The following is a 57,199-nucleotide window of genomic DNA, read 5'->3' as shown; positions in this document are numbered from 1 at the left end:
TGGTCACGAGCGAGAGCACCATGACCGGAAGCGCGAGGTGCGCGAGGGCGTCGAAGAAGCCCACCGCGTCGCCGTTGAGCAGGTAGTCGACCGTGTAGAGCCCGGTCACGCGCGGCGGCGGGGTGATCGACGGCGAGATGCGTCCGGAACCCGGGGCGATCCGCAGCTCCAGGAAGAACACGTAGAAGCTGACCAGAGCGAGCCAGAAGGTCGGGACGCTGAGCCCGACGAGCGTGACGACGCGGATGACCTGGTCGGTGACGAGGCCGCGGCGGTAGGCGGCCAGGGTGCCGAGCACGATGCTGACCGCGAGGCTGACGATGATCGCGCCGATCGCGATCTCGATGGTCGCGGGCACGGCGGTGGCGAGGTCGCTGGTGACCGGGCGTCCGGTCACCAGCGACGTGCCGAGGTCCCCGCGGAGCAGGTTCCCCATATAGATGAAGTACTGCACGAACAGTGGCTGGTCGAGTCCGTTCGCCTTGATGAACGCCTCGCGCGTCGCGGGGTTCTGCGACGCGCCCTCACCGAGCGCGGCCGAGACCGGGTCTCCCGGCACCAGGTTGGTGAGCGCGAACGTGACGATCGTCACGCCCACCAACAGGAGCAGAGAGGTCCCGGCCCGCCGCAGCAGGTATCCGACGAGAGGCGAGCGGCGCCGCTGCGCCTGCCTCTGCACGGCCACTGTCGTCATGGCGATCCGCTCAGCCGGCCGGCTGGATCTCGGCGATGTCCATCTCCCACACGGAGTTGTACACGGCGCCGGACACGCTGGAGGCGGAGGAGATGTTGCGACCGGGGACGATCAGCGGCACGAACGGGCCCTCGGCCTGCATGGCCTCGGCGAACTCGGTGAAGGCCTCGGTGCGCTGCTCGGCGTCGGTCGCGGCGGCCGCACCGGCGGCGATGCCCGCGATCTCCGGGTTGGCCTCGGCCGCCCAGCCGGCGCGGAGGCCGACCTTCAGACCCGGGGCGAAGGGGAGGAAGTTCGCCGAGTCGGCGTAGTCCGGACCCCAGAACCACAGGCCGAAGCCCTCGGTGCCGTTGACGTACGCGTCGAGCTCGGTCGCGAACGGTGCCGGAGCCAGGTCGACGGCGATGCCGGCGTCCTCGAGCTGCGCCTGGATGCGCTCCGCGAGCGGGGTGAACTCCACGCCGCCGACCGGGTAGTCGTTCGGGAACTGGAGCTTGAGGGTCTGACCGGTGTACCCGGCCTCCTCCAGCGCGGCCTTCGCCTTGTCGAGGTCCTGCTTCACGCCGCTGTCGAGGGCACCCTCGAACCCGGGCGGGATGACGCCGGTCGCCTGGACGGCACCGGCGCCGGCGAGCTCGAGCAGCGCGTCGTAGTCGAGCGCGTAGCGGATGGCCTCCGCGATCTTCACGTTCGCGAGGTCACCGCCGGCTTCGCCCTGGTTGAGCAGCAGGAAGATGGTCTGGCCGGACGGGACCGAGTCGACGCTGATGTCGTCGCCGAGACCGGCGACCTGGTCGCCGTTGAGATCCATCGCGACCATCGAGTCGCCGCCCTTGAGGTTGGCGAGCTGCGTCGCGCTCTCCGAGACGTTGCGCACGACGACGCGGCTGTAGGCCGACTCCTCGTCGCCGTTGTACTCCTCGTTGCGCGTGAGCACGACCTGCGAGCTGAGGTCGAGCGTGTCCAGCACGAACGGGCCGGATCCGGCGGACTCGCCGTCGAGGAAGCCCTGGGCGCTGTCGGAGCCGTCGGTGCTTCCGCCGTTCTCCATCACGACGTCGGCGTTGACGATGCCGAGCGCCGGGTTCGCGAGGATCGCGGGGAGCTGCAGCAGCGGGGTCTCCGAGGTGAACCGGATGGTCTTGTCGTCGACCTCCTCGATCGTGAGGCCGCCGAGCAGGAAGTTCGGCTTGGCGTCTTCCATCCCCTGGATGCGCTGCAGCGAGAACACGACGTCCTTCGCCTCGACGGGCGAGCCGTCGGAGAACACGCGGTCGCCCTCGAGCGTGAACGTGAACTCGGTCGCCTCGTCGTTCTGCTCCCACGACGCGAGGCCCGGGACCGGAGTGGAGACGTCGGAGCCCTCGAAGTCGACGAGGGTCTCGTACAGCGCCTTCGCGATCATGTTGCCGGTCGGGTCGTACGTGTGACCCGGGTCGGCCGTCTCGATCGAGAACGCGGTGTCGATGACGAGGGAGTCGGAGCCCTGGGACGACTCGGAGGTGTTCGCCGAGTTCCCTCCCGAGCAACCTGCGAGCGCCAGGAGCGCGACGGCTCCGAGCGCGATGACCGGCGTGATACGGCGTGACGACATCAGGGCCTCCAAGGGCGAGGAGTACATTCGGGTCCGGTCGCCACCGATGTGGACGACCGGGGATCAGATTCGCATCATATGCGACGATGTGTCCAGCAAGTGCGCGTCACACAGGCACGCATTGTCGAGAACCTCGGATGTGAGGAGCAATATGTCCAGCAAGGACGCGGATCCGTCGAAGCAATCTGGACGAAGTGCCGCCCCTTTGGATGAGACGGCGTACAGAATCCTCGATGTGCTGCGCGATAACGGTCGCGTCTCGATCGCCGCGCTGGCCGAGAAGGTGGGCATCTCGCGCGCCAGCGCGTACACGCGGGTCGAGTCGCTCGTACACGACGGCGTCATCACCGGATTCAGCGCACGCGTGGATCAGGCGAAGGCCGGGCTGTCGATCGGAGCCCTCGTCTTCGTGACCGTGATGCCGCAGGCCTGGGCCTCGTTCCGGGAGCGGATCATCGAGATGCCGGACGTGGAGTGGTGCGCGATCACGACGGGGGAGCACGACGCGATGCTGCTCATCCGCGCGGTCGACGTGAGCGGTGTGCACGAGTTCTCGACGGGGGTCATCGCGCAGCTTCCCGAGGTGCGGACGGTGGTCAGCGTCGTCGTGCTCGACGAGGTCATCCGGCGGCCCTACCTGCTTCCCGGAGACCTGCCGGAGCGGCAGACGGAGGTTCCGCTCGGGATGACGCGATGGACGCCCGCCTCGCCCGGGCGGGATGCGCTCCCGCCGCGCTGAGTCAGGCGGCCGGGATCTCCTCGACGACACTGAGCTGCGGGAGGCCGTGCATCTCGTAGTGCTCCACCAGACGGATGCGGCCGTCGTCGGTGAGCTCCAGCTCGCTCTCGCCATCGCCGGTGACCACGGTGCCGTCGGCCTTGAGCACATGGACGAACGAGACCCAGATCGTGTCGCCGGTGCGCGTGCCGACGAACTTCCCGAAGGTGACCGTGTCGCCCTCGTAGCCGCCCCAGATCGCGCCGTCGCGTTCGAAGTACTCGAAGACGCTGGGGGCGTCGGGGTCGACGGCGGAGGTCGTGGACGAGACCATGCGGAAGCGTCGGCCGTCGAGGGAGGGGAGGGTGGCGGTGGCAGTCACCCCTCGATTATGGGGGATCGACGGCCGCGGCTCGCGTCGTCGGACGCGGCCGGTACCGTGGTCGCATGGAGTGGATCGCAGACCCCGGCGTCGGCGCGTGGCTGCGGGAGACCCTCGACGACGGTCTGGGGAGCATGCACGCGGTCGTCCCCCGCGGCTTCCCCGCGTACGCCCGGATCTTCCATCCCGCCACGGTGCGGGAGAGTCCCACGGCGGCGGGTTCCGACGTGCGCGTCAGCTGGGCGGACACCACCGCCGCCTTCGGCACGACGATGCACGCAGAGGCGCAGTGGCACCGGATCGTGCGCACTCCCGTCGACGCCGACTGGCGGACCCGCATCGCTCCGGACGGCCGCGAGTTCACGGCGCCGATGGAGGGCGCGCTCGACAGCGACCTCGTGACGGTCCTGGGCGGGCACCTCGCCGCCCACACCGCGACACCGGACGACGGGGTCGTCGCGCTCTGGGAGGGATTCGGCGGTCTGGTCGGCTTCTTCGGAGACGGGCCGTCCCGTGTCTTCCTCACGTTCAGCGAAGACCCGCACCATCAGGCGATGCTCGACCGCAGCACGCACGACCCCTTCAACAACGTCTTCCGGAAGCCCACCTGGCAGGACGGCATCCTCTCCCGCGAGATCTCCGAAGGGCCCCGGCTGCAGCTTCCCGGGCGCGACTACGTGCTGTTCTCCGGGGGTGCCAGGGCCTTCGCGGATCCGGACTGGGTGCTCGGCGTGCCGTGGCGCGACCGGGTCGGCGAGGAACACGGCTTCCCGCCCGCCGCCCAGAGCCCGAACATCCTGTGGCCCGCCGATCGCGCCTGGGTGATGGTCTCGGAGATCGACTACGACTCCACGATCGTGGCGGGCTCGCCCGACCTCGTCCGTGCCATCTGCACGGACGAACGTCTGGAGGCGAAGGCTCTGCGCGCGGGTGCCGACCTCACGTGGGACGCCGACGAGGTCAACCGATGACGTCTCCGCAGGCATCGGCGTCGTTCGATGCGCGTCCCCTCACCGATCCGGTCGACCCGGCCGCCGTCCGCGCCTTCACGGCGGAGCTCCGGTCCCGGCGGACGACCGGCATGGCGGTGTCGTCGATCATCGCCGTCGTGGCCGTCGCGATCGCCGGGGTCGTGATGCTTCCGATCCTCGCCTCCGTGGTGGTGGCGCTGGCAGCGGGAAGCGGCTCCCCCGCCGCGGCGGCGATCCCCCTCGTGCTCCTCCTGCTGGTGGCCGCGGGGGTGGGCGTGCTCATCTGGATGGGCGTCCGCAACGCGCGCACCGCCCGGTACCGCCTGCACCGGTTCGCCCAGGCCAACGGCATGACGTACGAGCCGCGCGTGGACGATCCGCCGCTCCCCGGGATGATCTTCCATCTCGGCCGCTCGCGCATGGCCACCGACCTGGTCCGCGGCACGAATCCGCGGTTCGTGGAGTTCGGCAACTACCAGTACACGGTGCAGTCCGGGAAGAACTCGACGACGTATCGCTGGGGCTATGTGGCCGTGAAGCTGGATGTGCCCCTGCCGAACATCGTGCTCGACGCGAAGGGCAACAACGGCTTCGGCTCCAACCTGCCGGCCTCGTTCCAGCGGGCACAGCGCCTGTCGCTCGAGGGCGACTTCGACCAGCACTTCACCCTGTACTGCCCGGACGGCTACGAGCAGGACGCGCTCTACCTCTTCACGCCCGACATCATGGCGCGCTTCATCGACAACGCCGCGCAGCTCGACGTCGAGATCGTCGACGACTGGCTGTTCCTCTACACGCCCCGCCGCGCGTCCACGCTCGACCCGGCGACCTGGGCGTGGCTGTTCGGGACGGTGGGGGCGCTCTTGACCAAGCTCGACCAGTGGGCGCGGTGGCGCGACGACCGCCTCGCCGCCGCGGCGACGCCCGGGGGCCACCCTCTCCCGTTCGCTGCGCCGGCCGGGATGATCACCCCACCGCCGGGGGTCGCGCCGCAGGGTCGGCGCCTCAAGCGCACGGGGACCTGGGTGCCGATCGTCGTGGTGATCGGATTCGCGGTCTTCTGGATGCTCAGCCGCTGGAACTGACGACGAACCCGATGTGGGGGTGGGTGCCGTTCTGGGGAACCGACACCCACCCCATCCCCCCTCGGGATCGAAAGGAATTCGACGTTCCCTCCGCATTGACGGTTCGACCGTCCCGCCCGTGGTCAGCTGGGGACTGACGCTGCGTGGCGATACCGGGATGGTATACCGGCGGACGTTGCACCCGGTTGCGTTCATGCGCGGGAATGCACTTTCCCGCGCGGCGCTCAGCGGTGCATCGAGCTGTCGGCTGCGGCCCCGCTCGCGGTCTCCGCGGCCAGGACCGCGTCGAGCGTCTGCCAGGCGTCCGCAGCGCGCATCGCCTCTCCGACCTGCCGTGCGCGGTCGCGGAACGCCGGCTCGACGAGCACCCGGTGCACGGCCTCGGCGACCGGTCCCGGCTTCGGCGCGTTCGTCCGCAGGTTGATGCCCACGCCGGTCCACCCGACTCGGGCGGAGACCTCGACCTTGTCCTCCGTCTGCCCCGCGACCACCAGCGGGACGCCCTGGGCCAGCGCCTGCTGCACCCCGCCGAAGCCGCCGTTCGTGACGAACACGTCGACCTCCGGCAGCAGCCGGTCGTAGGGCAGGTACTCGGCGATGCGGACGTTGGCCGGCAGCTCCGCCGGGAGCGCGTCGACAGGACGGCCGCCGGTGGAGACCACCACGAGGGCGTCGGTCGCGGCGAGCCCGGCGATCGTGGGAAGCACGAGCTGGCCGAAGTCGGCGTTGGCGATCGTCCCCTGACTGACGTGGATCACGGGCCGCCGTCCGTCCAGGTCGGACCACCACTCGGGCAGTGGCACGCTCGACGACGCCGCGGGCAGGGGTCCGGCGAAGTGCACGGACGCCGGGAGGTCGGAGCGCGGGTACTCGAACGCCGGCACCGAGAACTGCACGTACGCGTCGGCGCGGCCCGCCCAGTCGAGCACGAATCCGCCGAGATCGCGGCCGACCGCCTCGCGCGCCATGGCGTCGGCCTCCTTCTGCACGCCGCCGAAGATGACGCGCTCCGCCACGGTGCGGAGGAAGGCGTTGCGCATCCGGCCGAACGGCCCGCGCATCGGCGTGACTCCGAGCCCGAACGGGGCCGTGTCGACGCTGCGGGCGCCGAGCGGGAAGATGCCGAGGACCACGACCGGGGGCCGTTCGGCCTTCGGCAGCCGCTGCAGCAGCGCCGCACCGACGAACAGCGGTTCGGTGAGGACGGCGTCGACGCGGTTCCGCGCGAGCTCCACGCGCACCGCCTCGAGCTGAGCCCGGCCCGGGCGGATGAAGAGAGTGCTCATGTCGAAGCGGAGGGCGGCCACCCCGGTGAGACCTTCGCGCTCGGGGAACGCGCCGTTCGCATCGTCGAGATCGACGTCGGCCTCCGCCGGCAGCGGAAGGAACCGCGCGCCCGCCGCGGTCACCTGCTCCTTATACCGGGTGCTCGTGAGGAAGAGGACGTCGTGCCCGCCCGCGACCAGGTGCCTGGCGACCTGCAGCAGCGGGAGCACATGCCCGTGGGCGGGAGTGCAGGTGAGGAGGTAACGGGACATAGCGGCTCTCTCGATAGGGTTGGTTTTACCGTTGCAGTATTCATCACCCCTTGAGGAAAGTCAATGACGTCGAGTGCACGCCCCTACCGCTCCGCCCTGCGGACCCGACAGGCCGAGGAGACCCGTGCGCGCATCGTCGCGGCAGCCGCCCGCCTGTTCGACGCGCAGGGATACCAGGCGACGACGATCTCCGCGATCGCCAAGGAAGCCGGGGTCTCCGCGGAGACGGTGAAGACCACGGCGGCGAAGGCGGAGTTGCTCATCGCCGCCTTCGAGGTCACCTTCTCCGGCTCGGAGGCCGCCGAGACCCTCGCCGACACCGAGGCCGGCTCCGGGCTGACGACTCTGCCCGACGACGTGTTCCTCGACGCGGTCATCGCGCAGATCGGCGCGGCGAACGAGCGGGGGCATGCGCTCTGGACGGTCCTCCTGGGCGCGGCGCTCTCCGACCCGGTCGTCGACGCCGCCCTCCAGCGCATCCTCGCGAACCGGGCGGCGGACTACCGGGGGTTCGCGGCGGAACTGCAGCGCCGGGGCATCGTCGACTCGGACCACGACGGCGACGCCCTCGCCGACGTGCTGTCGTTCCTGCTCTCGCCGGAGAGCCACCAGCAGCTCGTCCTGCAGTCCGGCTGGTCGCCGGAGCGTTATCGCTCCTGGCTGCGGAGCGCTGTGCTCGCCGCGGCCTCTCCGTCGGCGTGACGGCTCACCGCGCGGACCAGCCGCCGTCCATCGTGTAGCTCGCGCCGGTCACCATCCCGGCGGCGTCAGCGGCGAGCCAGACGGCAAGGCCGGCGACCTCCTCCGGCTCCACGAGGCGTTTTATCGCGGCTTCGGTGAGGAGCACCTTCTCCAGGACCTCGTTCTCCGGGATGCCGTGCACCCGCGCCTGGTCGGCGATCTGGCGCTCAACGAGAGGCGTGCGCACGTATCCGGGATTGATGCAGTTGCTCGTGACGCCGTGCGCGGCACCCTCCAGCGCCGTCACCTTCGACAGCCCTTCCAGGCCGTGCTTGGCCGCCACGTAGGCCGCCTTGAACGGCGAGGCGCGAAGACCGTGGACGCTCGACATGTTGATGATCCGCCCGAAGCCCCGCTCGTACATCCCCGGGAGTGCGGCCCGGGTCAGCAGGAAGGGCGCCTCGAGCATCAGCTGCAGGAGAAGCGAGAAGCGGGCGGGGTCGAACTCCTCGATCGGGCTGACGTGCTGCACGCCGGCGTTGTTGACGAGGATGTCGGTGTCGAGGCGGAGTGCGGCCAGCGCATCGCGGTCGGTGAGGTCGACCTGCCACGCCTGCCCGCCGATCTCGTCGGCGAGGGCTTCGGCCGCGTCACCGTCGATGTCGGCGATCGTCACGCGGGCGCCCGCCTGCGCGAAGGCTCTCGCGCAGGCGGCACCGATGCCGCTCGCTCCCCCGGTGACGAGAGCACGACGTCCGCGCAGATCCGTCATGCGGCACTCGCAGCCGCGGTGCGGGCGTTCGTGCGGGCGGCATCCGCGTCGTCGATGGCCTGCAGGGACACGCCCTTCGTCTCCCGCAGCGAGAGCACCGCGATCGCCGTGACGATGCAGGCGAACACGATGTAGAGCGCGATCGGCAGCCAGGAGCCGAAGTCCCGGAGCCACTGGATCGCCAGGATCGGCGCCAGCGAGCCGGCGAGGATCGCCGTGACCTGCGACCCCAGCGAGACGCCGGAGTACCGCATCCGCGTCGGGAACAGTTCGGCCATGACCGCCGGCTGTGGCGCGTACATGAACGCGTGGAAGCAGAGGCCGATGGTGACGGCGAGCACGATGAGCACGGGGTTCAGGGTGTCGAACATCGGGAAGGCGAAGAAGGCCCAGGTCGCGCTGAGGATCGCGCCGGTCAGGTACACGGGCTTGCGGCCCCAGCGGTCGGCGAGCCGCCCCGCCTGCGGGATGATCGCGAAGTGCACGACATGCGCGATGAGCAGAGCGAGCAGCAGCTGACTGGTGTCGTACTCGTGGACGGTCTTCAGGTAGACGATCGTGAAGCTGACGACGATGTAGTAGACGATGTTCTCGGCGAAACGGAGGCCCATCGCCTGCACGATCCCGATCGGATACCGGCGCAGCACCTCGACGACGCCGTAGGAGGTGGCCTTCTCCGCCTCGACCTGCGCCTTCGCCTCCAGGAAGATCGGAGCCTCCTCGACGTTGCGGCGGATGTAGTAGCCGACGAGCACGATCACCGCGGAGAGCCAGAACGCGATGCGCCAGCCCCACTCGAGGAACGCCGCCGAGCTCATCGCCCACGAGCTCACGAGGAGCACGAGCGTGGCGAGCAGGTTGCCGACGGGAACCGCGGCCTGGGGCCAGCTCGACCAGAACGCGCGCGACCGGTCGGGGCTCTGCTCCGCGACCAGGAGGACGGCCCCGCCCCACTCGCCGCCGACAGCGAAGCCCTGGATGAAGCGCAGCGCGACGAGCATCGCGGGCGCCCAGTAGCCGATGCTCTGGAAGCCGGGGAGACACCCCATGAGGAAGGTCGCGGCGCCGACGATGATGATCGTGGCCTGCAGCGTGGGCTTGCGGCCGAAACGGTCGCCGATCTGACCGAAGACGATGCCGCCGAGCGGCCGCGCGATGAAGCCGACCGCATACGTCACGAAAGCGGCGATGATGCCGTCGAGCGGCGATCCGGTGGCCGGGAAGAAGTAGGTGCCGAAGACGAGGCTGGCGGCGGTCGCATAGAGGAAGAACTCGTACCACTCGACGACGGTGCCGGCCATGGAGGCGGCGACGACGCGCTTGAGCTTCGAGGAGGACGGGGCGGCGGCGGGGTGACCGGAGGCGCGGGTGGGGGCGGTCATTTCTCTCCTTCGGTGTCGACGGTGACACATCCGTTCCAGTGTCGGCACGGGCCGGATTTGCAGCAATGCCCAGTGCCGCGCAGTGGCTGTGCATAATTGCAACATGGATGCGGCGAAGAGGCCTCGTGCCGACGATCTGCTCGTGCTGCTCGCGGTCGCCCGCACCGGCCGGTACACGAGCGCCGCCGCCCACCTCGGTCTCGATCACACGACGGTGGCGCGCCGCATCGCCGCCCTGGAGGACGCGCTCGGCGGACGGGTCGTCGCGCAGTCCGCGTCCGGGTGGGAACTCACCGACCTCGGGCGCACCGCCGCCGAGACCGGTGGACGCATCGAGGCCGCGCTGTCCCAGCTCGACTCCGCCCCTGGCGAGACTCCTGATCCGATCGCCGGCGTCGTGCGCATGTCCGCCACCGACGGCTTCAGCGCCTACATCGCTGCCCCCGCGATCGCAGAGCTGCGCCGAGCACACCCACGGCTGACGGTCGAGATCGTCGCCGCCACGCGGAGGGCCGCCGAGCACCGCGCCGGGCTCGACCTGGAGGTGGTCGTGGGCGCGCCGCAGACCCGCCGCGCGCAGGCCGTGAAGCTCGGCACGTACACCCTCGGCATGTACGCCTCCCGGGACTACCTCGGCCGCACCGGCACCCCGGCATCGCGTGCCGAGGTGGAGCAGCATCGACTCGTGTACTTCGTCGACTCGATGCTCCAGGTGGACGCGCTCGACCTTCCGCGCCGCCTCGTTCCCGGCATGCAGGACGGACTCACCTCGACCAACGTCTTCGTGCACGTCGAGGCCACTCGCGCGGGAGCCGGGATCGGCCTGCTCCCCTGCTTCGCGGCCGACCGGCACCCGGATCTCGTGCGCCTGCTGCCCGAGGTCTTCGCCGAGAAGCTCCCGTACTACATGGTCGCGCGGCCCGAGTCGCTGCGGCTCCCCGCGGTCGCGGCGCTCGCCGAAGCCCTGCGCGCCCGCACGCGTGCTGCCAAGGCGATGCTCGACGGGGCCGGCTGAGCGCCGGTCAGAGCAACTCGGACACGAGGGTTTCGATGCGACCGCGGATGTCGTCGCGGATCGGCCGGACGGCGTCGATCCCCTGGCCGGCGGGGTCGTCGAGCACCCAGTCCTCGTAGCGCGTGCCGGGGAAGAACGGGCAGGCGTCACCGCAGCCCATCGTGATCACGACGTCCGACGCCTGCACGGCCTCGGTCGTGAGCACCTTCGGCTGCTCGGCCGTGATGTCGATGCCGACCTCCGCCATCGCCGCCACCGCGACGGGGTTGATCTCGGCAGCGGGCATCGACCCGGCGGAGCGCACCTCGATGCGGTCGCCGGCGAGGTGCCGGAGGAAGCCGGCGGCCATCTGCGAGCGCCCCGCGTTGTGGACGCAGACGAAGAGGACGGAGGGTCGGTACGGTGCGTTCACCGGGCAAGCGTATCCCGTTCGAATCGCCTGATTGGCTGCATCTCCGGCCGAAATGGGACCAATCGGGCGATTCGAAGGCCCTCAGACCAGGCCGAGGCTCGCCAGCTCCGCGGGGTCGAGCATCCGCGACCGGATGAGGAACCGCATCCCCGTCGGACCTTCGACGCTGAACCCGGCGCCGCGTCCCGGCACGACATCGATCGTCAGGTGCGTGAACTTCCAGTACTCGAACTGCGAGGCCGACATGAAGACCTCGACCGGATCGTCGAGCCCGACGTCGAGGGCGCCGAGGAGCACGTCGCCGGGGCCGGTGAGGAACATCCCCACCGGGTAGCACATGGGCGCGGAGCCGTCGCAGCAGCCGCCGGACTGGTGGAACATGAGCGGCCCGTGCTGCGCGGTGAGCTCGCGGACGAGCGCGGCGGCGGGGGCGGTCACCGCGACGCGGGCGGGCAGGGCGGCGTCGGCCATGGGGACTCCTTCCGGGATGCCGGGTGTCGGACCGGGCGGCGAGCGCCGTCCGACACCCGGGCGGGGGGATCAGAAGAAGCCCATCGGACCGTCCGCGTACGAGACGAGGAGGTTCTTCGTCTGCTGGTAGTGGTCGAGCATCATCTTGTGGTTCTCGCGGCCGACGCCCGACTGCTTGTACCCGCCGAACGCGGCATGGGCCGGGTACTGGTGGTAGGTGTTCGTCCACACACGGCCCGCCTCGATCGCCCGGCCTGCGCGGTACGCCGTGTCCCCGCTGCGACTCCACACCCCGGCGCCCAGGCCGTACAGGGTGTCGTTCGCGATCGAGATCGCGTCGTCGAAGTCGTCGAAGCTCGTGACCGAGAGCACCGGACCGAAGATCTCCTCCTGGAAGATCCGCATGTCGTTCGTCCCCTCGAACACGGTCGGCTGCACGTAGTAGCCCTCGCTGAGATCGCCGCCGAGGTCGGCGCGCTCGCCTCCCGTGAGCAGCCGGGCCCCGCCCTGCTTCCCGATGTCGATGTAGCTGAGGATCTTCTCCAGCTGATCGTTCGAGGCCTGCGCGCCGATCATGGTCGCGGGGTCGAGCGGATTGCCCTGCACGACCTTCTTCACACGCTCGAGGCCGTCGGCGAGGAACCCGTCGTAGATGGAGCGCTGGATGAGGGCGCGTGACGGGCAGGTGCAGACCTCGCCCTGGTTGAGCGCGAACATCGTGAAGCCCTCGAGCGCCTTGTCGTAGAACGGGTCGCTCGTGGATCGGGCCACGTCCTCGAAGAACACGTTCGGGCTCTTGCCCCCGAGTTCCAGGGTGACGGGGATGAGGTTCTGCGAGGCGTACTGCATGATGAGGCGCCCGGTCGTGGTCTCCCCGGTGAAGGCGACCTTGCGGATGCGCTTGTGCTGGGCGAGCGGGGCGCCGGCCTCGATGCCGAAACCGTTCACGATGTTGACGACTCCGGCCGGCAGCAGGTCGCCGATGATGTCGAACAGGAACAGGATCGATGCGGGCGTCTGCTCCGCGGGCTTGATGACGATGCAGTTGCCCGCGGCGAGCGCCGGCGCCAGCTTCCACACGGCCATGAGGATCGGGAAGTTCCAGGGGATGATCTGGCCGACGACGCCGAGCGGTTCGTGGAAGTGGTACGCGACGGTGTTCTCGTCGAGCTGGCTGATGCCGCCCTCCTGCGCGCGGAGCACGCCGGCGAAGTAGCGGAAGTGGTCGATGGCGAGCGGGATGTCGGCGGCGAGGGTCTCCCGCACGGGCTTGCCGTTCTCCCAGGTCTCGGCGACCGCGATCTCCTCCAGGTGCTGCTCCATCCGGTCGGCGATGCGGTTCAGGATCACGGAGCGCTCCGCGGGGCTGGTCTTGCCCCAGGCGGTGAAGGCCTTCCAGGCGACGTCGACGGCGCGGTCGATGTCCTCCACGGTGCCACGGCCGACCTCGGTGAAGGGCTTGCCGTTGACGGGACTGATGTTCTCGAAGTACTGGCCCTTGGCGGGTTCGACGAACTCGCCGCCGATGTAGTGGCCGTAGCGGGGCCGATAGCTCGCGACTGCTCCGGGCTGCCCGGGGGCCGCGTAGGCGAGGGACACGTCTTCTTCGACGATGGTCATGGGGGTCTCCTTCGACGGGGGCGCCGCGGCGTCGATGCCGCGGTGTTCCCTCGACGCTAGGCCGTCGCCCGTTGCACTCCCGGTGCGCAACGTTGCAGCCGGTTGCACCCCGTTCGAATCGCGCACTGTGCTGCATCCGCGGCCGGAATGGGGCCAATCGGGCGATTCGAATCAGGTGAGGCGCTCGATCCGGGTCACGAGACCGGCACGACGCGGCGAGCGCGCCGGCAGCATCTCCAACGCGAGCCGCAGCACCTCCGCGTCCTCACTGCCCTCGGGGGTGTCCGCGTAGGCGAGCAGCACGTCCAGACTCGCCCCCGACAGCATGACCTCCCGCAGCGCCGCACGGACCGAGTCACGGAACTCCTCCACGCCGGGCGAGGCCGAGTCCGGCAGCACCGGACCCCGATACGCCGTCAGAGCGACCCGGTGCGCCCCGCGATCCAGGAGGGACAGCACGTCGTGGGCGTCGGTCTCCAGCGGCACCGGAAGACGATACGGGCGGGACTCCGGCACGAGGTCGGAAGCCGCCCGCTCCAGGACCTTCCGCAGACGCACCATCTCCGGCCGCAAGGTGTCCGGCGAGACGCCGGGGCCGTAGACGAGCTCGGCGAGCCGGTCGGCGGAGAGCCCCTGACGGTGCACGGCCAGCATCAGGAGGATGGCGGCGTGCCGGGCGCTGAGCTCGGTGACCGCCTCCTCATGCGCCGACACGGTCTCCAGCCGGGCGCGGTCGCGTCCGAGCACGTGCAGTCGCGCGCGGGCGAGGGGTTCCGGCGGCGTCCTGCCGGGCAGTCGTCGAGCCGGAGGCTCCGCCCGTCGCTGCAGCCGGGCCACGAGGAGCTCGGACTCGACCGCTCGCGCCGTCGCGTCGACGAGCAGCCGGGCCTGCGGGGTCACCACCTCCGGTCCCCCGGTGATGTCGATCACGCCCAGGACCCGCTGCGTCTCCGGGTCGCGCACGGGCGCCGCGGTGCACGACCACGGGTGCACCAGCCGGTTGTAGTGCTCGGCCCCGCGGATCTGCACCGACCGTTCCAGGGCGAGCGCGGTGCCGGGAGCGCTCGTGCCGACGGCATCCTCCGCCCAGTTCGCGCCGGCGACGAACCCCATGCCCTCGGTGAGGGACCGCAGCTGCGCGTCGCCCTCGATCCACAGCAGGCGCCCGGCCTGGTCCCCCACGGCGATCACGACCCCCGAGTCCTCGGAGTCGCCGGGAAGCAGCAGCGCGCGGATCATCTCCATCGCCGAGGCGAGCGGATGAGCCAGGCGATAGGCGTCGAGCTCGTCCTCATGCAGATCGAGCGGCGGCAGCCCCTCCGGACCGACGCGGCGGCGCCACGACCGCTCCCACGACTCGCGCACGAGCGGACGCACCTCGCGGAGGCGGTGATCGTCGAGGTTCCCGGCGATGAGCTCCTCGTGCGCGCGCTCGACGAGGAGGCGAGACGCCGTCGGCGACGCCTCCCGCGGATCGTGCCACGTCGCAGACACGCGTTCTCCGTTCCTGGAGCCGGGAGCGTGCCCTCAGTGTACGAGCAGGATCGACCGGGCGGAACAGCAGCCGCGGCGACGGTCAGGGCAGCAGCCCGGCCACGAGATCGTCGATCACGTCGTCGGTGGAGGTCTCCGGGTCGATCGGTGTGGTGAGCCGGTCGAGCAGCAGACCGTCGATCGCGTAGTGGAACAGGGCGATCTCCCGCCGCCCCCCGGGGAGACCCGCCCCGGTGTTGAAGGCGACGTCCGCGTCGAAGCCGGCCCGTTGCCAGGCGCCGAGCACGGCGGCGAGCTCGGGACGGCGAGCGCTCTCGAGCCGCAGTTCGAAGAGGGCGAGGGTCACGTCGCGATCAGCGGTGAGGCGGCGCACGATGTCCCTGATGTAGTCGGCGAAGAGCTCCCGGCTGGGCGTGATCTCGGCCCTCCGCTCCAGGTCCTCGGGCGTCGGAGCCAGGCGTTCCCCGATGCGGTCGACGAGGCCCTCGATCAGCGCCTCCCTGCTGCGGAAGTAGTTCGACGTCGTGCCCGCGGGGACGTGCGCCTCGGCGTCGACCGCGCGGTGTGTGAGCCCCCGGGATCCCTCGCGGGCGAGCACCGCCAGCCCCGCATCCGCGATCTGCCGTCGTCGCGGCTCGTTCCTCGCCATGCCGCCACCCTAGCGCAATCACTACGACTGTTGTACTCTCAACCGCAACAGATGTAGTGATTGGAGAACGATGCGAGAGCTCGTGTACTACGCCGCGGTGACCCTGGACGGGTTCATCGCCGGTCCGGACGGGGAGTTCGACGCCTTCCTCGTCGAGGGCGACCACATGGACGGCATCAATGCCCGCTTCGCCGACACCCTGCCGACCGTGGCCGCCGAAGCCCTCGGCATCCCGCAGCGCAACGACGTGTTCGACACCGTGTTGATGGGCAGGAACACCTACGAGGTGGGCGGGCTCGCGAGCCCGTACCGGTACCTGCGGCAGATCGTCTTCAGCCGCACCCGCACCGCCGCGGCCGAGAATCTCGAGGTGACGGCGGAGGACCCGGCGGACGTCGTGCGGCGCCTCAAGCGCGAGGAAGGCGGCGCGATCTGGCTGTGCGGCGGCGGGGCTCTCGCGGCGACGCTGGCCGACGAGATCGACCGGCTCATCCTGAAACGGCAGCCGCTGCTCTTCGGATCCGGCATCCCGCTCTTCGGCGACCGCCCCTACCGTCCCGAGCGGTTCGAGGCCGTGGAGACGACCCCGTATGAATCGGGCGTCGTGGTGACGGAGTACGTGCGACGGCGCGGCGAGTGATCCCGTCGTCATCGCGTGCATAGCCGGTCGACGCCCGGTTGGCAATACCGTTCTCGAATCCGTTCCCGGTTCCTATCGTGGTCGCATCACGAGTCAGGAGGCGCCATGAACGTCCACACCCCCACCAGCACTGGCTCCTCGCAGCGCGCCGACGCGGCCCACCCCGCCGCGATCGAGCCGGCCTGCGAGCGGATCGACTTCGACCGGTACGTCGTCGCGCACGACGCCCCCGTCGGGTACATCGAGGTCGTGCCGCCGCTCTATGTCTGCTACCTCGGACACCCGTATCCTCGGGCTGTGGAGATCGCTCAGGTGTACGACTACGACCATGCCGTCAGCATCGTCAGTGCCATGGCCGCGGGTTCGCGCGACCACGCCCTCGCCGGATGAGCCGCGAGGTCTGGCCCGGGTCCGCCTACCCGCTGGGGGCCACCTTCGACGGGCAGGGCACCAACTTCGCCCTCTTCAGCGAGGGCGCGGAGCGCGTGGAGCTCTGCCTCTTCGACGCGGACGGCACGGAGACGCGCGCGCCCCTCACGGAGGTGGACGCCTTCGTCTGGCACGGCTACCTGCCCACGGTCCAGCCCGGGCAGCACTACGGCTATCGGGTGCATGGCCCGTACGACCCCGCGCAGGGGCAGCGGTTCAATCCGAACAAGCTGCTCCTCGACCCGTACGCGAAGGCCGTCGCCGGCGAGATCGACTGGGGTCAGTCCCTGTTCGGCTACGACTTCGGCGACCCTGATTCCCGCAACGACGACGACTCCGCGGCCGCGATGGCGAAGGGCGTGGTCGTCAGCCCGTTCTTCGAGTGGGGCGGCGACCGCCCGCTGAAGACGCCGTACGCCGAGACCGTCATCTACGAGGCCCATGTGAAGGGGCTCACCCAGCGGCACCCCGAGGTGCCGGAGGAGCTGCGGGGGACCTACGCCGGCATCGCGCACCCGGCGGTCGTCGAGCACCTCCAGCGCCTCGGCGTCACCGCCCTGGAGCTGATGCCCGTGCACCAGTTCGTCAACGACTCGGTGCTGCAGGACAAGGGCCTGTCGAACTACTGGGGCTACAACACCCTCGGCTTCTTCGCCCCGCACAACGCCTATGCCGCCGGCGGCCAGGACGGTCAGCAGGTGCAGGAGTTCCGTGCCATGGTGCGCGCGCTCCACGAGGCCGGCATCGAGGTCATCCTCGACGTCGTCTACAACCACACGGCGGAGGGCAACCACCTCGGTCCGACGCTTTCGATGCGCGGGATCGACAACGAGGCGTACTACCGGCTCGAAGAGGACAAGCGGTACTACACGGACTACACGGGCACGGGCAACAGCCTGAACGCGGGCAACCCGCACGCCCTGCAGCTGCTCATGGACTCGCTGCGGTACTGGGTGACCGAGATGCACGTCGACGGCTTCCGCTTCGACCTCGCGGCAACCCTCGCCCGCGAGTTCTACGACGTCGACCGCCTCGCGGCCTTCTTCGAGCTCGTGCAGCAGGATCCGATCGTCTCCCAGGTGAAGCTCATCGCCGAGCCGTGGGACATCGGACCCGGCGGCTATCAGGTGGGCAACTTCCCGCCGCAGTGGACGGAGTGGAACGGCAAGTACCGCGACACCGTGCGCGACTTCTGGCGCGGGGAGCCGCAGGCGCTCGGCGAGTTCGCCTCCCGCCTCACCGGCTCCGCCGACCTGTACGAGCACTCCGGCCGACGACCCGTCGCCTCCATCAACTTCGTGACCGCGCACGACGGCTTCACGCTGCGCGACCTCGTCTCCTACAACGAGAAGCACAACGAGGACAACGGCGAGGACAACAACGACGGCGAATCCCACAACCGCTCCGACAACATGGGCGCAGAGGGACCGACCGACGACATCGACATCAATCGCCGCCGCGCGCGTCAGCAGCGGAACTTCCTCGCGACTCTGCTGCTCTCGCAGGGCGTGCCGATGATCTCCCACGGCGACGAGCTCGGCCGCACGCAGCACGGCAACAACAACGGCTATGCGCAGGACAACGAGCTCACCTGGATCGACTGGGAGGCGGCCGACCTGCCGCTCGTGGAGTTCACGGCGGCGGTCGCACGGCTCCGGCACGACCATCCGACCTTCCGCCGCAGCCGCTTCTTCGACGGACGCCCGGTCGCGGACGAGGACGGCGAGCGCATCCCCGACGTCGTGTGGCTGCGACCGGACGGCGCCCGCATGACCCCGGAGGACTGGGACTCCGGCTTCGGCCGCTCTGTCGGCATGTTCCTCAACGGCCGCGGGATCCGCGAGAACGACCGGCGAGGGCGACCCGTGGAGGACGTGAACTTCCTCGTCTACTTCAACAGCGGCGACGAGCCCGTCGACCTCGCCCTGCCGGACGATCGCCACGGTGCGGAATGGCTCGTCGCCGTGGACACCGCCGGCGAGCTGGGCGACCGGAACCTCCGCGCCCGCGACACCGTGCCGCTCGAGGGCAAGGCCATGCTCGTGCTGCAGGAGATCGACGGCGAGCCGGTCGACACCGACGACTCCGTCGACGCCTCGCTCCGCGCGCAGAGCGAGCAGGCCGCCTCATGACCGACAGGCCGCTGTCGACCTATCGCCTCCAGATCAGCGGCAGCTTCCCCCTCGAAGCGGCGGCCGATGTGGTCGGCTACCTCGCCGAGCTCGGCGCGTCCTGGGCGTATCTGTCGCCGCTGCTGGCGGCGACGCCGGGTTCGAACCACGGCTACGACGTGGTCGACCACGCGCGCATCGATCCGGACCGAGGGGGCGAGGACGGTCTCGTCCGGTTCGCCTCGGCGGCGCGCACGGCCGGCCTCGGCATCCTCGCCGACATCGTGCCCAACCACGTGGGCGTCGCGGTGCCGCGGCAGAACCCGTGGTGGTGGGAGGTGCTGCGACTCGGCCGGAAGACCCGTCATGCCGCCGCCTTCGACATCGACTGGGACGCCGGCGGCGGACGGCTCCTGCTCCCGCTGCTGGGCGCGAGCCCGGAGGAGGTCGTCGCGAACGGCGAGCTCGACGTCGACACCACCCCGGCCGCCGATGCGCCGGACGGGGTGCTGCGCTACTTCGAGCACGAGCTCCCGCTCGCCCCGGGCACCGCGGCGCTGGCCGACGACCTCCCGGCACTCCTGGCGGCCCAGAACTACGAGCTGCGATTCTGGGAGGACCAGAACACCGATCTCACGTATCGCCGATTCTTCGCGGTCTCCGAACTCGCCGGCATCCGGGTGGAGCGTCCCGACGTCTTCGCGGAGTCGCATCGGGAGATCCTCCGCTGGCTCCGGACCGGACTCGCGGACGGGCTGCGGGTGGATCATCCGGACGGCCTCGTCGACCCCGGTGCGTATCTGGAGCAGCTCGCCGACGCGACCGGGCGCGCGTACACGCTCGTGGAGAAGATCCTGGAGCCCGGCGAGGCCCTCCCGGCCTGGTGGCGCACCGACGGCACGACCGGCTACGACGCGCTGGCCGAGCTCGACCGCCTGTTCGTCGACGCGGAGGGTGTCGCGGCGCTGGACCGGCTGGACGCCCGGCTCCGCGCGGAGACCGGCCTCCCGGACGCGCTCCCCTGGCACGACCTCATCCACGACACGAAGCGGATGATCGCCGACACGCTCCTGGCCGCGGAGGTGCGCCGCCTGGTCCGCACGCTCCCCCACGGGATCGTGCACGCCGACGACGCCCTCGCCGAGCTCCTCGCCTGCTTCCCCGTGTACCGCTCCTATCTCCCCGAAGGTCGCGAGCACCTGTGCGCCGCCTTCGCGGAGGCCCGGCATCGACGCCCCGACCTCTCCGCCGCCTTCGCGGCGCTCGAACCGCTCCTGGTCGACCCCTCGCTCGAGGTCGCGCAGCGGTTCCCGCAGGTGAGCGGCGCCGTGATGGCGAAGGGCGTGGAGGACACCGCGTTCTACCGGTTCACCCGCCTCGGGACGCTGACCGAGGTCGGCGCCGATCCGTCGATCCCCGCCCTGTCGGTCGAGGAGTTCCACGACGCGCAGCGGGCACGACTGGCCGCCTGGCCGCACTCGATGACGACGCTCTCCACGCACGACACGAAGCGCTCGGAGGACGTGCGGGCACGCCTGTCCGTGCTCTCGGAGATCCCGGAGCGGTGGGGCGAGGTGCTGGCGGAGCTGCGCGCCGTCGCGACCACCGGACACGGTCCCCTCGACGCGCTGATCTGGCAGGCCGCCGTCGGAGCCTGGCCGCTGCCCTCCGACCGGCTCCTCGCCTATGCCACCAAGGCCGCGCGCGAGGCCGCCGAGCGGACCACCTGGCAGCATCCGGACGCGGCCTTCGAGGAGGGTCTGGCCGCGATCGCGCGATCCGTGGAGGGCGACGCCGCGCCGATCCTCGACCGGTTCGTGGCGGAGATCGTCGATGCGGGCCGTTCGAACTCCCTCTCCGCCAAGCTGCTGCAGCTCACCGGCCCCGGCGTGCCCGACGTCTACCAGGGCACCGAACTGTGGGACCTCTCGCTCGTCGACCCCGACAACCGTCGACCCGTGGACTTCGCTCTGCGCGCCCGGATGCTGCGGGAGCTCGACGCGGACCACGCCCGCGGTGTGCTCCCGCCCATCGACGACTCCGGTGCCGCGAAGCTGCTGGTGACCTCGCGGGCCCTGCGACTGCGGCGGGACAACCCGGAGCTGTTCCGCTTCTACCGGCCGGCCGTCGTCGAGGGCGCGGCCGCCGACCACGCCGTCGCCGTGCACCGCGGCGGCGCGACCGCCGTGGCCACGCGGCTGCCGGTGACGCTGGCGCGCCGCGGCGGCTGGGGCGACACCGTCCTGATGCGCCCGGAGCTGCCGGGGACGGATCTCCTCACCGGTCGGCGGATCCCGCCCGGACCGGTGCGGCTGGCGGAACTGCTCGACACGTATCCCGTCGCGCTGATCGAGCTGGCCCGATGATCTCGGTGTGGGCGCCGCGGGCGAGGCGTGTGCGGGTGCGACGCCTCGACGCCGCGGGCGCGACCGTGGAGGAGCGGGAACTCACGGCGACCGCTGAGGGGCACTGGACCGCCGACCTCGTCCTCGCGGACGGCGAGCACTACGGGTTCCTGCTCGACGACGGCGACGACCTGCGCCCGGACCCGCGCTCGCGGCGGCAACCGGACGGCGTGCACGGCGCCTCGGCGGCGTTCGACTCCGCGGCCTTCGCCTGGACCGACGCCTCCTGGACCGGACGGCAGCTCGCGGGCGGGCTGATCTACGAGCTGCACCTCGGCACCTTCACGCCGGAGGGCACGCTCGACGCGGCGATCGGCCGCCTGGCGCATCTCGTGGACCTCGGCGTCACCCATGTCGAGCTGCTGCCCGTCAACGCCTTCAACGGCGCCTGGAACTGGGGATACGACGGCGTGCTCTGGTACGCGGTGCAGGAGGAGTACGGCGGTCCCGCGGCGTACCAGCGGTTCGTCGACGCCGCCCACGCACACGGGCTCGCCGTCGTGCAGGACGTCGTCTACAACCACCTCGGTCCGAGCGGGAACTACCTCCCCCTCTTCGGTCCGTACCTGCGCGAGGGCGAGAGCAACACGTGGGGCGACTCGGTGAACCTCGACGAGGACGCGGTGCGGGAGTACATCCTCGACAACGCCCTGATGTGGCTGCGCGACTTCCACGTCGACGGGCTCCGCCTCGACGCCGTGCACGCACTCCACGACCGGCGGCCCGTGCACCTGCTGCGGGAGCTCTCCGAACGGGTGGACGCCCTCTCCGCGCAGCAGAATCGGCCGCTGACCCTCATCGCCGAGTCCGACCTCAACGACCCGACGCTCATCCTGCCGCGGGAAGCCGGGGGCTATGGACTCACGGCGCAGTGGTCGGACGACTGGCATCATGCCGTGCACGTCGCGCTCACCGGGGAGACCGCCGGGTACTACGCCGACTTCGCCGCGGCCGAGGCGGTGGCCAAGGTGACGGAGGGCGGGTTCTTCCACGACGGCACCTTCTCGTCCTTCCGCGACCGTCCGCACGGGTCCCCGATCCCGGCCGAGGTGCCGAACTGGCGGCTGGTGACCTTCGCGCAGGACCACGACCAGATCGGGAACCGCGCGGCCGGGGACCGGCTCTCCGCCACCCTGTCCCCCGATCGGCTCGCGGTGGCCGCCGTCCTCACGCTGACGGCCCCGGGCACCCCGATGCTCTTCATGGGCGAGGAGTGGGGCGCGACGACACCGTGGCAGTTCTTCACCGCCCACCCCGAGCCCGAACTCGGCCGCGCGGTCGCCGAGGGTCGCACGGCGGAGTTCGCCCGCATGGGCTGGGATCCGGATGCGGTGCCCGACCCGCAGGATCCCGACACCTTCCATCGCTCGCACCTCGACTGGGCGGAGGCCGAGGCGCCGGTGCACGCCCGGCTCCTGGCGCTGTACCGCGACCTCGCCCGACTGCGGCGAGCGCGACCGGAGCTCACCGACCCGGACTCCGCGCACACGACGGTCGAGGTCCGGGAGACGGACGGCCGCCCCGAGCACCGCGTCTACCGCATCGATCGCGGAGGAGTGTCGGTGCTCGTGAACCTCTCCCCCACCCCCGCAACGTTCGCGGTGCCCTCGACGGCCGAACTCCTCCTCACAACCGCCCCCGCGTCGAGCACCCCCACGCTCCTGACTCTCCCCCCGGACGCCGCCGCCATCATCAACTGAGGTCGACCCACCCCTCTGCGGTCGGCCCGGCCCTTTACGTGCGGGCGCAGGGGACCGGGAGGCACGCAAGGGGGTGGGTCGGCAGAAGTCAGCCGCGCGAAGCCCACCACTCGCGGAGACGCTGCTCCGCGACGTCGTCGCCCAGCACGCCCTCATCGAGGCGCAGATCGAGGAGGAACCGGTACGCCTCGCCGACCTCCCGGCCCGGAGAGATGCCGAGGACCTCCTGGATGCGGTTGCCGTCGAGCTCCGGACGGATCGCGTCGAGCTCCTCCTGCTCGCGAAGAGCCGCGATCCGGGACTCGATGTCGTCGTAGGCGGCGGCGAGCCGAGCGGCCTTGCGCTTGTTCCGCGTGGTGACGTCGGCGCGCGTGAGGATGTGCAGCCGCTCCAGCAGGTCCCCGGCATCGCGGACGTAGCGACGCACGGCGGCATCCGTCCACGCCCCCTCCGCATAGCCGAAGAACCGCAGATGCAGCTCGATCAGGGTCGCGACGGCGTCCGTGGTCGCCGAGTCGAAGCGCAGGGCCTGCAGCCGCTTGCGGGCCATCCGGGCGCCGACGACGTCGTGGTGGTGGAACGTGACCGCGCCACCCGGCTCGAGCTTGCGCGTGCGGGGCTTGCCGATGTCGTGGAGCAGAGCCGCGATCCGCAGCGGCACGTCCGGAGCGGCCCCGGGGTTCCTGGCGTGCTCGAGCGCGATGGCCTGACGGAGCACCGTGAGCGAGTGCTCGTAGACGTCCTTGTGGTGGTGGTGCTCGTCGACCTCGAGCTTGAGGGCGCTGACCTCGGGGAGGAACTCCTCGATGAGTCCGGTCTCCACCAGCACCCGGATGCCGCGGACGGGGTCGTCGGTCTGCATGAGGCGCACGAGCTCGGACTGCACGCGCTCCGGGCTCACGATCGTCAGGGTCTCGCGGAGCTCGGTGATCGCCCGCTCCGTGTCCTCCTCCACCGTGAAGCCGAGCTGCGCGCTGAACCGGGCGGCGCGCAGCATCCGGAGCGGGTCGTCGCCGAACGACACCCGGGGATCCGCGGGTGTCCGCAGCACGCCCGCCACGAGGTCCTCGACCCCGCCGGTCGGGTCGACGAGCTTCACCGCGGGCACCTGGAGGGCCATCGCGTTGACCGTGAAGTCGCGGCGGACGAGGTCGCCGTCGATCGAGTCGCCGAACTCCACGGTGGGCTTGCGCGTCACGCCGTCGTAGCTGTCGGCGCGATAGGTGGTGATCTCGACCTGCTCGCCCCGCACCCGGGCGCCGATGGTCCCGAAGGCCCGGCCGATGTCCCAGTGCGCGGAGGCGACCGGCTTCACGATCGCGAGGATCTCGTCCGGCGAGGCGCTCGTCGTGAAGTCGAGGTCGTGCGTCTCGCGGCCGAGCAGCGCATCGCGGACCGGACCGCCGACGACGGCGAGCTCGAAACCGGCTTCGTCGAAGGCCTCCGCGAGGGTACGGACGACGGGATTCTCGGCGAGCGCGCCGAGACGGGCGAGGCCGTCGGCCATGTTGAGCATGGGTTCCAGCGTACCGGCCCGCTTTCCACCCCTTCCGGACCGGGCACGACTTCGGAGCTTCCGGCCGACGCGCCGGCTCCGAGCCGGTACCCCCGGCGTGTCTCGGGCGATCTCCGAAGCTGTGCCCGCCCGCGAGCGCGTTCACCTCCCCGTCGCCTCGATGTCAGACCGCGGTCATCCGGCTCCGCTGGGCTGGGGGCGCCCCGTGCGGCTGAGCACGGACACCCACCCACGAAGGACAGACATGACCTCCCCCACCCCTGCGGTGCGGTGGCGGCGTCGCGGACTGACGTCCGTCGCGCTGCTCGCCGTGCTCGGCGGCGCCGTCGTCGCCCCCGCGGCCCTCGCCGCGCCCGATCCCGAGGTGCCCACCGGATCGCTCGTCACCGGCGACACCCCCTGGCACTACCTCGACGACGGCTCCGACCCGTCCCCCGCCCCGGCCGCACTGCGCGACTGGACCCTGCCGGCCTACGACGACAGCGCGTGGAAGACCGCACCGGGCTCGTTCGGCGCCAAGGGCGGGAAGCTCGCCCCCGTCGGCCCGCAGACGCCGAAGACGCTCCTCAACCACTACCTCGACGGCACCGCGGCCCCGACCGTGCCCACCTACTTCTTCCGGACCACGTTCGAACTCGAAGCCGGCGTCGCCGAGCAGGTCGCCGCTCTGCAGAGCACCATCACCTACGACGACGCCATCATCGTCTGGATCAACGGCGAGGAGGTCGCCCGCTACGTCGACGGCCGCATCACCGACACCACCAACGTCGAGTACGCCGGCGACTCCAACGGCGACCCGCTGACCAGCACGTTCAGCGCCGAGGGCGACCTGCTCCGTGACGGCACGAACACGATCGCCGTGTCGCTGTTCCAGGACCGCGCGTCCAGCTCCGACATCTACTTCGACATGTCATCGCTCACCCTCGTGAAGGCCTCCGACCCCGGCACGCCCGTGGTCGCCCCGCCGACCCGCGTCATCCTCACCCCGACCGAGAAGCCGGAGGTGTCGCAGTCGTTCTCCTGGCTCGCCGGCGACGCCTCGCACACGGTCGGCCAGGTCGAGATCGGCCTCGCGACCGGTGGTGCCACCCGCACGGTCGACGCGTACGACGCCGGTGTCGTGAACGGCAACCCGAACAAGCACTTCTCGGCCACGGTCACCGACCTCACCCCCGCCACGGCGTACCGCTACCGGGTGGGTCTCCCCGGGAGCTGGAGCGACTGGTACGAGTTCCGCACCGCCGACCCGAAGGCGAGCGACTTCCAGTTCATCTACTACGGCGACGCCCAGATCGGTCTCGACACCACATGGCCGAGCGTCGTGAAGCAGGCCGAGGCGAACGCGCCGCGATCCATCGGCTCCGTGCACGCCGGCGATCTCATCAACACCTCCAGCAACGAGAACGAGTGGCTGAACTGGTTCCGGGGCATGAAGGACTCGGCGGTCCGCACCAACGTCATGGCCGCCCCCGGCAACCACGAGTACTCCGGCGACAAGCTGCTCACGGCGTGGAAGGCCGCGTTCGAGTACCCGCACAACAACCCGTCGACGAGCTCGATCGGCGAACTCGCGAACCTCGCGAAGGGCGACTCCGAGGTCGCGCAGCAGTACCGCGCGTTCTTCGACCACTGGAGCTCGTTCGCCGCCGAGACCGCGTACTACACCGACTACCAGGGCGTCCGTTTCATCACCCTGAACGCGACCCGCGACACGACCTTCCTCACCCCGGCCGGGCTCCCGTCCTGCACGGGGGCGGAGTGCCCGTCGTCCCAGATCGGCACCCTGTGGACGCGCTTCCAGGCCGCCTGGCTCGACCTGCTGCTGCAGAACAGCCCGTCGAAGTGGAACGTCGTCACGTTCCACCAGCCGGTCTTCTCCGCCTCGGCCGGTCGTGACGAGCCGGTGCTCCGCGCCGAGTGGCTGCCCGTCTTCCAGCGCAACGACATCGATCTCGTGCTCATGGGCCACGACCACACGTACGCCCGCGGCTACGTGAACACGGATGCGACCGAGACTCCGGGCCTCACCACCGGCCCGGTCTACGTCGTGTCGAACTCCGGCGCGAAGCACTACGACCTGGAGACGCCGGAGAAGAACGTCTGGACCAACAACGGCGCCACGCAGGTGCTGCGCGGTCAGGGCGTGACGACGTACCAGGTGATCGACGTCTCGAAGAACCAGCTCGTCTATCGGTCGTACCTCGCCGAGAAGCAGCCGGACGCCACGACCGACCTCCCCGTCGGCGCCGTCTACGACACGTTCACGGTGACCAAGTCGGATGCTGGTGAGAAGTGGGTCACCGAGGCCGGTGTCACCCCGCCGGTCACGGAGGAGCCGGAGCCGGAGAAGCCCGCGACGGTCGAGCTGGGCGCGTCCTCGGTCGCGGCCGGCGGCGCGCTCGCGGTGTCCGGAAGCGGCTTCGCGGCCGGCGCGGAGCTCGCCCTCGAGCTGCGGTCCGACCCGGTCGCGCTCGGTACGGTCACGGTCGCGGCCGACGGCACGTTCTCGCGCACCGTCACCATCCCCGCGGCCACCCCGGCGGGGACGCACACACTCGCCGTGATCCTCCCCGACGGCACCGAGGTGACGGCCTCCCTCACCGTGACCGCAGCGGCTGACGGCGACGGCGGCGCGATCGTCCCCGGTGAGAGCGACTCGGGCGGCGCGACCGACGGCGACCTCGCGACGACCGGTGCGGACAGCACGCCGTTCGTCATCGGCGCCATCGTGCTGCTCGCCGCCGGCCTCGGTCTGTTCGCGCTGCGTCGCCGTCGTGCGACCGCGGTCGTCGAGACGACGGACGCCGGGTAACCCGGTCGCCTGTCCCTCCGCGGGCGCCGCCGGTCCTCCGGCGGCGCCCGTGCCGTCTCTCCCGGCTCTCGCCTCGGACCATGCACCGGTCCCCTCCGGGTCTGGGATAACCTTCACGTGCCCGACCCGCGAAGGAGAACCCGTGCCCGCGAACGATGCCCTGGCCGATGAGACCGATCGGATCGTCGCGGCGGCCCTGCAGGTGAACGGCCGCGCGTCCTGGGGCGAGATCGCCCGCGTGGTCGACCTCCCGGAGCGGACGGTCGCCCGCCGCGGACAGCGTCTCCTGGACCGCGGGCTCGTGCGCGTCTCGACCTACGTCGACCCCGCGCGCGTGCTCCATGCGCGCGCCGTCCTGTTCCGGATCACGACCGAACCGCATGCGCTCTGGCACGTCGCCCGCACCCTCGCCCGTCGTGCCGACGCGTCGTCCGTGTCGGTCCTCGAGGGCAGCAGCGACATCGCCGGCATGCTCCTCCCCCACGACGACGCATCGATCCGCGAGCTGCTCTTCACCGACTTCCCCGAGGTGGAGGGCATCGCGTCGATCAACGTCACCACGGTGCTGAAGTTCTTCCGCTCCGGACACGACTGGCGGGTGGGCGTGCTGTCCGACGAGCAGGTGCACATGCTGGACGAGTCCTCGGGATCCGAGGTCGACCCGGCGGACGCTTTGAGCGAGGACGAGGAAGCGCTGATCCGGCTCCTGCTGAAGGACGGACGGATGCCCGTGGCGCAGCTCGCCCGCGCGCTCGGACTGAACGTCACCACGACGCGTCGACGGATGGAGTCCCTCAACCGCCGCGGTCTCATGCACCCCCGCACGGAGATCGTCCCGAGCCTCTTCGGCCTCGGGCTGGAGGCACTCGTGTGGCTGCGGGTGCCGATGGATCGGCTGGAGAAGGTGGGATCCGCCCTCGCCGCCGCCCCCGAGGTGAAGTTCATCGTCGCGACGACCGGCACGTCGCAGCTCCTCATGAACGTGCTCGTGCGCGACGCGGACGAGTTCTACGACTTCCTCACCGGTCCCGCAGTGGCGGGCCACGACGGGCTGGAGGTCGTGGAGTCGCTCGTCGTCATCACGCCGGTGCTCCGCGGGTCGCTGATCGTGGACGAGGCGCCGGCGGCGCTGGCGCAGGACATGCCGACGGGAGCCATCCGTTTGTAGGCCGATTCTGTTACGGACGTGTAAAGAAATGGCGGGATCGTTCGCATTGCCTTGACGCAATGGCGAAATAGAGCGAGTATCCCTTCCAGGGCCTTCACCCCTGGAGAGGACGACCGTGTTCACGGCAACTGGAGACGACTGGGCGGACCGCGCGGCGGCGCTGTCGCTGCACACCCGCATGTTCATCGACGGCTCCTGGGAGGACGGGGCCGCCGAGCCCCTCGCACCGATCAGCCCCCGCGACGGCCGGGCACTGCCTCCGATCGCGGCCGCCTCCGCCGCCGACATCGACCGCGCGGTCCGCTCCGCCCGTGCCGCATTCGACGCGGGCGTCTGGTCGCGCATCGCCCCGCGCGAGCGCGGCCAGCGCCTGATCGCCTTCGCGCAGCGCATCCACGACAACGCCGAGGAGCTGGCCCTCACGATCTCGCTCGAGATGGGCAAGCCGGTGCGAGAGGCGCTCCAGACGGAGTTGCGCGCGGTCGTGAACTGCTTCCGCTGGTACGGCGAGGCCGCAGACAAGGTGCTCGACGAGCTCCCCGTCACCGCCCCGAACAGCCTTGCGCTCGTCACCCGCGAACCGGCCGGCGTCGTCGCCGCGGTCGTGCCGTGGAACTTCCCGCTCACGATGACGGCCTGGAAGCTCGCCCCCGCTCTCGCCGTCGGCAACAGCGTCGTCCTCAAGCCCGCCGAGCACACCACCTTCTCCGCCCTGCGCCTGGCCGAGCTCGCCCACGAGGCCGGCCTCCCGGCCGGCGTGCTGAACGTCACCCCCGGCGCCGGCCACGTCGCCGGCCGCGCACTCGGCGAGCACCCCGATGTCGACGTCGTCACGTTCACGGGCTCGCCCGAGGTCGGCCGCCGGTTCCTCGGATACGCCGCGGCGTCGAACGGCAAGCGCGTGTGGCCGGAGCTCGGCGGCAAGACGGCGAGCCTCGTGCTCCCGGACGCCGATCTGGAGCGGGCGGTCCGGGCCACGGCCGACGGCTGCTTCTACAACCAGGGGCAGATGTGCACGGCCTCGTCCCGGCTGCTCGTCCCCCGCGCGCACTACGACAGGGCCCTGGAGATCGCCGCCGAGGTCGCCCGCACGAGCCTTCCCGCAGACCCGTTCGACGTGTCCACGTCGATGGGGGCGATCGTCAGCGAGAAGCAGCTCGCCGGGATCGCGGGGTTCGTCGAGCGTGCGGTGGCCGACGGCGCCGAGCTCGCGGCCGGCAGCACCGAACGGTTCTCCGCCGTCGACGGCGGCAGCTACTTCGCCCCCGTCGTGCTCGGCGTGACCCCCGCGCACGAGGTGGCGCAGCGCGAGGTCTTCGGCCCCGTGCTGTCGGTCATCGCGTACGACGACGTCGAGGACGCCCTCGCCATCGCCAACGGCACCGAGTACGGCCTCGCCGCCGCGCTGTGGAGCACCGACCTCAACGCCGTGCACACCCTCTCCCGCCGACTGCGGGCGGGTGTCGTCTGGGTCAACTGCTTCGAGGAGGGCGACATGACCATCCCCTTCGGCGGGGTCAAGGGCTCCGGCTTCGGGCGCGACAAGAGTCTGCACGCGATGGAGAAGTTCACCGACCTGAAGACCACGTGGATCGAGCTGTCGTGACCCGCCCGCTCATCGGCATCACCACCTGGCGCCGCGCCATCGACACCGACCTCGGCACGGGCCGCCCCGCGCACAGCCTCGGCACCGAGTACGCCACGCCGATCGAGGCCGCCGGCGGCGCCGTCGTGCTGCTGCCGCCGACCGCCGGTGTCGACGAGGTCCTCGATCGGCTCGACGGGCTGGTGCTCTCCGGCGGGGAGGATCTGCACCCCTCGCACTACGGCGCCGAGCCCCAGGACGGTAAGTCCTACGACTCGGCCCGCGACGGCTACGAGATCGCGCTCGCCCTCGGCGCCCGGGAACGCGGCCTGCCGGTGCTGGCGATCTGCCGCGGGCTCCAGGTCTGCACCGTCGCGTTCGGCGGCTCCCTCATCGTCGACATCCCCGCCACGGCCGACCATCACCCGGTGCGAGGAGCAGACGAGCAGCTCTCCGCCCGGCACGCCGTCGCGTTCGCGGAGGACAGCAGGCTCGCCGCGCTCTACGGGACGACGACGAGGACCGTCAACACCATCCATCACCAGTCCGTCGACACCCCCGCCCCCGGGCTGCGCCCCGTCGCCTGGGCTCCTGACGGCATCGTCGAAGCCGTCGAGTCGGACGACGACTGGGCCTTCTGGGCGGTGCAGTGGCACCCCGAGAAGATGACAGCCCCCGAAGAGGCCGCCGAGGAGCGCCCGCTGTTCGCGGCGTTCGTCGCGGCCGCCCGTGAACGCGCAGCGGAACCGTCCGCTGGCCAGAAAGGAACACGATGACCAAGCAGGTCTTCCTCGAGTACGAGAACGGCGTCCGCGCCGTCGCCACCCTGTTCGAGGACCTCGCCCCTCGCACGTGCGAGGCGATGTGGGGCGCGCTGGAGAAGCCGGTCACGATGCAGGCGATGCACGCGATGTACGCCGGACCCGAGGTCATGGTCGGTCTTCCCGAGCAGGCCCAGAACTTCGACCCCGAGGCCGTGCCCGCGGAGAACCAGCAGGTCGTGCCCGCACCGGGTGACCTGCAGTGGTACTGGCAGCGCCCCATGCAGATGGGCGGACTGCCGTTCGAGTGGTACGAGATCGGAGTCTTCTACGATCGTGGTGCCCGTATTCTCGGCCCCCTCGGATGGACACCCGTCAACATCTGGGCCGGCATCACCGAAGGACTCGCGGAGTTCGCTCAGGAGAGCGCCGCGATCCGCATCGACGGAGCGAAGCAGCTCACCATCGGACGCCTGGTCTAGGCGTCCACCCCCCGTGCTGGACCCATCCCGAAGGAGCAGTGCATGAACACCCGCAGAATCCTCACCGCCGGCGCGCTCGTCGCCACCGGTGCCCTCGTCCTCGCCGGCTGCGCGTCCGGCGACGGCGAGTCCTCGTCCGGTGGTGACAAAGAGTTCGCCGGCGAGACCCTGGTCGTCACGTCGTTCGGCGGAGACTGGGAGAAGGCCTTCATCGAGGCCGTCGTCGACCCGTTCGAGGAGGAGACCGGAGCGAAGGTCGAGCTGATCACCCTGTACAGCGCCGACGCCCTCGCCCAGGTCACCGCCCAGAAGGCGAGCCCGCAGATCGATGTCGTGCACTTCTCTGGCGGGCAGGAGTTCACCGCCGCCGAGCAGGGCCTCATCGCCCCGATCGCCGCCGACGACCTGTCCGCAGCGGGGGACCTCGTCGACATCGCGACCGCCGGCCTCGAGCGCGGCGAGGGTCCGGTCATCCAGCTCGCGCCCATCGGGCTCGTCTACAACACCGAGGCCGACGCCCCGGCGCCGACGTCCTGGGAAGACCTCTTCGACGACGCCTACGCCGGTCACGTCGCCCTGACGGACTTCTCGAACACCTACGGGGTGCTGTCGATGCTGCGCGTGGCCGACGCCCTCGGGGGTGGCATCGAGGACCCGTCCGCGGCCATCGCCGACCTCGGGGCGCTGGCGTCCTCGGACGACGCGATCGTCGTCCCCACCTCGCCGGACCTGCAGACCGCCTTCGCCCAGCGCGGCACCTGGCTGGCGCCGTACGCGATGGACTACGCGGGCACCCTGCAGGACGCGGGTCTGCCCGTCGAGTTCATCGTCCCGGAGGAGGGCGCCACCGCGTCGCTCATCACGGCGAACGTCGTCGCGGGCCGGGACAACCCCGAGCTGGCGACGCTGTTCATCGACTACGAGCTGCGCCCCGAAGCGCAGGCCGTCTTCGCGGAGAACATGCGCTACTCCCCCGTCAACACGAAGGCCGAGCTGTCGGACGAGGCGGCCGAGGCCGTGCTCACCGGCGACGAGCTCGACGACGTCGTGGTCTACGCCCCGGGCGACATCGCCGCGTCGCGTCAGGCGTGGACCGATGAGTGGAATGCGCTGATCACCAAATGAGCGTCCGAACCCGTAAGGAGCCCTGGCTCCTGCTCCTGCCGGCGATCGTGCTGCTCGCGCTCGCCTTCGTCACCCCGGTGGCCGGCATGCTGCTCATGAGCGTGCAATCGCCGGCAGGCGGGTTCACCCTCGACAACTTCACCCGCTTGTTCGCGAGCGAGTATCACCTCCAGGCGGCGCTGCGATCGCTCCGCCTGGGGGTGATCCAGACGGTGATCACCCTCGTCATCGCCGTCCCGCTGTCGTACATCATGGCGCGCGCCGGCTCGAAGGTGCGCTCCTTCCTCCTCATCGTGGTGATCCTGCCGCTGATGACGAGCGTCGTCGTCCGCACCTTCGGCTGGGTGGTGCTCATGGGGCCGTCCGGCCTGATGATGCAGATCCCCGGCGCGGAGTTCCTCGTCGGCGGCACCCAGGGATTCCTCGGTACCGAGACCGGCGTCGTGATCGCCATGGTGCAGGTGCTGCTGCCGTTCGCCGTGCTCAGCATCCTCGGCGTCATCTCCGGCATCCGTCCGCAGCTGGAGGAGGCCTCTCGCACCCTCGGCGCCGGATTCTGGCGCACGCTGCGGCACGTCGTGCTGCCGCTGTCGGTGCCCGGCATCGTCGCCGGTGCCTCCCTGGTGTTCGTGCTCTCGGTGAGCTCCTTCATCACCCCCCGCTTCATCGGCGGCTCGCAGATCCCCGTGTTCGCACAGACGATCTACGTCGACGCGACCACCAACCTCGACTGGGCGTTCGCGGCGGCGCAGGCCGTGCTGCTGTTCGCGGGCGTGATGCTCGTGCTCGCGGCCACGTCCCGGCTCGGGAAGCAGAAGGTGTGACCATGGTCCGTTCCGTCCCGATCCTCGGCCGTATCCTCGCGATCCTCCTCGGCGTCATCGTGACGCTGTACATGCTCGTCCCGTTGCTCGTCGTCGCCGGCGCCTCGGTGGGCGAGAACCGGTTCCTCACGTTCCCCGGACAGGGCTTCACGCTCGACTGGTACGTGGAGGCCCTCACCTCCGACACCTATCTGGAGCCGTTCCGTCTGAGCCTCGTGGTGGGTGTGACGGTCGCGATCCTCGCCGCCGCCATCGGCACCGCGGCCGCCCTCGCGCTGACGCGGTTCCGCGTTCCGGGAGGCCCCTCGATCCAGGCGCTGCTGATGTCGCCGCTGACGATCCCCACGATCATCCTCGCGATCGGCGCCCTCTCCATCGCCTCGCTCACGATCGGGTCCCCGAACGTGGGCGTGCTCATCGCGATCCACGTGGTCATCGCGATCCCCTACGTCATGCGCACCGTGACCGGCGTGATGACCCGTGCCGACCACTTCACGGAGGAGGCCGCGCGCACCCTCGGCGCCGGCACCTGGAACCGCTACCGGCTCGTGGTGCTGCCCATTGCGCGTCCGGGCATCGCGGCCGGAGCGTTCTTCGCCTTCAACATCTCGTTCGACGATGCGGTCATCGCCCTCTTCCTGCGCACCCCGCAGCTGGAGACCCTGCCCATCGCCATCTACGGCCAGCTGGAGTTCAGCACGTCGCCCACCGTGGCGGCCGTCTCGACCCTGATGGTCCTGCTCACCGTCGTCCTCATGATCGTCCTCGAACGCATCATCGGCCTGGGAAGGTTGTTCGTCTGATGACAACGCTCACCATCACTGCACTCACCAAGGACTTCAAGGGGACGAAGGTGCTCAAGGGCATCGACCTCTCGATGCGGTCCGGCGAGTTCGTCTCGCTCCTCGGGCCTTCGGGCTGCGGGAAGACGACGCTGCTCCGCTGCATCGCCGGGCTCGAGTCGCCGACGAGCGGCACGATCGAGATCGCGGGGCAGGACGTCACGAAGCTGCCGCCCGAGAAGCGTCACCTCGGCATGATGTTCCAGAGCTATGCGCTCTTCCCGCACATGAGCGTCGCCGAGAACGTGCGCTTCGGGCTGCGGATGTCGGGCGAGAAGTCGAAGACGGAGCAGAAGGAGCTCGCCGTCCGGGCGCTGGAGCGTGTGCAGATGGGCCACCTCGCCGATCGCATGCCCGCGCAGCTCTCCGGCGGACAGCAGCAGCGCGTGGCCCTGGCCCGCGCCATCGCGTTCGAGCCGCGCGTGCTCCTGCTCGACGAGCCGCTGTCGAACCTCGATGCGCGTCTGCGCGAGGACATGCAGGTCGAGCTCAAGGAACTGCACCGCACGCTCGGTCTCACGACCGTGTTCGTCACGCACGACCAGGAGGAGGCGATGAGCCTCTCCGACCGCATCGTGCTCATGAACGGCGGGATCATCGAACAGGAGGGCGCGCCGGCGGAGCTGTACAGCGCCCCGCTCACGCCCTTCGCCGCCGACTTCATCGGTGCCGCGAACCTCCTTCCCGCCACGCGCTCCGGCGCGATCGCGACCCTCGACGGCACCGCCGTGCAGGTCCCGCTCACCGGCGCCGGGCCGGACGGCTCCGGCGAGGTCGTGCTCCGGCAGGAGGATCTGCATCTGTCGCCCGCGGCGGGTCCGGGTGCCCCCGTCCCGGTCGAGGTCATCGCGCACGTCTACCGCGGCGCCGACGTCGTCTACATCGTCGAGCTCGCGGGGCGCCGCCTCCGCGTGGTCCGTCCCCGGCACGAGGACCCGCTCCCCGAGGGCGCGGCCGGTCTCGGCTGGCGTGACGGCGCCGTCCTCTGGATCCCCGCCGCCTGAGCCACCCCGCGCACAGCTTCGGAGATCAGCCCCGACACGCCGTGCGGCCACCCCGCACGGCGGCGTGTCGGCCGCGATCTCCGAAGCTGTGCCCGTCCGACCGGGCAGCTCAGACCCGGCGGGTCAGCACGAGACGGAGGGTCACGGCGAGGATCGTCGACACCACGATCCAGCCGAAGGCCGGGCCCAGCGCCATGAAGAACGAGGCCTGGTCTGTGGCGCCGGCCACGTTCCCGTGGTTGATCGCGCCGTGGGCCCCGATCGCCACGAGGAGTCCGGCGAGCGCGAGGAGCGGGCGCGACCAGGCGCGTCGGGCGTCGAGAGCGAGACCGAGCGCCGCGCCGGTCCAGATGGTGAGCGCGGCATGGGTGGGGAAGGTCAGGGTACGGACGATCCAGGTCGCGATGCCGGAGCCGAGATCGTTCGCCGCGATGTCCGCCGCGATCGCGGAGGCACCCTCCACCGCTGCGAAACCGACGCCGACCAGGGCCCCGACCATCGCGCCGAAGAGCACGCCACGCAGCCCGATCCGCCGTGCGAGCAGAAGGATGAGCAGCACCCCGAGGCCCTTCCCCACCTCCTCCACGACGGGCGTCAGCACCCACATCGTGGGCATCGCCTCCCGGAGGATGCCCTGATCGTCCACGTACATCGCCTGCTCGGCAGACCACGCGCCGATCCCGGTGGCGAGGAGCACGGCCGCGCCGGCGCCCCAGGCCACGGCGAGCAGCGAGGACGTCCACGACCGCGCACCCCGCGGAGCGATCCAGCGGGCGACGAACGTCGGAGGGACGACCGCGGAATGCACTCCCCGATCCTTCCAGACCCGTTCCGCGACATTCCTGGGACACCGGAATGCTGCACGGGCTCGCACGGTCATAGGATCGCGGCATGGTCGACGACGACAAACCCTCCGGCGCCTCTCCCCGCGACCCCTCCCGGCGCGGATTCCTCACCGTGGGCGGTGCCGCCCTGGCCGGAGCGGTGATCGGGGGCGCGGGAGGAGCGGCGATCGGGGCCTCCGTTGCCGGGGCCGGAGGCCGGGACGGCTTCGCCGACGATCCGGATCCGTTCGCCGCACTCGCGCCCCGCTCGGAGCCCGGCTTCGATCACGTGGTCGTGGTGATGGGCGAGAACCGCTCCTTCGACAACCTCCTCGGCTACCTCTACACGGCCGAGACGCTGCCGGCGGGCGAGACCTTCGAAGGTCTCGCGTTCGGCACCCACAGCAACACCGCCCCGGACGGCACGGTGGTGGAGGCGCACGTCTACCGGGGGGACACGGATCGCATCATGAGCCTCCCCGATCCGGACCCGGGTGAGGAGTACCCGCACGTCAACACGCAGATCTTCGGCACCGTCGATCCGAAGACCAACGCCGACCTGTTCGTCGACGAGATGACCACGCCCTTCAACGCCCCCACCCACGGGGAGAAGGCGACGATGTCCGGGTTCCTCGAGGACTACATCATCAACTTCCGCCGACTGCGCGACGGGAAGGAGCCGAGCCTGGACGAAGCGCGGCACATCATGGGCTCGTTCTCGCCGGAGATGCTCCCGGTGCTCTCCACCCTCGCCGCCGAGTTCGCCGTGTTCGACCACTGGTACGCCGGAGTGCCCTCCCAGACCTTCTGCAACCGCTCCTTCTTCCACGCCTCGACCTCGCACGGCTTCGTGACGAATCAGGGTGGCGGCGGCTACCGGAAGTGGCTCGACGCCCCGGCCGCACCGACGGTGTTCAACCGCCTGGAAGACCGCAAGGTGAGCTGGCGGATCTACATCGACAAGCTCCAGCTGGTCTCCTTCACGGGGATGCTGCATGCGGCGGTGCTCGAGAAGTACTGGCGCACGGACCATTTCGGCACGATGGAGGACTTCTACGCCGACGCGAAGAACGGCACCCTCCCGGCCTACGCGTTCATCGAACCCCGGATGGTCTACGACCACAACGACTTCCATCCGCCGTTCGGGAAGCCGCGGGAGAGCGTGGTCGACGGCGAGCCCGTGTTCGACAGCGCCATCTCCGATGTGCGGGCGGGCGATCGGCTCATCCACGACATCTACGAGGCCGTGCGCACGAGCGCGACGCCCGGCGGCTCGAACGCCGTGAACACCCTGCTGCTCATCACCTTCGACGAGCACGGCGGCTGTTACGACCATGTGCCGCCGCCCGCGGCCACGAAACCCACGAAGGACGCCGGCGCCGGGGAGATGGGTTTCACGTTCGACCGGCTCGGCTGTCGTGTCCCGGCGATCGCGGTGTCGGCGTACACGCGGCGCGGCACGATCATCCACGACGAGATGCACCACGGATCGGTCACGGCCACGCTGTCGCGCCTGCACGGCCTGGAGCCGCTGAACGACCGGGACCAATCGGCCAACACGCTGCTCAACGTCGTGAACCTCGACAAGCCGCGGCACCCGGCCGACTGGCCCGTCACCACACCCGCGTACACCCCGCCGAACCCCGAAGACGGCACCCCGCAGCCGAACGAGGCCGATCACCTCAAGCCGCTCACGCCTCCCGCCCGCGGCCTGCTCGGGCTCCTCCTCGCCCGCTACGGCGCGCCGGGCGAGAAGGAACCGGAGACCTTCGCCGACGCGTTCCGGCTCCTCCACGAGCACGGCGAGGAGCTGTTCGGCCCTCCGCTCTGACGCCGCACTTCCGCACGAGGTCGCAGAGCTTCCGGGAATCCCCCGCGACCCCGGTGCGATTCCGCGACCGTGTGCCGGCGCCTCAGCCCTCGCGGGAGAACGTGATGTGGGTCACTCCGGACTCCGCGACCTCGGACGTCACGCGATAGCCGGCCTCGAGGCCGCGCAGGTCATCCCAGAGTCGGATGCCGCTGCCGGTGAGGATGGGGGTGATGCCCACGTGCAGGTCGTCGACGAGCCCCGCGCGCAGGAACTCCCGGACCGTGGTCGCCCCGCCGCCGACGCGCACGTCACGTCCTCCGGCCACCGCCACGGCTTCCCGCAGCGCCTCCTCCGGGGTCGCGGAGAGGAAGCGGAAGCTCGTGCCGTTCGCGAACTCGATCGATGGGCGCGGAGTATGCGTGAGGACGAACACCGGCACCTCGAACGGCGGCTCCTCGCCCCACCAGCCGCGCCACTCCGGGTCGTCCGGGTTCGCGTGGAGCCCGAACATCCCGGCGCCCATGATCTCGGCGCCGATGCCCTGGAAGTACTGCGCCGCGTACTTCTCGTCCACCCCGGTGGTGCCCGCGCCGCTCGTGTCGTGGAAGACGCGCTCCTGGAAGGTGCGGGTCGCCGTGTAGGCCGCGGTGAGTCGTCCCCAGTCCTCGCCGAAGGGGTTCTCCGGGGTCTGATCGGTCGTCGTGGCGAAGCCGTCGAGGGTGATGTTGAGGTCGACGCGCACGCGGGTCATGGTGCCTCCGAAGCGGTGGGGACGGGCGCCGGTCGGCGCGCCGTCCCCAGCGTCGGGCGTCCCGCGGCCCCTGTCAAGAGCGGACCGCCGTGCCGGATCAGGCCACGGGGTCGCCCTGGACCGGACCCTCCGTGTTGGGCTTCCACCCGAGGGCCGGCGCCACGTGCTCCGCGAACGCCTCGAGCACATGCAGGTTGTACTCCGGCCCGAGCTGGTTCGGGATGGTCAGCATGAGGGTGTCCGCGGCCATGACGGCCTCGTCCTGCCGGAGCTGCTCGATGAGCACATCGGGCTCCGCGGCGTAGGTCTTGCCGAACGTGGAGCGGAACCCGTCGATGATGCCGATCTGGTCGGCGTTCTCCTCGCTGCGCAGCCCGAAGTAGGCGCGGTCCATATCCGACACGAGCGGGAACACGCTGCGGCTGACCGAGACGCGCGGCGACCCGGTGTGGCCGGCCTCGCGGTAGGCGGAGCGGAAGAGCTCGATCTGCTCGCGCTGCAGCTCGTGGAACGGCTGACCCGTGGCCTCCGTGACGAGCGTCGAGCTCATCATGTTGAGCCCCTGGCGTCCGGTCTCCTCGGCCGTGGCGCGCGAACCCGAGCCCCACCAGATGTGGTCGCGCAGCGTGGGCGACTGCGGCTCGATCGCGAGGTACTGTCCCGCGCCCACCATGCGGGGGTCGCCGGGGGCGAGTCGCTCGCCGTCGATGGCCCGCAGGAAGATCTCGAACTTCTCCCGTGCGAGCACGCTGCCGCGCTCCGGGTCCTCCTCGTCGCGGAAGCCGAAGGTCTCGTAGCCGCGCAGCGCCGTCTCGGGTGACCCACGGCTCACGCCGAGCGCGATCCGGCCGTCCGCGATGAGGTCGAGTGCGGCCGCCTCCTCCGCGAACTGGAACGGGTTCTCGTAGCGCATGTCGATCACGCCGGTGCCGACCTCGATCCGCTCGGTGCGCGCGGCCATGGCCGTCAGCAGCGGCATCGGGGACGCCGCCTGGCGGGCCCAATGGTGCACGCGGACGTAGGCGCCGTTGACGCCGAGCTCGTCCGCGCCCTCCGCGATCTCGATGGTCTGCTTCAGCATGTCGCCTGCGGTGCGGGTCGCCGAGCCGGGCACGTCGGCATAGTGACCGAACGAGAGGAATCCGAAAGCCTTCATGGTGTATTCGAACGCATGGAAGCCGGGACTATTCCCCCGGGAGGAGGAAGCCGTCGAGCACGAGTCCCCGGATGCGCGGCTCGAGCTCCGCCCACAGCTGCGGGAAGGGCACCTCGAAGAGGTCGGCAAGGGCGGGGGCGATCTGCAGAACCTGGAGCTCCCCGTCGCAGGCGCCGACGAACCCGGCGAGCGCGGGATCCACCGCGACGGTCCGCGCGAATCCGCCGCCCTGACGCAGCTCGATCACGCTCGGGTCGTCGTTGCCGGGAAGCAGGTGGCGCGCCTCCGTCACGTCAGGGGCCACGACGAGGGTGTCCGGCAGTCCCTCGGCGAGCGCATCGTGGGCCGCCAGGCCGAGAGCGAGCGCCGCCCCCACGTTCGCCACGGGCTGCGAGACACGCTCCGACCGCCGCAGCGGCTCGCCCTGCCCCCGGCGGAGCAGCATATAGCCGAAGCCGATCGCGGTCACACCCCGCGCCGCGAAGTCGTCGAGCCACGCGGTGAGCAGCGGAGTGAACGCGGCGTCGCGCGGCGTGATGCCGCCGTCCCTGATCCAGAGCTCGGCGTACGCGAGGGGCGACAGCTCCTCCCGCTCCACCACCCACAGGTCGAGGTCGGCGGGCACCCACGCGTCCAGCCGGGCAAGGCCCGTGATCCCCGTGCGGGACTCCCAGTTGCCGAGAAGCTGCGCGATGCCGCCCGGGGTGAGGTGGGCCGGTGCCGTGCGCACGAACTGCTCGACGAGCGCGTCGCCGACCAGACCGCCGTCGCGGTAGTCGTAGGCGGGCACCCCCTCCGTGCGCGGGGTGATCACGAACGGCGGGTTCGAGACGATGAGATCGAACGCCTCCCCGGCGACCGGCTCGAACATGCTGCCGTGGCGGAACTCGATGTTCGTGACCCCGTTGAGCTGCGCGTTCAGCGCTGCGTAGGCGAGAGCCCGGCGGGAGACATCGGTGGCGACGACCCGGCCGGCTCGCCGCGCGACAAGGAGCGCCTGGATGCCGCAGCCCGTGCCCAGGTCGAGGGCACGATCCACCGCGAGCGGCACGACGGTCTCGGCGAGCGTGCGCGAGGCCCCGCCCACACCGAGGACGTGGTCGGCGGGCAGCGGACCGTCGAGGGCGACCTCGTCCAGGTCGCTGGCGATCCACCACTCCCCGACACCGTCCTCGTCGACGAACGACTGCGGGCGCAGCAGCGCGACCGGGATGACGGAGTCGGCGTCGACCGTCGCCAGCCCCAGGGCCTCCAGACCGTCCACGCCGAGGGTGGGCAGAGCGCGCTCCACCGCCGCGCGGGGCTGCGGAAGCCCGAGCACCAGGAGACGTCCGAGGGTCGCGAGCACGCCCTCGTCCCCGGCGATCGCCCGCAGGATGGGTTCGCGCAGGCCGCGGGCGAGGGCATCGTCCGCCTCCTCTCCCCAGAGGCGACGCAGGGGCTCGGATCGGAGGTCGGCGGCGTCGAGATCCGCGGCGAACGCGGCACTGCGGAGCGGGTCGGGATGGGGGGCGGGGGTGTCGGACACGGCCGTCACTCTACGCGTCTTCAGGGTTCTCCTCCCTCCGGCCTCCTAGAATCGCAGGGTCAGTACTCACGATCCGCCTCCTCCCGGCGTTCGAGGAAGACCTTCATGACCGCGATCACTCCCGAGACGGGCCTCCGCGCGCGCGTGCGCCGGCTCGCGGCGTTCGTGGTCGCCGCCGGCGTCTGCGCCCTGGGGGTCGGCGGACCGGCGATGGCGGCCGATCAGCCCCCCGCGGACGACGACCAGCGGGTGGAGCTGCATGTCACGGCCGGCCTGCGCGGCACCGTCGCGCCGGGCACGTCGACCTCGGCGGTGATCACGATCGACAACGAGACCGCGTCGGAGCTCTCCACGGGCCGGGTCGAGGTCGAGCTCGGCAGCACGCCGCTCGGCGACGATGCCGCCGTCACGGACTGGCTGGACGAGGGGCGTGCTGCCGGTTCGTTCCTCCCGCTCGGCGACGAGGCCACGAAGACGGCCGAGGCCGGAGGATCCGCGACCACGACGGTGTTCGTGCCGCAGGAGACGCTCGAGCCCCTCGCGCCCGGCGTGTACCCGCTGCGGGCCGTCCTGAGCGATGCCCGCACGAAGGACACCGCGGGGCAGCGCACCACCACCTGGGATGCGACCGCGACGAGCGTCCTCGTCGTCACCTCCGCGCCGACCAGTCCGATCGGGGTGCTCGTCCCGATCACCGCGACTCCGGCCGGCGGAGCCCTGCTGAGCGCGGAGGAGCTCACCGACCTCACCGCCCCCGACGGCGACCTCACCGCACAGCTCGACGGCGTGGCGGGGACGACGGCCGTGCTCGCACTCGATCCCGCCATCCCCGCCGCCATCCGCGCCCTCGGCACGGCCGCCCCCTCGACGGCCACGGACTGGCTGGAGAGGCTCGACGAGCTCCCCAACGCCCGTTTCGCCCTGCAGTTCGGCGACGCCGACCTCACCGTGCAGGCCCAGGCCGGTCTCCCGGATGCCCTGGCGCCACTCCCGCTGACCTCCCTGCTCGACCCCGCCGCCTTCCCGCAGCAGCGCGCCGTCACGCCCACGAGCACGCCCGGGACCGCGGCGGTACCGTCTCCCACGCCGACCGACGGCCCCGCGCTGCCCACCGATGAGGAGCTGGCGGAGATCGACGGGGCCATCCCGGGGATCGTCTGGCCCGAGAGCGACCTCGCGCAGGGCGACCTCGCCGCCTTCTCCGGGTACCTGGACCGGAAGACGACGACGGTGGTGTCGTCGACGACGGTCGGTGGGCAGAGTTCCGCCCACGCGACGTCGGGCGGCCAGGACCTGCTCGTCATCGACGCCGCCACGTCCGCCGCGCTGTCGGCCGCCGCGGCCGAATCCTCCTCCGCCCCGCGTCAGGCGCACCTGGCCGAGGCCGCGGCGCGGCTGTTCCTCGCGGGTGCCCGTGCCCCCGGTGCCCCGCTCCTCGTGGGGCTGGATCGCGACGAGAACCGCTCGGCCGACGCGCTCCGCGACGCGATCTCGGCGGCGGACTCCGTCGGATTCGAGCTCTCCGCGGTGCGCGCGGCCCCTGCCGCCTCCGTCACTGTCCCGGATGCCGCTGCGGCCACCAGGGCCCCTGACCTCGCGAACCTGCTCACGGACGAGGGCGCCCTCACCGCGTTCGCCACCGTCCTCGACGACCCCCTCGTGCTGCTGAGCCCGGAGCGCATCCGGATCCTGCGCACGATCGCGGTCGGCTCGTCCGATGAGGCCTTCGCAGAGAAGGTCGCGGCCCATCGAGCCCGCACCACCGAGACGCTCGGCGCGGTCAGCATCCCCGACTCCAGCACCATCCAGCTGCTCACGGCCAACGCCGACCTGCCGATCGCGGTGCGCAACGACCTCCCCTGGCCCGTGACCGTGCGGCTGTTCGCGGCTCCCAGCGATCCGCGCCTCGAGGTGAAGCCCGTGATCGACGTCGAGGTGCAGGCGAACTCGACGACCAGGGCGAAGGTGCCCGTCTCCGCCCGGGTGGGCAGCGGCGAGCTCGATCTGCGTCTCGCGCTGACCAGCCCGACGGGAGTGCCGATCCAGTCGGAGCAGACCGTCCGCGTGGCGGTGCGGGCAGAGTGGGAGACCATCGGGCTCGTCATCTTCGGCGGCCTGGCCGTGCTGCTCATCGCTCTCGGCGTCGTCCGCACGGTGCGTCGGAAGCGCCGGGAGGCGATCGAGGAGCAGGCGGTCGAGGCAGCCGTCGAGGAACTGATCGAGGAGAAGGAGGCGGAGGCCGCGGTGCAGGAGCGTCTCGACGGCCCTGATGCCCCTTCCGCGAAGGAGTCGCGTGACTAGTCTCGGGCGCGCCAGCGCCATCATCGGCGCGGGCACCCTGGTCTCCCGCGTGACCGGGCTGCTGCGCAGCATCATCCTCGTGGCGGTGATCGGCTCGTTCGGGTCGGGTCCTGCCGACGCGTTCGCCGCGGCCAACACCCTGCCGAACAGCGTCTTCTCCCTCATCTCCGTCGGGATCCTCACCGCGGTCATCGTGCCGCAGATCGTCAAGGCCACGGCTGACGCCGACGGGGGAAACACCTTCATCTCGAAGCTCTTCACCCTCGGCACCGTCGTCCTGGTCGCCGTCACGGCGGTGGCCACGATCGCAGCACCCTGGCTCGTGCAGATCGTGGCCGGCGGGTTCTCGCCCGCGACCCAAGCGCTCGCGACCGCCCTCGCCTACTGGTGCCTGCCGCAGATCCTGTTCTATGGCCTCTACGCGCTGCTGGGCGAGGCTCTGAACGCGCGGCGAATCTTCGGGCCGTTCACCTGGGCCCCCGTCGTCAACAACATCGTCTCCATCATCGGGTTCCTCATCCTCGGGTGGGTCTTCGCACCGGTCTCCCGGAACTCCGCCGAGTGGACCCCGGAGATGATCGCCACTCTCGGCGGCACGGCGACCATCGGCATCGCCGTGCAGGCGCTCATCCTGCTCCTGTTCTGGAGGCGGACGGGCCTCTCCCTCCGTCCGGACTTCCAGTGGCGAGGGGTCGGCCTCGGCAACGTGGGGAAGCTCGCGGGATGGACGTTCCTGATGGCATTCGCCTCCCTGGCTGCGGGCGTGCTCCAGGGCAACATCGTCAGCAACGCGTCCGGCACCGGGGCGTCCCTCGCCGTGACCACGAACGCGTGGCTCATCTTCATGCTGCCGTACTCCGTCATCGTCCTGTCGATCGGAACCCCGTACTTCACGCAGATCAGCGAGCACGCCGCCGCAGGTCGCGATGACGAGGTCCGGGGGGACATCTCGCGAAGCATCCGCACTCTGCTCTTCTTCATCGTCGCCGCCGTCGCCGCCGTCGCCGCCGCGGCCATCCCCGCCTCCCGCGTCTTCACCGAGAGCCCCTCGGATGCCGAGGGCGCGGCCATCGTCCTCCTCTGCTATCTGATCAGCCTCATCCCGCTCACGATCCTGTTCATCGTCCAGCGCACCTTCTACGCCTACGACGACACGCGCACGCCCTTCTGGTTCACGATCTTCCAGTGCACGTTGATCGTCGTGACCGCGCTGGGCGCCGCCGCGCTCCTGTCCGCAGAGGTCATCGCCCTGACCCAGCTGGCTGCCGCTGTGGCTCTCGGCCAGTCCATCGCCAGCACGCTGCAGACGATCGTGGCGACCTGGCTGCTGCATCGCAAGATCGGCGGGCTGGGCGTCCTCTCGTGGATGCGTGCCCTGGCGCTCTTCGCGATCGCCGCGATCCCGGCCGGTCTCGCCGGCTGGGGCACCTTCCTCCTCCTCGGCGGGACGACGGGATGGGCGACGTCCGGAGTCATTCCCGGCACCCTGGCGACGGCCGTCATCGGCCTCGTCGTCGTGCTCGTCTACGTCGCGATCCTCGCGGTCTTCGGCGCCCCGGAGCTGAAGGCCGCCGGCGGCCTCGTCCGCCGCTTCCTTCCCGGCCGCTGACGCGGGAATGCCCCGCGGTTACCATGGGTTGAAGCAGTCGGACGTCTTTCGACGGCACCGCCTTTCTAACGGAGATCACATGCGTCAGGTCATCATCATCGGCTCCGGCCCCGCCGGATTCACCGCTGCCATCTACGCGGCGCGCGCGAACCTGGAGCCGCTCCTCATCGCGAGCTCCGTCGAGGTCGGCGGAGAGCTCATGAACACGACCGAGGTGGAGAACTACCCCGGCTTCCCGGAGGGCATCCAGGGCCCCGAGCTCATGGCCAAGTTCCAGGAGCAGGCCGAGAAGTTCGGCACCGAGGTGCTCTACGACGACGTCACCGAGCTCGACGTCGCCGGTCCCGTCAAGAAGGTCACCCTCGGTTCGGGCGTCACCCACGAGGCGAAGACCATCATCTACGCGACGGGTTCCGCCTACCGCAAGCTCGGCATCGAGGGCGAGGAGCGTCTCTCCGGCTTCGGCGTCTCCTGGTGCGCCACCTGCGACGGCTTCTTCTTCCGTCAGAAGACGATCGCCGTCGTCGGCGGCGGTGACTCGGCGATGGAGGAGGCCACCTTCCTCACGCGCTTCGCGGACAAGGTGTACGTCATCCACCGCAAGGACACCCTGCGGGCCTCGAAGATCATGCAGGAGCGCGCCTTCGCGAACGAGAAGATCGAGTTCGTGTGGAACAGCGAGGTCGTGGAGATCCTCGGCGACAACGCCGTCTCGGGCGTGCAGCTGCGTTCCACGGAGGACGGCTCGCTGCGCGACCTGCCCCTCGACGGCCTCTTCATCGCCATCGGCAACGACCCGCGCACCCACCTCGTCCACGAGAAGCTCGAGCTCACGCCCGAGGGGACGATCTGGGTCGACGGTCGCTCCTCGCGCACGTCGGTTCCCGGAGTCTTCGCCGCCGGCGACGTCATCGACCCCACCTACCGCCAGGCCATCACCGCCGCCGGCACGGGAACGATCGCGGCCCTCGACGCCGAGCACTTCCTCGCCGACCTGGAGGACTCCTCCGTCGAGGTCCCCGCGGCCGAGGCCGCTGAGGTCATCACGGCCTGACCACGGCCGGGAACACTTTCCCCCCGCCCGTTGTTGCAACAGGCGAACCTCGAACAAGGAGAACTCTGATGAGTGCAAAGGCAACGAGCCAGGCGACCTGGGAGCAGGACGTGCTGCAGGCCGATGGTCCCGTGCTGGTGGACTTCTGGGCCGAGTGGTGCGGTCCGTGTCGTATGGTCGCGCCGGTGCTGGACGAGATCCAGTCCGACAACCCCGACAAGATCACCATCCTCAAGCTCAACGTGGACGAGAACCCGGAGCTGGCCATGAAGTACCAGATCACGTCGATCCCGGCGATGAAGGTCTTCCAGGGCGGAGAGGTCAAGACGACGATCATCGGCGCCAAGCCGAAGTTCGCCCTCGAGCAGGATCTCGCCGCTTTCCTCGGCTGATCCCCCACGACCACGAAAAGGGCCGCACCTCCGGGTGCGGCCCTTTTCGCATTCTCCGCGCCGCCCGTACCGGTCAGCGACGGATCAGGAGAGAACGAGGAGCATCGGCGTCAGGAGGCGTCAGCGATGCGCGGGTCCCAGCGACGGTGTCGCTGCTTCTCATCCAGAAGCCCCCAGACGGCCGGTGTGAGCTCCGGGTATTCGAGGGCGATCTGGCGCAGCACCCGGTAGTGTCGTGCGGCGTTGGGTCGCACACCGTCGTTCGCAGCGATGTTGTCCGCACGGAGCAGGTACACGACGAGTTCGTCGACGCTGGGCAGCTCCTCCATGAACTCCCAGGGGTCCTCACCGCCCAGAAGGCGCTCCTGGACGAGGACGGCGAGTTCGTCCGACGCCTCGGCGCGCAGCACTTCCAGGCTGGCGCGACGGGGGACGGATTCGGTCATCCCTCCAGCCTACGCGCGTGCGCGACGGGGTCGGCGCTCCACCTTCGCATCCTCGCTCATGTCCTCGAGCTCGCGGCCCTTGGTCTCCGGCACCTTGAAGAACACGAAGAAGAACGACAGCAGCGCGAAGAACGCGTAGAAGCCGTACGCGAAGGTGAGGCCGATCTCGGCGAACGCCGGGAAGGTCGTCGAGATGAAGAAGTTGGCCACCCACTGCGCCGCCGCGGCGACGGCGAGAGCGCCGGCACGGATCGAGTTCGGGAAGATCTCGCCCAGGAGCACCCACACCAGCGGGCCCCAGCTCGCACCGAAGAACACGACGAAGCCGTTGGCGCAGATGAGGGCGACGGTGGCCCAGGGATCGGGCAGGGTCGCGGTTCCGGAGGCGTCAAGCGTGCCGAACGAGAAGGCGAGCGCCATGAGCCCGAGGGTCACCGTCATGCCGACCGAGCCGACGAGGAGCATGATCCGACGACCGACCCGGTCGACGAGGAGGATCGCGACGATCGTGACGACGATGTTCGTGACGGAGGTGATGACGGACGTGAGGAGGGCACTGGATTCGTCGAAGCCCACCGACTGCCACAGCGTGGTGGAGTAGTAGAAGATGACGTTGATGCCGACGAACTGCTGGAACACCGACAGCAGGATGCCGACCCAGACGATCGGCTTGAGCCCCAGTCGGCTCCCCCGCAGATCCCGCAGCGACTCGGAGCGCTCCGTGTCGATCGTGCCCGTGATCTCCTTGATCTTCGCTTCGGTGTCGATCGTCCCCGTGACGGTCTGGAGCACTTCCGCGGCGCGCTTCACCTCGCCCTTGCGGACCAGGTAGCGCGGCGACTCCGGCAGCCGCAACGACACGAGTCCGTAGACGAGCGCGGGGATGGCCGCGACCATGAACATCCACCGCCACGCGGTCAGGCCCCACAGCGGCTGGTCGGCCTCCCCCGCGATGCCCGCCAGCAGGGCGTCGGACAGGAGCGCGGCGAAGATGCCGAGGACGATAGCGAGCTGCTGCAGCGATCCGAGCCGACCGCGGATCGCTGCCGGAGAGACCTCTGCGATGTACGCGGGTGCGATCACCGACGCCGCACCGACGCCGAGGCCGCCGATCACGCGCCAGACGATGAGGTCGACGACGCTGAAGGCGAGGCCGGAGCCGATCGCCGAGACGAAGAACATGGCCGCGGCGACCACCATCACGGGGATGCGTCCGAACTTGTTCGAGACGGGCCCGGCGAACCAGGCGCCCACGGCGCAGCCGATCAGGGCGGACGACACGGCGAAGCCCTTGAGGCCCGTGCCCAGATCGAACCCGGAGACGTCTCCGGCCAGAGCGTCGACGGCGCCGTTGATCACCGCGGTGTCGAATCCGAAGAGGAATCCGCCCAGAGCTGCCGCGATACTGACGGCGATCACGCGACGCTTGATACTCGCTGGATCAGCTGATCTGGACATGACATCCCCCTCGCATCGTCAAGATGACGCGAGTCTATGTCACCCCCGACCGGGGGCGCGGTCACCGCGCGGAGCCGTACCCTTCTTCGCCCAGCTCCTCGAGAATGCGGTTCAGATCCTGGATCGAAGCGAAATCGATCGTGACCTGGCCTTTTCGTGCACCCAGGGAGATTCGGACGCGCGTGTTGAGCCGGTCTCCGAGCTTGCCGGCGACCTCGTCCAGGTAGGCCCGCCGCGCACCCGGGGTGGGCTTGGGAGTCTTCCCTGCGGACGGCTGCGACTTGGCGGCTTCCTCCGTCGCGCGAACGGACAGGTCTTCGTTGACGACCTTGTCCGCCAGACGCTGCATCGCTTCCGGAGAGTCCACGCTGAGGATCGCGCGGGCGTGTCCGGCGGTCAGTACGCCGGCGGCCACCCGCTGCTGCACCGGCACCGGCAGCTTGAGCAAGCGGATGGTGTTGCTAATCTGCGGACGGGAGCGGCCGATGCGCGTGGCCAGCTCCTCCTGGGTGATCCCGAAGTCGTCGAGGAGCTGCTGGTAGGCCGAAGCCTCTTCGAGAGGATTCAGCTCCGAGCGGTGCAGGTTCTCCAGCAGCGCGTCACGCAGGAGGTCCTCGTCGGCCGTGTCGCGGACGATGGCGGGGATCGCCTCGAGTCCGGCCTCGCGGGCGGCCCGCGTGCGCCGCTCCCCCATGATGAGCTCGTACTCGCCGTCGCTGTTCTTCCGGACGACCACCGGCTGCAGCACGCCGAACTCACGGACGCTGTGCACGAGTTCCGCGAGGTCCTCGGGGTTGAAGTGCGTGCGGGGCTGCCGCGGGTTCGGCACGATCGCCTGCGGGTCGACCTGGATCAGGTGGATCCCCGGGACCGCCTCGAGTTCGGTCTCGGGCGCGGCATCGGCTCTCGTGGAGGGAGCCTCGGGGGTCGGAGCGATCTTCGCACCGGGGAAGAACACGTCAACGGGACGCTCGGTCTGGTCCGCCGTCGGGATGAGGGCGCCGATGCCGCGGCCGAGTCCAGTGCGCTTCGCCATTATTTCTCCTTGCTCTGCGTCTGTCGCGACGCGATTTCGACGGCGGCCTCGCGGTACGCGATCGCCCCGGCGGACTGACCGTCGTAGGCGATGACCGTCTGGCCGAAACTGGGGGCTTCCGACACACGGACGGAGCGCGGAATCACGGTGTCCAGCACCTGCGAGGGGAAGTGGGACCGCACTTCCTCCGCCACCTGCTGGGCCAGCCGCGTCCGTCCGTCGAACATCGTGAGGAGGATGGTCGACAGATGCAGCCCCGGGTTGAGGTGCTTCTGGATCATCTGGATGCTGCCGAGCAGCTGGCTCAGACCCTCCAGGGCGTAGTACTCGCACTGGATCGGGATGAAGACCTCGTTCGCGGCAGTGAAAGCGTTGATCGTGAGCAGCCCGAGGGAGGGAGGGCAGTCGATGATGACGAAGTCCACCGGATGGTCCGCGAGGTAGTCCTCCAGAGCCCGGCGGAGGCGGTGCTCTCGCGCCACCTGCGCGACGAGTTCGATCTCAGCACCCGCAAGATGGATGGTGCTCGGCGCGCAGAAGAGATTCGGGCTCTCGGGGCTGGGCTGAACGATCTCCGCAAGGGGGAACTCGTCGATGAGGACATCGTAGACACTCGGGGTGTCGGCGTTGTGCGGCACCCCAAGGGCAGTGGAGGCGTTCCCCTGCGGATCGAGGTCGATGACGAGCACCTTCGCGCCCAGTCCCGCAAGCGCGGATGCGATGTTCACGGCGCTGGTGGTCTTACCCACACCGCCCTTCTGATTCGACACCGTCAGGATGCGAGTGTCGCCACTGAACTCGACGGAGACCCCTTCCAGCGCGCGGCGCCGGGCGGAGAGATCCGCGATTTCTCGCGCGAGGGGTGTATCCATCCCGAACGACTCGTTCGACGATGCCTTCTCGGACTGTTTCACGTGAAACATCCACTCCTTTCGGGGCCGCGTTCCACTCTAATCGCAGGGACCGACCTCGCAGCACAGGCGCGACCAGGCAGCAGGGTGCGTGCCTCGCGCGCCGTGTCCGCCGAATGGACCGCATGGCGCTGGACACGGACGTTTCACGTGAAACGCCTGGCTGCCCTCCCGTCCTGGAGAACGGCCTAGGTGCCACACCTCTTTGGCCTGTGGTCCGGCGTGACGGGCGGAACTGGCTTCGCCATCATCCGCGTCCTCCGGATCACGTCGGATCGGGAGCAGACTTCCACCAGGTCCGCGAATCAGCGCCTCGTTCACCGATTCGGTCGCATACGAGGCCCTGGCACGCTCTCCCCGGCCACCGCAGATGCTCCTCCCCCCCCCCCCGTCTGTGTTTCCGCGCAGTCCCGCAGCCCAGAATCCGTAAGGGCCCCGACACCGGGGCCCGGGCCTGGACATGGGCACTCCGGCACACGCAGGCCCCACCTCTACGGGTCCCAATCGGAGACCGAGACAGCCACCACGGAGCCAGGCCACCACGCGGGAACGCTCACGGTGCTGGCTTCCTTGTCCTGTCTGAGCAGCCCCCTGCACCCCCCAGCTCGCCCGAACCACGCCAACGTCGTGTGAACCTCCACATCGTGCCTTGGTCTACCCCAGGAACTCGGCGCAGTCTGCGTGCGTCTTGGTGCTCCGTTCGCGCCCGCCTCCACCCGTCGCTACCGCGCGGGCCACAAGTGGCGCATGCCCCTCCCCGGCACGCAATCCACGCGTCCGGTGAGAACGCACTGCTCCTTACGCGTGGGAACAGGCGATGAGCCCACACGTTCGGTGCCGTTTCACGTGAAACGCCCGGGGGTGCCCCCTGTGGGCGAGCGCTCACTCCGTGTCGCTGAGTACCGCAGGTGATCCATGAGGCCGGTGTCACGCGATCTGTCGAAGACCGCGAGCACTGACGCCCGCTGGAGTGCGCCCTCCATGCCGTGCCGCAATCGAGTAGCTCAGCACCAGTGCTCGCCACGGTATGCCCCCGCGATTTCCCCAAGCCGGCACGCGAGGTCCCGTGCGGACCCCGTCGACATCACGGCCATCCGTCGGCGCTCGGTCACGCACATGAAACCCACGCAGTCGCCGGCCCAGAGACCACAACTCATTCGTCTGCACCCGCCGGGTGCTCACTGCCGCCTAATCAGAGGATTAGACAGCCCCCGCCGAACCCCTCACCAGTGGAGCACCCGCGCTCACCAACGACCGCTCACCAGCCGTGTCAAACACCGCGGGCACCACCGTGAGCGTGAGGCAACCCACGACCGACCCCCCACGACTAACGCCTCACGACGAACTGACTCTCAGCGTGCCGGGCTTCGTCAGATGACACAACCGCCCCGACCCCCGCCGCACCCGAGAGGGTGTTCCCGTGAACCAGCGGCACGGCGCCCGGACCTCGGCTCTGCGCGCTGCGATCCTTAGCCGGGGACGCCGCGCAGCATTAGATGCTGGCTTGGATAGCGAAACGCCTGGTCACCTCCCGGCCCACCGTCCGTCCCCACCTGCTGCTGGCAGCGTTTCACGTGAAACCGCCGAATGACGCCCGACACTAGCCTCTACGTGCTGCCACCCGTGGCCCATGCCGCCTCGCAGCATGAGGCAGTCCGTTTGGGTACTGTCCCGGCCGTCCCGCACACCCACAGCCCTCGGCCGTCAACCGCTGTCAGTCATGGTTTCACGTGAAACAGCCCTACATCCCCGACGCTCGGCAATGCGCGCTGCACTCCTTGCCAACTCCCGCCGCGCGGGGGGTCAGGCACGGCTCTTGGATCGCAAGGCGATTGCTCTGCTTACTGAGAACCCTGCACCCCCGCAGTTGTCGCCAGCGTTTCACGTGAAACGGCCGCACCGCTCCCGACCCTTGTCCCTGCGCTCTACGCTCCTCAACCTACGTCGCCGCGCAGCCGTACGTACTGGCTCTGGCAGCGAGGCGACATCTCCCCTCGATACCAGCGCTTGGCCCCCAGCTGCATTCATCCTGCCGTTTCACATGAAACGTCGGCCCGTGACTCTGGCCTCAGCGCACCGACGGGTCCGACGCCAGAAGCTCCGCCTGCCGGCGCCGCACTTGCGTACGTCTATCGTGCCACCCGGACCCTTGGAGAGCCGCAGTCGGGATATCTCGTCGTCCTTGTTTCATGTGAAACGGACCAGGGCCGCCACGGGGCCGTCAAAGCAACGCACACACCTCTCGCCAATGCGTCCGGGCCGGCTGAGCCAGCCAGTCCTCCGCCCGCCGTCGCGAGGACGCGCTGAGCGGGGCCGCACTTGCATTGCCACCCGATCTCGTATCTGGGCGCCGCTTTTCGGATTGCGGGCCCCACGACACATCGTGCCAGGCGTTCGTGACGAGTGGTTCTGCACGATACGTGGCGTGGGTACCTATTTGGGCGCCCGGGCCCTGCTCGTGCGGACTCGGTAGTCCTGCCTTGGCAGCTCCCGGAAGACAAGGTGTGGCGAGATAGTCACGGCACGGACGCCCCCACCCCCAACGGTCGACGGACACCGCCAACCCCTCAACCGGACGGGCCTCATCCCCCCTTTGCAAAATCTCCACCTCACATCGCGCCGCGGCCCAACCACGTTCGCGGTACCGGCCGAGGCCGGAGAGCGACACCTGTCGACGCATCGGCGCTCGGCAGTGTGACGGTTGCCTACTCCCCTGCATCGCTTTCCTATCCGCCCCGGCCAAGGGTGCAGACATGAGGCTGTTTCACGTGAAACAACTCGAGTCCGCCGCAAGGAGAGATCTGCCGTAGACCACCCGAACTGCAGCGTTCACACGCGCCATGCAGACGTCCGGACCCGTCAAGTTCGCCGCAGCCAGTCGGATTCACGCCCATTGCGCGGCGCACCGACTCAGCGCTTCCCAGCCCTGGCGCATCGATCCGCGCAGCGGCTCAATCGATGCGACGACAGGACGAACCTTCGCGGGGCGCGGTGAACGACGACTGCTCCGACTTCGATCTGGACGAACACAGCCGCAACCGCAGCGGAGCGGCCTACGGACGTGATCGCACGACATCGCCCCATGGAGAGTGATCTCCCGGCGACGTATCGACGGCGCCGGAAACATGGGGGCACGGTAGGACCCCGGGTCAGCCCCGTGTCCCGGGAGACGGCGACGTCTTCAGCGCACGGAGGCGCGGACGACTCGAGTGGTCTCCGGGAGCAACCCCTCGCCCAGCACTTCGACCCGAACATCCGCGAGCTTGAACTTCGCGATCTGCTTCCGTGCCGCTTCGATCTCGTTCGCGGCGTTCATCCCCTTCAACAGGGCCAGTTCCCCACCATCGCGGACCAGCGGAGCGGTCAGAGGGATCAGGGTCCGCAATGCGCTCACCGCACGAGCCGTGACGACATCGAAGGCGCCCTTCGCACGCACGTCCTCGGCACGCGCGCGGAGAATGGTGACATTCGTGAGCTCCAGGTCGTTCACTTGCTCAGTCAACCAATTGATCCGACGCTCCATCGGCTCCACGAGGGTCCACGACACGTCGGGCCGCGCGATCGCGAGCACCAGACCGGGCAGTCCGGCCCCGGACCCGATATCCGCGACGGAGCCGTGGAAGAGGGGCGCGGCGATCGCGCTGTTCAGGATGTGGCGCGTCCACAAGCGCGGCAGTTCCAGCGGCCCGATCAGGCCCCGCTCCTCCCCCTCACGCGCAAGGGAGTCCGTGAACCGTCGAGCGAGTTGCAGGCGCTCCCCGAAGATCCGGGCAGCGACGGCCGGCTCCTGCTCGACGGTCTTCTCGCCGAAGTCCTGCGTCTCGGACACGTGCCAGCGCTCGCCTTCCGCGCGTCAGTGCCGACGCAGGACCGTGTGGCGGTCCGCGCCCTCGCCGTACGACTCGGAGACGAGTCCGCGCTCGGCGGCGATATCGTGGACCAGCTTGCGCTCATAACTCGACATCGCCGGCAGCGAGGCCTGCGACGAGCCCTCATCGAGCTTCGCGGCCGCCGCCTCGACCAGAGTCACGAGCTGACGGCGCCGCGCGTCGCGGGATCCGCCGATGTCGAGGATGAGGCGCGAGAACGAGCCGGTCTTGTTCTGGACGGCGAGACGCGTGAGCTCCTGCAACGCCTGCACCGTATCGGGAGCGGAGAGCAGCGCGAGCCCGTCACCCTCGGCCTCGACGGAGACGTAAGCACGACCCTGACGGACGTCGAGGTTCAGATCACCGTCGATGTCTGCGATGTCGAGCAGCTCCTCGAGGTAGTCCGCCGCGACATCCCCCTCGTTCTCGAGCTGCGCCACAGTGGGCTCTGTGCTCCCGGTCACGACCTCGCTCATGACGCGTTCCCCTTCTTCTTCGCACGCTTCTTGCCGACCGGCTGCTGCCGCTTCGGCGCCGCCGCCTTCGCCTTCTCAGCCTCCTCGAGCAGACGCTGCTGCTCGGCCTCGTAGGCAGCCATCGGGACGACCTTGCCGGAGGAGTCGATCGCCTTGCCCTTGCGGGCGAGCCGCTCTTCGCGGGCCTTGGCGGCTTCGGAACCGGGAGTCGGCATCTCACGGATGACGAGGAACTGCTGCCCCATGGTCCAGAGGTTCGAGATGAACCAGTACACGACCACGCCGAGCGGGAAGAAGACACCGGAGAAGATGAAGCCCAGCGGCAGAACGTAGAGCATGATCTTCTGCATCTGGTACGCCTGGCCGGTCTTGGCCTCCGGCGAGAGGTTCTTCGAGATGATCTGCAGCTGCGTGAAGAACTGCGACGCGATCATCAGGACGACCAGGGTGATCAGGATGATGATCGCCGTGACGTTCTGGGCCTCGATCGCGTTGCCGAGGTTCTCGTGCAGGGACGCGACCCCGAAGAGCTTGGCGTCGTAGAACTCCTGCGTGAGTTCCGCGCTCAGCAGCCCGACACCGCCGACGCCCTGCGTCGCGTGCTTGCTGACGTCGCTCAGCACGCTGTAGAGCGAGAAGAAGATCGGCATCTGCACGAGCAGGGGCAGACAGCTCGACATCGGCGTCGTGCCGTGCTTCTTGTACAGCGCCATCGTCTCGCGACTCATCGCCTCGCGAGAGAGCTGGTCCTTCTTGCCGCGGTACTTCTCCTGGACTTTGCGCAGTTCAGGAGCGATTTCCATCATCTTCCGCTGGCTCTTGATCTGCTTCACGAACAGCGGGATGAGCGCTGCACGGACCACGATCACGAGGCCGACGATCGAGAGGACCCAGGTGATGCCGGACGCCGCAGGGAGACCGACGGCCGTCAGCAGCCAGTGCCAGGCGACGAGGATGAGCTCGACGACCCACTTCAGCGGCCACAGGATCGTGCCGAGCAGATCGAATCCGCCGGATGCCGGTTCCGGGCTGGGGGTGGCACTGGCGAACAGAAGGTCAAGACCCACCGATCAGTCCTTTCGGGAGGGGACGACGAAACCGTGTGCGGTCAGGTCGTAGCGGAAGTGTCGATGCGGTGTGACGTCGTCGACGCCTCCGCGAGACCAGGGGTTGCAGCGGAGGATGCGCCACGCCGAGAGCAGAGCCCCCCGCACGGCGCCGTGCTGCTGCACCGCACCTACAGCGTAGGCGGAACAGGAGGGGTAGTACGCACACACGTCCCCGTACATCGGCGAGACCACCTTGCGGTACCCCGCGAGAAGAGCCAGCACGGCGTTGCGCGGAAGGAGCGGAATGCTCCGGAGCACGTCGCGTCCGTGCATCTCTCCCGTGCCCACCGACGACGCCGGCAAGGCGGTCATGATGTGGCCTCGACGGGCGCGAGCCGCGCGAGACAGCGGTGCACGTCACTGCGTAGTTCCGCATACGACGCCGTCGCCGACGCAGGAAGGGCACGGATGACGACATCCGTGCCCTGAGGAACACGTGGGAGCGCCTCCGCACAGACGGCTTTGAGTCGCCGGCGCACGGTGTTGCGCACCACAGCGGTGCCCACCTGCTTGCTGATGATGAAACCGAAACGCGCTGCTCTGCTCTCACCGGTCGCCAGCATGGAGGTGAGGACGCGGGCCCCGCCACAACGCGATCCGCGTCGAACGACCAGTCGGTAGTCGCTCCCGCGGGTCAAACGGAACGGGCGGGCGAGCACAGCTGCTTACGCGGAGAGCTCGGTACGGCCCTTCGCGCGGCGTGCCGAGAGGATGGCACGGCCGGCGCGGGTGCGCATGCGGGCACGGAAGCCGTGCTTCTTGGCGCGACGACGGTTGTTGGGCTGGAAGGTGCGCTTGCTCATGAGATCACTCCGGGAATGCTGCCACCGGATTCACTTCGACCGGAGACATAGGGAACTGCCGTACAGGCATAAGTCAACCGATTAAGGGTACGTCTTGGCGGCGCACAGGGCAAATCTGCCTGTCACGGCCTAGGCGGCCCCGCGCGCGAGGGTGCGATCCACCTCCGGCGGCGCCCACTGCCGAAGGCGCACCGTCACCAGTCCGGTCGCCGAGCCGTCACCGACCCCGTAAGCGAGGACCACACGGTCCGGGTTCACCCTTCCACCATCCGGGGTGATGGTCATCGCGACAGGCCGAAGCGCCCGCAGGAACTCCTCCTCCGAGCTGTCCCTCCCCCATCGCGCACCCTCCCACGCCTGGAAGAGCTGCGCCGCGGCGGAGTCCTCCCGGCGCAGCGCGGACGCGATGGTGTCCCGGGCGAGGCCATCGGCCACCTGGGGGTGATCGAGCATCACATCGATGTCGTCGACGGCCGCCTGCGTCAGCCGGTCGGGATAGTCGATCTCCAGTCGCGCGCGGATCTGCTCTCCCGCGAAGTCGATCGTCTCCTCCATGGCGCCGCCGCCGGCGCCGCCGTCGAGAAGGATGGGTCCGAGATGCCGACTCTCCATGGCCGTCACACCCCGAGATCCGCGCTCAGGCGCTCATCGGCCAGCAGCGTCCGCACCGTCTGCTCCGCGTTCGCATCGGTCTGGAAGTAATCCGCCACCGTCGCGTCGAACAGGTCGTGGCCGCGGGAGTACTCGGCGATCGTCAGGTCAAGGCAGCGCACGACGAGGG

General features: G+C 70.0%; 52 protein-coding genes (2 of these 52 running past the window's edge). 24 read left to right on the top strand and 28 right to left on the bottom strand.

Going from position 1 to position 57,199, the window contains the following annotated elements; all coding sequences use genetic code 11:
- Positions 1-694: the 5' portion of an ABC transporter permease gene (locus BV453_RS09395; RefSeq protein ID WP_025102820.1), read on the bottom strand. The gene continues 368 nt to the left of window position 1, outside the view; 694 of the gene's 1,062 nt are visible here — the first part of the coding sequence; it begins with the start codon at positions 692-694; its stop codon lies beyond the left edge, outside the window.
- A gap of 10 nt (positions 695-704) precedes the next feature.
- Positions 705-2,288 carry an ABC transporter substrate-binding protein gene (locus BV453_RS09390; protein WP_249521441.1) on the bottom strand — a complete coding sequence of 528 codons (1,584 nt, stop codon included), beginning with the start codon at positions 2,286-2,288 and terminating at the stop codon, positions 705-707.
- A gap of 151 nt (positions 2,289-2,439) precedes the next feature.
- Here BV453_RS09390 and BV453_RS09385 point away from each other — a divergent pair, with 151 nt between their 5' ends.
- Positions 2,440-3,027 carry an Lrp/AsnC family transcriptional regulator gene (locus tag BV453_RS09385; protein WP_234024180.1) on the top strand — a complete coding sequence of 196 codons (588 nt, stop codon included), beginning with the start codon at positions 2,440-2,442 and terminating at the stop codon, positions 3,025-3,027.
- Between the two features lies 1 nt (position 3,028).
- On the opposite strand, the gene BV453_RS09380 is transcribed toward BV453_RS09385, so the two are convergent.
- Complete coding sequence (locus BV453_RS09380; protein WP_231729533.1) at positions 3,029-3,388, bottom strand: hypothetical protein; 360 nt, start codon at positions 3,386-3,388, stop codon at positions 3,029-3,031.
- Between the two features lie 65 nt (positions 3,389-3,453).
- Between BV453_RS09380 and BV453_RS09375 the strand changes: the two genes are divergently transcribed.
- On the top strand, positions 3,454-4,359 hold the full coding sequence (locus BV453_RS09375; RefSeq protein WP_249521440.1) for a hypothetical protein: 906 nt from the start codon (positions 3,454-3,456) through the stop codon (positions 4,357-4,359).
- The gene (locus BV453_RS09370; RefSeq protein WP_249521439.1) at positions 4,356-5,444 is read left to right on the top strand and encodes a DUF3137 domain-containing protein; all 1,089 of its coding nucleotides are present in this window, start codon (positions 4,356-4,358) and stop codon (positions 5,442-5,444) included. The genes BV453_RS09375 and BV453_RS09370 overlap by 4 nt, the downstream gene beginning before the upstream one ends.
- Positions 5,445-5,668: 224 nt before the next feature.
- Here the strand turns inward: BV453_RS09370 and BV453_RS09365 are convergent, their stop codons facing one another.
- Positions 5,669-6,982, bottom strand: coding sequence for a glycosyltransferase (locus tag BV453_RS09365; RefSeq protein WP_249521438.1), 1,314 nt, complete (start codon positions 6,980-6,982; stop codon positions 5,669-5,671).
- Between the two features lie 63 nt (positions 6,983-7,045).
- Here BV453_RS09365 and BV453_RS09360 point away from each other — a divergent pair, with 63 nt between their 5' ends.
- Complete coding sequence (locus tag BV453_RS09360; RefSeq protein ID WP_249521437.1) at positions 7,046-7,684, top strand: TetR/AcrR family transcriptional regulator; 639 nt, start codon at positions 7,046-7,048, stop codon at positions 7,682-7,684.
- A gap of 4 nt (positions 7,685-7,688) precedes the next feature.
- Here the strand turns inward: BV453_RS09360 and BV453_RS09355 are convergent, their stop codons facing one another.
- Positions 7,689-8,435, bottom strand: a complete 747-nt coding sequence (locus BV453_RS09355) for a 3-hydroxybutyrate dehydrogenase (protein ID WP_062765840.1) — start codon at positions 8,433-8,435, stop codon at positions 7,689-7,691.
- On the bottom strand, positions 8,432-9,817 hold the full coding sequence (locus BV453_RS09350; RefSeq protein WP_025102829.1) for an MFS transporter: 1,386 nt from the start codon (positions 9,815-9,817) through the stop codon (positions 8,432-8,434). Before BV453_RS09350 ends, BV453_RS09355 begins: the two co-directional genes overlap by 4 nt.
- A gap of 103 nt (positions 9,818-9,920) precedes the next feature.
- On the opposite strand from BV453_RS09350, the gene BV453_RS09345 reads away from it, so the two are divergent.
- Positions 9,921-10,832: a LysR family transcriptional regulator gene (locus BV453_RS09345; protein ID WP_062765846.1), complete on the top strand. Its 912-nt coding sequence runs from the start codon at positions 9,921-9,923 to the stop codon at positions 10,830-10,832.
- Positions 10,833-10,839: 7 nt separating this feature from the next.
- Here the strand turns inward: BV453_RS09345 and BV453_RS09340 are convergent, their stop codons facing one another.
- From BV453_RS09340 to BV453_RS09320, 5 genes are all read right to left on the bottom strand, one after another.
- A complete protein-coding gene (locus BV453_RS09340) occupies positions 10,840-11,244 on the bottom strand; it encodes an arsenate reductase ArsC (RefSeq protein ID WP_025102831.1) in 405 nt (134 codons plus the stop codon).
- A gap of 81 nt (positions 11,245-11,325) precedes the next feature.
- The gene (locus BV453_RS09335) at positions 11,326-11,715 is read right to left on the bottom strand and encodes a DUF779 domain-containing protein (protein ID WP_085605273.1); all 390 of its coding nucleotides are present in this window, start codon (positions 11,713-11,715) and stop codon (positions 11,326-11,328) included.
- A 69-nt stretch (positions 11,716-11,784) separates the two neighbouring features.
- Positions 11,785-13,335 (bottom strand): aldehyde dehydrogenase family protein, encoded by a 1,551-nt coding sequence (locus BV453_RS09330; RefSeq protein WP_249521436.1) that lies wholly within the window; start codon positions 13,333-13,335, stop codon positions 11,785-11,787.
- Positions 13,336-13,506: 171 nt separating this feature from the next.
- Positions 13,507-14,829: a GAF domain-containing protein gene (locus BV453_RS09325; RefSeq protein WP_249521435.1), complete on the bottom strand. Its 1,323-nt coding sequence runs from the start codon at positions 14,827-14,829 to the stop codon at positions 13,507-13,509.
- An 82-nt stretch (positions 14,830-14,911) separates the two neighbouring features.
- The gene (locus tag BV453_RS09320) at positions 14,912-15,478 is read right to left on the bottom strand and encodes a TetR/AcrR family transcriptional regulator (protein ID WP_126893774.1); all 567 of its coding nucleotides are present in this window, start codon (positions 15,476-15,478) and stop codon (positions 14,912-14,914) included.
- A 70-nt stretch (positions 15,479-15,548) separates the two neighbouring features.
- Between BV453_RS09320 and BV453_RS09315 the strand changes: the two genes are divergently transcribed.
- The 5 genes from BV453_RS09315 to treZ all read left to right on the top strand — a co-directional run bounded on the left by BV453_RS09315 (position 15,549) and on the right by treZ (position 22,763).
- Complete coding sequence (locus BV453_RS09315; RefSeq protein ID WP_249521434.1) at positions 15,549-16,118, top strand: dihydrofolate reductase family protein; 570 nt, start codon at positions 15,549-15,551, stop codon at positions 16,116-16,118.
- A gap of 105 nt (positions 16,119-16,223) precedes the next feature.
- Positions 16,224-16,508 carry a hypothetical protein gene (locus tag BV453_RS09310; RefSeq protein ID WP_025102837.1) on the top strand — a complete coding sequence of 95 codons (285 nt, stop codon included), beginning with the start codon at positions 16,224-16,226 and terminating at the stop codon, positions 16,506-16,508.
- A complete protein-coding gene (glgX, locus tag BV453_RS09305; RefSeq protein ID WP_126893777.1) occupies positions 16,505-18,679 on the top strand; it encodes a glycogen debranching protein GlgX in 2,175 nt (724 codons plus the stop codon). Before BV453_RS09310 ends, glgX begins: the two co-directional genes overlap by 4 nt.
- The gene (gene treY / locus BV453_RS09300; protein ID WP_249521433.1) at positions 18,676-21,024 is read left to right on the top strand and encodes a malto-oligosyltrehalose synthase; all 2,349 of its coding nucleotides are present in this window, start codon (positions 18,676-18,678) and stop codon (positions 21,022-21,024) included. The genes glgX and treY overlap by 4 nt, the downstream gene beginning before the upstream one ends.
- Complete coding sequence (gene treZ / locus BV453_RS09295; RefSeq protein ID WP_249521432.1) at positions 21,021-22,763, top strand: malto-oligosyltrehalose trehalohydrolase; 1,743 nt, start codon at positions 21,021-21,023, stop codon at positions 22,761-22,763. Before treY ends, treZ begins: the two co-directional genes overlap by 4 nt.
- An 88-nt stretch (positions 22,764-22,851) precedes the next feature.
- Here treZ and BV453_RS09290 read toward each other — a convergent pair whose 3' ends face one another.
- The gene (locus BV453_RS09290) at positions 22,852-24,279 is read right to left on the bottom strand and encodes a CCA tRNA nucleotidyltransferase (RefSeq protein ID WP_085605285.1); all 1,428 of its coding nucleotides are present in this window, start codon (positions 24,277-24,279) and stop codon (positions 22,852-22,854) included.
- Positions 24,280-24,523: 244 nt separating this feature from the next.
- Here BV453_RS09290 and BV453_RS09285 point away from each other — a divergent pair, with 244 nt between their 5' ends.
- The 9 genes from BV453_RS09285 (at position 24,524) to BV453_RS09245 (ending at position 34,882) form a co-directional block, all read left to right on the top strand.
- Positions 24,524-27,091, top strand: coding sequence for a fibronectin type III domain-containing protein (locus BV453_RS09285; RefSeq protein ID WP_249521431.1), 2,568 nt, complete (start codon positions 24,524-24,526; stop codon positions 27,089-27,091).
- A gap of 142 nt (positions 27,092-27,233) precedes the next feature.
- Positions 27,234-28,259: an Lrp/AsnC family transcriptional regulator gene (locus BV453_RS09280; RefSeq protein WP_161973054.1), complete on the top strand. Its 1,026-nt coding sequence runs from the start codon at positions 27,234-27,236 to the stop codon at positions 28,257-28,259.
- A 115-nt stretch (positions 28,260-28,374) separates the two neighbouring features.
- The gene (locus BV453_RS09275) at positions 28,375-29,865 is read left to right on the top strand and encodes an aldehyde dehydrogenase family protein (RefSeq protein WP_249521430.1); all 1,491 of its coding nucleotides are present in this window, start codon (positions 28,375-28,377) and stop codon (positions 29,863-29,865) included.
- Entirely contained in the window at positions 29,862-30,620 is a 759-nt protein-coding gene (locus tag BV453_RS09270) for a gamma-glutamyl-gamma-aminobutyrate hydrolase family protein (protein ID WP_161973055.1), read from the top strand. Before BV453_RS09275 ends, BV453_RS09270 begins: the two co-directional genes overlap by 4 nt.
- On the top strand, positions 30,617-31,087 hold the full coding sequence (locus tag BV453_RS09265) for a DUF3830 family protein (RefSeq protein ID WP_249521429.1): 471 nt from the start codon (positions 30,617-30,619) through the stop codon (positions 31,085-31,087). Before BV453_RS09270 ends, BV453_RS09265 begins: the two co-directional genes overlap by 4 nt.
- A gap of 42 nt (positions 31,088-31,129) precedes the next feature.
- On the top strand, positions 31,130-32,212 hold the full coding sequence (locus BV453_RS09260) for an ABC transporter substrate-binding protein (protein WP_249521428.1): 1,083 nt from the start codon (positions 31,130-31,132) through the stop codon (positions 32,210-32,212).
- Positions 32,209-33,036, top strand: coding sequence for an ABC transporter permease (locus BV453_RS09255; RefSeq protein ID WP_060921346.1), 828 nt, complete (start codon positions 32,209-32,211; stop codon positions 33,034-33,036). The genes BV453_RS09260 and BV453_RS09255 overlap by 4 nt, the downstream gene beginning before the upstream one ends.
- Positions 33,037-33,038: 2 nt before the next feature.
- On the top strand, positions 33,039-33,839 hold the full coding sequence (locus BV453_RS09250; protein WP_249521427.1) for an ABC transporter permease: 801 nt from the start codon (positions 33,039-33,041) through the stop codon (positions 33,837-33,839).
- Positions 33,839-34,882, top strand: a complete 1,044-nt coding sequence (locus BV453_RS09245; RefSeq protein ID WP_249521426.1) for an ABC transporter ATP-binding protein — start codon at positions 33,839-33,841, stop codon at positions 34,880-34,882. The genes BV453_RS09250 and BV453_RS09245 overlap by 1 nt, the downstream gene beginning before the upstream one ends.
- A 109-nt stretch (positions 34,883-34,991) precedes the next feature.
- Here BV453_RS09245 and BV453_RS09240 read toward each other — a convergent pair whose 3' ends face one another.
- On the bottom strand, positions 34,992-35,690 hold the full coding sequence (locus BV453_RS09240; protein WP_249521425.1) for a PrsW family glutamic-type intramembrane protease: 699 nt from the start codon (positions 35,688-35,690) through the stop codon (positions 34,992-34,994).
- An 83-nt stretch (positions 35,691-35,773) separates the two neighbouring features.
- Here BV453_RS09240 and BV453_RS09235 point away from each other — a divergent pair, with 83 nt between their 5' ends.
- Positions 35,774-37,537 (top strand): alkaline phosphatase family protein, encoded by a 1,764-nt coding sequence (locus tag BV453_RS09235; RefSeq protein WP_249521424.1) that lies wholly within the window; start codon positions 35,774-35,776, stop codon positions 37,535-37,537.
- Positions 37,538-37,619: 82 nt separating this feature from the next.
- On the opposite strand, the gene BV453_RS09230 is transcribed toward BV453_RS09235, so the two are convergent.
- The 3 genes from BV453_RS09230 to BV453_RS09220 all read right to left on the bottom strand — a co-directional run bounded on the left by BV453_RS09230 (position 37,620) and on the right by BV453_RS09220 (position 40,963).
- Positions 37,620-38,270: a dihydrofolate reductase family protein gene (locus tag BV453_RS09230; RefSeq protein ID WP_136051235.1), complete on the bottom strand. Its 651-nt coding sequence runs from the start codon at positions 38,268-38,270 to the stop codon at positions 37,620-37,622.
- A 97-nt stretch (positions 38,271-38,367) separates the two neighbouring features.
- Positions 38,368-39,426, bottom strand: a complete 1,059-nt coding sequence (locus BV453_RS09225; protein ID WP_060921339.1) for an LLM class flavin-dependent oxidoreductase — start codon at positions 39,424-39,426, stop codon at positions 38,368-38,370.
- A 28-nt stretch (positions 39,427-39,454) separates the two neighbouring features.
- A complete protein-coding gene (locus tag BV453_RS09220; RefSeq protein ID WP_374209029.1) occupies positions 39,455-40,963 on the bottom strand; it encodes a class I SAM-dependent methyltransferase in 1,509 nt (502 codons plus the stop codon).
- A 96-nt stretch (positions 40,964-41,059) separates the two neighbouring features.
- On the opposite strand from BV453_RS09220, the gene BV453_RS09215 reads away from it, so the two are divergent.
- The 4 genes from BV453_RS09215 to trxA all read left to right on the top strand — a co-directional run bounded on the left by BV453_RS09215 (position 41,060) and on the right by trxA (position 46,310).
- Complete coding sequence (locus BV453_RS09215; protein WP_249521422.1) at positions 41,060-43,255, top strand: DUF6049 family protein; 2,196 nt, start codon at positions 41,060-41,062, stop codon at positions 43,253-43,255.
- A complete protein-coding gene (murJ, locus tag BV453_RS09210; RefSeq protein WP_249521421.1) occupies positions 43,248-44,864 on the top strand; it encodes a murein biosynthesis integral membrane protein MurJ in 1,617 nt (538 codons plus the stop codon). Before BV453_RS09215 ends, murJ begins: the two co-directional genes overlap by 8 nt.
- Before the next feature lie 79 nt (positions 44,865-44,943).
- Positions 44,944-45,918, top strand: a complete 975-nt coding sequence (trxB, locus tag BV453_RS09205; protein ID WP_249521420.1) for a thioredoxin-disulfide reductase — start codon at positions 44,944-44,946, stop codon at positions 45,916-45,918.
- 68 nt (positions 45,919-45,986) lie between these two features.
- Complete coding sequence (trxA, locus tag BV453_RS09200; RefSeq protein WP_025102859.1) at positions 45,987-46,310, top strand: thioredoxin; 324 nt, start codon at positions 45,987-45,989, stop codon at positions 46,308-46,310.
- A gap of 110 nt (positions 46,311-46,420) precedes the next feature.
- Here trxA and BV453_RS09195 read toward each other — a convergent pair whose 3' ends face one another.
- From BV453_RS09195 to BV453_RS09140, 12 genes are all read right to left on the bottom strand, one after another.
- Positions 46,421-46,756, bottom strand: a complete 336-nt coding sequence (locus BV453_RS09195) for a hypothetical protein (RefSeq protein WP_025102860.1) — start codon at positions 46,754-46,756, stop codon at positions 46,421-46,423.
- A gap of 9 nt (positions 46,757-46,765) precedes the next feature.
- Positions 46,766-48,214: a sugar porter family MFS transporter gene (locus tag BV453_RS09190; RefSeq protein ID WP_197426474.1), complete on the bottom strand. Its 1,449-nt coding sequence runs from the start codon at positions 48,212-48,214 to the stop codon at positions 46,766-46,768.
- A 61-nt stretch (positions 48,215-48,275) separates the two neighbouring features.
- Complete coding sequence (locus tag BV453_RS09185) at positions 48,276-49,250, bottom strand: ParB/RepB/Spo0J family partition protein (protein ID WP_249521419.1); 975 nt, start codon at positions 49,248-49,250, stop codon at positions 48,276-48,278.
- The gene (locus tag BV453_RS09180; protein ID WP_283398922.1) at positions 49,250-50,122 is read right to left on the bottom strand and encodes a ParA family protein; all 873 of its coding nucleotides are present in this window, start codon (positions 50,120-50,122) and stop codon (positions 49,250-49,252) included. The genes BV453_RS09185 and BV453_RS09180 overlap by 1 nt, the downstream gene beginning before the upstream one ends.
- Before the next feature lie 3,220 nt (positions 50,123-53,342).
- Complete coding sequence (gene rsmG, locus BV453_RS09175; protein WP_062765888.1) at positions 53,343-53,990, bottom strand: 16S rRNA (guanine(527)-N(7))-methyltransferase RsmG; 648 nt, start codon at positions 53,988-53,990, stop codon at positions 53,343-53,345.
- 24 nt (positions 53,991-54,014) lie between these two features.
- Positions 54,015-54,506, bottom strand: a complete 492-nt coding sequence (locus BV453_RS09170; RefSeq protein ID WP_025102865.1) for a R3H domain-containing nucleic acid-binding protein — start codon at positions 54,504-54,506, stop codon at positions 54,015-54,017.
- Positions 54,503-55,573, bottom strand: a complete 1,071-nt coding sequence (gene yidC, locus BV453_RS09165; RefSeq protein ID WP_060921330.1) for a membrane protein insertase YidC — start codon at positions 55,571-55,573, stop codon at positions 54,503-54,505. Before yidC ends, BV453_RS09170 begins: the two co-directional genes overlap by 4 nt.
- Before the next feature lie 3 nt (positions 55,574-55,576).
- Positions 55,577-55,927, bottom strand: coding sequence for a membrane protein insertion efficiency factor YidD (gene yidD, locus BV453_RS09160; protein ID WP_025102867.1), 351 nt, complete (start codon positions 55,925-55,927; stop codon positions 55,577-55,579).
- A complete protein-coding gene (rnpA, locus tag BV453_RS09155) occupies positions 55,924-56,274 on the bottom strand; it encodes a ribonuclease P protein component (RefSeq protein ID WP_081811539.1) in 351 nt (116 codons plus the stop codon). Before rnpA ends, yidD begins: the two co-directional genes overlap by 4 nt.
- A gap of 6 nt (positions 56,275-56,280) precedes the next feature.
- Entirely contained in the window at positions 56,281-56,418 is a 138-nt protein-coding gene (gene rpmH / locus BV453_RS09150; protein WP_022879826.1) for a 50S ribosomal protein L34, read from the bottom strand.
- A 129-nt stretch (positions 56,419-56,547) separates the two neighbouring features.
- Positions 56,548-57,039, bottom strand: a complete 492-nt coding sequence (locus BV453_RS09145) for a hypothetical protein (protein WP_029989164.1) — start codon at positions 57,037-57,039, stop codon at positions 56,548-56,550.
- Positions 57,036-57,199, bottom strand: partial view of a hypothetical protein gene (locus BV453_RS09140; protein WP_249521418.1) — the 3' end only. It continues 1,120 nt past the right edge of the window; the window shows 164 of its 1,284 coding nt (coding positions 1,121-1,284); its start codon lies beyond the right edge, outside the window; it ends in the stop codon at positions 57,036-57,038. Before BV453_RS09140 ends, BV453_RS09145 begins: the two co-directional genes overlap by 4 nt.

The sequence above is a fragment of the Microbacterium sp. ER1 genome (assembly GCF_023383675.1).
Lineage (GTDB): Bacteria > Actinomycetota > Actinomycetes > Actinomycetales > Microbacteriaceae > Microbacterium.
Note: the sequence above shows the minus strand (reverse complement) of the source record. Positions and strands in the feature narration are given on the sequence as shown.

What these genes read in the sequence shown, in the direction of transcription:
- BV453_RS09185 (WP_249521419.1), bottom strand. Translation starts at nt 49,250, where the DNA reads ATGGCGAAGCGCACTGGACTCGGCCGCGGCATCGGCGCCCTCATCCCG.
- yidD (WP_025102867.1), bottom strand. Translation starts at nt 55,927, where the DNA reads ATGACCGCCTTGCCGGCGTCGTCGGTGGGCACGGGAGAGATGCACGGA.
- BV453_RS09195 (WP_025102860.1), bottom strand. Translation starts at nt 46,756, where the DNA reads ATGACCGAATCCGTCCCCCGTCGCGCCAGCCTGGAAGTGCTGCGCGCC.
- trxA (WP_025102859.1), top strand. Translation starts at nt 45,987, where the DNA reads ATGAGTGCAAAGGCAACGAGCCAGGCGACCTGGGAGCAGGACGTGCTG.
- BV453_RS09235 (WP_249521424.1), top strand. Translation starts at nt 35,774, where the DNA reads ATGGTCGACGACGACAAACCCTCCGGCGCCTCTCCCCGCGACCCCTCC.
- BV453_RS09335 (WP_085605273.1), bottom strand. Translation starts at nt 11,715, where the DNA reads ATGGCCGACGCCGCCCTGCCCGCCCGCGTCGCGGTGACCGCCCCCGCC.
- BV453_RS09365 (WP_249521438.1), bottom strand. Translation starts at nt 6,982, where the DNA reads ATGTCCCGTTACCTCCTCACCTGCACTCCCGCCCACGGGCATGTGCTC.
- BV453_RS09390 (WP_249521441.1), bottom strand. Translation starts at nt 2,288, where the DNA reads ATGTCGTCACGCCGTATCACGCCGGTCATCGCGCTCGGAGCCGTCGCG.
- glgX (WP_126893777.1), top strand. Translation starts at nt 16,505, where the DNA reads ATGAGCCGCGAGGTCTGGCCCGGGTCCGCCTACCCGCTGGGGGCCACC.
- BV453_RS09370 (WP_249521439.1), top strand. Translation starts at nt 4,356, where the DNA reads ATGACGTCTCCGCAGGCATCGGCGTCGTTCGATGCGCGTCCCCTCACC.
- BV453_RS09350 (WP_025102829.1), bottom strand. Translation starts at nt 9,817, where the DNA reads ATGACCGCCCCCACCCGCGCCTCCGGTCACCCCGCCGCCGCCCCGTCC.
- BV453_RS09385 (WP_234024180.1), top strand. Translation starts at nt 2,440, where the DNA reads ATGTCCAGCAAGGACGCGGATCCGTCGAAGCAATCTGGACGAAGTGCC.
- BV453_RS09225 (WP_060921339.1), bottom strand. Translation starts at nt 39,426, where the DNA reads ATGAAGGCTTTCGGATTCCTCTCGTTCGGTCACTATGCCGACGTGCCC.
- BV453_RS09345 (WP_062765846.1), top strand. Translation starts at nt 9,921, where the DNA reads ATGGATGCGGCGAAGAGGCCTCGTGCCGACGATCTGCTCGTGCTGCTC.
- treZ (WP_249521432.1), top strand. Translation starts at nt 21,021, where the DNA reads ATGATCTCGGTGTGGGCGCCGCGGGCGAGGCGTGTGCGGGTGCGACGC.
- trxB (WP_249521420.1), top strand. Translation starts at nt 44,944, where the DNA reads ATGCGTCAGGTCATCATCATCGGCTCCGGCCCCGCCGGATTCACCGCT.
- BV453_RS09230 (WP_136051235.1), bottom strand. Translation starts at nt 38,270, where the DNA reads ATGACCCGCGTGCGCGTCGACCTCAACATCACCCTCGACGGCTTCGCC.
- BV453_RS09170 (WP_025102865.1), bottom strand. Translation starts at nt 54,506, where the DNA reads ATGAGCGAGGTCGTGACCGGGAGCACAGAGCCCACTGTGGCGCAGCTC.
- BV453_RS09215 (WP_249521422.1), top strand. Translation starts at nt 41,060, where the DNA reads ATGACCGCGATCACTCCCGAGACGGGCCTCCGCGCGCGCGTGCGCCGG.
- BV453_RS09315 (WP_249521434.1), top strand. Translation starts at nt 15,549, where the DNA reads ATGCGAGAGCTCGTGTACTACGCCGCGGTGACCCTGGACGGGTTCATC.
- BV453_RS09260 (WP_249521428.1), top strand. Translation starts at nt 31,130, where the DNA reads ATGAACACCCGCAGAATCCTCACCGCCGGCGCGCTCGTCGCCACCGGT.
- BV453_RS09180 (WP_283398922.1), bottom strand. Translation starts at nt 50,122, where the DNA reads ATGGATACACCCCTCGCGCGAGAAATCGCGGATCTCTCCGCCCGGCGC.
- BV453_RS09355 (WP_062765840.1), bottom strand. Translation starts at nt 8,435, where the DNA reads ATGACGGATCTGCGCGGACGTCGTGCTCTCGTCACCGGGGGAGCGAGC.
- BV453_RS09285 (WP_249521431.1), top strand. Translation starts at nt 24,524, where the DNA reads ATGACCTCCCCCACCCCTGCGGTGCGGTGGCGGCGTCGCGGACTGACG.
- BV453_RS09255 (WP_060921346.1), top strand. Translation starts at nt 32,209, where the DNA reads ATGAGCGTCCGAACCCGTAAGGAGCCCTGGCTCCTGCTCCTGCCGGCG.
- BV453_RS09265 (WP_249521429.1), top strand. Translation starts at nt 30,617, where the DNA reads ATGACCAAGCAGGTCTTCCTCGAGTACGAGAACGGCGTCCGCGCCGTC.
- BV453_RS09190 (WP_197426474.1), bottom strand. Translation starts at nt 48,214, where the DNA reads ATGTCCAGATCAGCTGATCCAGCGAGTATCAAGCGTCGCGTGATCGCC.
- rpmH (WP_022879826.1), bottom strand. Translation starts at nt 56,418, where the DNA reads ATGAGCAAGCGCACCTTCCAGCCCAACAACCGTCGTCGCGCCAAGAAG.
- BV453_RS09375 (WP_249521440.1), top strand. Translation starts at nt 3,454, where the DNA reads ATGGAGTGGATCGCAGACCCCGGCGTCGGCGCGTGGCTGCGGGAGACC.
- BV453_RS09310 (WP_025102837.1), top strand. Translation starts at nt 16,224, where the DNA reads ATGAACGTCCACACCCCCACCAGCACTGGCTCCTCGCAGCGCGCCGAC.
- BV453_RS09360 (WP_249521437.1), top strand. Translation starts at nt 7,046, where the DNA reads ATGACGTCGAGTGCACGCCCCTACCGCTCCGCCCTGCGGACCCGACAG.
- BV453_RS09245 (WP_249521426.1), top strand. Translation starts at nt 33,839, where the DNA reads ATGACAACGCTCACCATCACTGCACTCACCAAGGACTTCAAGGGGACG.
- treY (WP_249521433.1), top strand. Translation starts at nt 18,676, where the DNA reads ATGACCGACAGGCCGCTGTCGACCTATCGCCTCCAGATCAGCGGCAGC.
- BV453_RS09250 (WP_249521427.1), top strand. Translation starts at nt 33,039, where the DNA reads ATGGTCCGTTCCGTCCCGATCCTCGGCCGTATCCTCGCGATCCTCCTC.
- BV453_RS09330 (WP_249521436.1), bottom strand. Translation starts at nt 13,335, where the DNA reads ATGACCATCGTCGAAGAAGACGTGTCCCTCGCCTACGCGGCCCCCGGG.
- BV453_RS09290 (WP_085605285.1), bottom strand. Translation starts at nt 24,279, where the DNA reads ATGCTCAACATGGCCGACGGCCTCGCCCGTCTCGGCGCGCTCGCCGAG.
- BV453_RS09320 (WP_126893774.1), bottom strand. Translation starts at nt 15,478, where the DNA reads ATGGCGAGGAACGAGCCGCGACGACGGCAGATCGCGGATGCGGGGCTG.